This is a genomic window from Helicobacter sp. 11S03491-1 (assembly GCF_002272835.1).
Classification (GTDB): Bacteria; Campylobacterota; Campylobacteria; order Campylobacterales; family Helicobacteraceae; genus Helicobacter_J.
Map to the genome: position 1 here is coordinate 115,343 of NZ_MLAO01000003.1, position 57,671 is coordinate 173,013.

58 protein-coding genes and 1 pseudogene (1 of these 59 cut by a window edge) are annotated in these 57,671 nt (G+C 32.5%); 28 read left to right on the forward strand and 31 right to left on the reverse strand.

The window, feature by feature from the left end; translation table 11 throughout:
* Positions 1–102 precede the first annotated feature (102 nt).
* Genes BKH45_RS02760 through BKH45_RS02800 form a run of 9 tightly spaced genes read left to right on the forward strand, consistent with a single transcriptional unit; the run spans position 103 to position 9,890 of the window.
* Positions 103–1,254 (forward strand): epoxyqueuosine reductase QueH, encoded by a 1,152-nt coding sequence (locus tag BKH45_RS02760; RefSeq protein ID WP_095273948.1) that lies wholly within the window; start codon positions 103–105, stop codon positions 1,252–1,254.
* Positions 1,255–1,305: 51 nt separating this feature from the next.
* On the forward strand, positions 1,306–1,767 hold the full coding sequence (gene fabZ / locus BKH45_RS02765) for a 3-hydroxyacyl-ACP dehydratase FabZ (protein ID WP_095273949.1): 462 nt from the start codon (positions 1,306–1,308) through the stop codon (positions 1,765–1,767).
* Complete coding sequence (lpxA, locus tag BKH45_RS02770) at positions 1,764–2,573, forward strand: acyl-ACP--UDP-N-acetylglucosamine O-acyltransferase (protein WP_095273950.1); 810 nt, start codon at positions 1,764–1,766, stop codon at positions 2,571–2,573. Before fabZ ends, lpxA begins: the two co-directional genes overlap by 4 nt.
* Positions 2,566–3,834: an ATP-dependent protease ATP-binding subunit ClpX gene (clpX, locus tag BKH45_RS02775; protein ID WP_095273951.1), complete on the forward strand. Its 1,269-nt coding sequence runs from the start codon at positions 2,566–2,568 to the stop codon at positions 3,832–3,834. Before lpxA ends, clpX begins: the two co-directional genes overlap by 8 nt.
* Positions 3,834–4,874, forward strand: coding sequence for a rod shape-determining protein (locus BKH45_RS02780; protein WP_095273952.1), 1,041 nt, complete (start codon positions 3,834–3,836; stop codon positions 4,872–4,874). Before clpX ends, BKH45_RS02780 begins: the two co-directional genes overlap by 1 nt.
* 14 nt (positions 4,875–4,888) lie before the next feature.
* A complete protein-coding gene (gene mreC / locus BKH45_RS02785; protein ID WP_095273953.1) occupies positions 4,889–5,704 on the forward strand; it encodes a rod shape-determining protein MreC in 816 nt (271 codons plus the stop codon).
* Positions 5,704–7,776 carry a hypothetical protein gene (locus BKH45_RS02790; protein WP_095273954.1) on the forward strand — a complete coding sequence of 691 codons (2,073 nt, stop codon included), beginning with the start codon at positions 5,704–5,706 and terminating at the stop codon, positions 7,774–7,776. The genes mreC and BKH45_RS02790 overlap by 1 nt, the downstream gene beginning before the upstream one ends.
* On the forward strand, positions 7,769–8,746 hold the full coding sequence (locus BKH45_RS02795; RefSeq protein ID WP_095273955.1) for a methyltransferase domain-containing protein: 978 nt from the start codon (positions 7,769–7,771) through the stop codon (positions 8,744–8,746). The genes BKH45_RS02790 and BKH45_RS02795 overlap by 8 nt, the downstream gene beginning before the upstream one ends.
* Positions 8,747–8,750: 4 nt before the next feature.
* A complete protein-coding gene (locus BKH45_RS02800; RefSeq protein ID WP_095273956.1) occupies positions 8,751–9,890 on the forward strand; it encodes a glycosyltransferase in 1,140 nt (379 codons plus the stop codon).
* A gap of 312 nt (positions 9,891–10,202) precedes the next feature.
* Here the strand turns inward: BKH45_RS02800 and BKH45_RS02805 are convergent, their stop codons facing one another.
* From BKH45_RS02805 to rpe, 3 genes are all read right to left on the reverse strand, one after another.
* On the reverse strand, positions 10,203–10,877 hold the full coding sequence (locus BKH45_RS02805) for a hypothetical protein (protein ID WP_095273957.1): 675 nt from the start codon (positions 10,875–10,877) through the stop codon (positions 10,203–10,205).
* Positions 10,878–11,063: 186 nt separating this feature from the next.
* Positions 11,064–11,813: a 3'-5' exonuclease gene (locus tag BKH45_RS02810; protein WP_095273958.1), complete on the reverse strand. Its 750-nt coding sequence runs from the start codon at positions 11,811–11,813 to the stop codon at positions 11,064–11,066.
* Entirely contained in the window at positions 11,810–12,448 is a 639-nt protein-coding gene (rpe, locus tag BKH45_RS02815; protein ID WP_095273959.1) for a ribulose-phosphate 3-epimerase, read from the reverse strand. The genes BKH45_RS02810 and rpe overlap by 4 nt, the downstream gene beginning before the upstream one ends.
* Before the next feature lie 84 nt (positions 12,449–12,532).
* Between rpe and BKH45_RS02820 the strand changes: the two genes are divergently transcribed.
* Genes BKH45_RS02820 through BKH45_RS02830 form a run of 3 tightly spaced genes read left to right on the forward strand, consistent with a single transcriptional unit; the run spans position 12,533 to position 14,650 of the window.
* Positions 12,533–13,363 (forward strand): class 1 fructose-bisphosphatase, encoded by an 831-nt coding sequence (locus BKH45_RS02820; RefSeq protein WP_095273960.1) that lies wholly within the window; start codon positions 12,533–12,535, stop codon positions 13,361–13,363.
* Positions 13,356–13,562, forward strand: coding sequence for a hypothetical protein (locus tag BKH45_RS02825; protein ID WP_095273961.1), 207 nt, complete (start codon positions 13,356–13,358; stop codon positions 13,560–13,562). The genes BKH45_RS02820 and BKH45_RS02825 overlap by 8 nt, the downstream gene beginning before the upstream one ends.
* Positions 13,559–14,650 (forward strand): DUF354 domain-containing protein, encoded by a 1,092-nt coding sequence (locus tag BKH45_RS02830; protein ID WP_095273962.1) that lies wholly within the window; start codon positions 13,559–13,561, stop codon positions 14,648–14,650. Before BKH45_RS02825 ends, BKH45_RS02830 begins: the two co-directional genes overlap by 4 nt.
* Positions 14,651–14,654: 4 nt before the next feature.
* Here BKH45_RS02830 and BKH45_RS02835 read toward each other — a convergent pair whose 3' ends face one another.
* The 10 genes from BKH45_RS02835 to BKH45_RS02875 all read right to left on the reverse strand — a co-directional run bounded on the left by BKH45_RS02835 (position 14,655) and on the right by BKH45_RS02875 (position 25,884).
* Positions 14,655–15,626 carry a site-specific DNA-methyltransferase gene (locus BKH45_RS02835; RefSeq protein ID WP_343286790.1) on the reverse strand — a complete coding sequence of 324 codons (972 nt, stop codon included), beginning with the start codon at positions 15,624–15,626 and terminating at the stop codon, positions 14,655–14,657.
* A 168-nt stretch (positions 15,627–15,794) separates the two neighbouring features.
* Positions 15,795–16,283, reverse strand: coding sequence for a type II restriction endonuclease (locus tag BKH45_RS09025; protein WP_257874482.1), 489 nt, complete (start codon positions 16,281–16,283; stop codon positions 15,795–15,797).
* A 1-nt stretch (position 16,284) separates the two neighbouring features.
* A complete protein-coding gene (locus BKH45_RS09030; RefSeq protein ID WP_257874483.1) occupies positions 16,285–16,575 on the reverse strand; it encodes a hypothetical protein in 291 nt (96 codons plus the stop codon).
* A gap of 265 nt (positions 16,576–16,840) precedes the next feature.
* On the reverse strand, positions 16,841–19,006 hold the full coding sequence (locus tag BKH45_RS02845; RefSeq protein ID WP_095273964.1) for a TonB-dependent receptor: 2,166 nt from the start codon (positions 19,004–19,006) through the stop codon (positions 16,841–16,843).
* 76 nt (positions 19,007–19,082) lie between these two features.
* Positions 19,083–19,415: a dihydroneopterin aldolase gene (locus BKH45_RS02850; protein WP_095273965.1), complete on the reverse strand. Its 333-nt coding sequence runs from the start codon at positions 19,413–19,415 to the stop codon at positions 19,083–19,085.
* 3 nt (positions 19,416–19,418) lie between these two features.
* Complete coding sequence (gene plsY / locus BKH45_RS02855) at positions 19,419–20,093, reverse strand: glycerol-3-phosphate 1-O-acyltransferase PlsY (protein WP_257874484.1); 675 nt, start codon at positions 20,091–20,093, stop codon at positions 19,419–19,421.
* Between the two features lie 23 nt (positions 20,094–20,116).
* Positions 20,117–22,441, reverse strand: a complete 2,325-nt coding sequence (gyrB, locus tag BKH45_RS02860; protein WP_095273966.1) for a DNA topoisomerase (ATP-hydrolyzing) subunit B — start codon at positions 22,439–22,441, stop codon at positions 20,117–20,119.
* A gap of 13 nt (positions 22,442–22,454) precedes the next feature.
* Complete coding sequence (gene dnaN, locus BKH45_RS02865) at positions 22,455–23,525, reverse strand: DNA polymerase III subunit beta (RefSeq protein WP_095273967.1); 1,071 nt, start codon at positions 23,523–23,525, stop codon at positions 22,455–22,457.
* A gap of 181 nt (positions 23,526–23,706) precedes the next feature.
* Positions 23,707–24,177 (reverse strand): acetolactate synthase small subunit, encoded by a 471-nt coding sequence (ilvN, locus tag BKH45_RS02870; protein ID WP_095273968.1) that lies wholly within the window; start codon positions 24,175–24,177, stop codon positions 23,707–23,709.
* Between the two features lie 9 nt (positions 24,178–24,186).
* Positions 24,187–25,884, reverse strand: coding sequence for an acetolactate synthase large subunit (locus tag BKH45_RS02875; RefSeq protein WP_095273969.1), 1,698 nt, complete (start codon positions 25,882–25,884; stop codon positions 24,187–24,189).
* 86 nt (positions 25,885–25,970) lie between these two features.
* On the opposite strand from BKH45_RS02875, the gene BKH45_RS02880 reads away from it, so the two are divergent.
* The 3 genes from BKH45_RS02880 to BKH45_RS02890 are packed head-to-tail and all read left to right on the forward strand — an operon-like array spanning position 25,971 to position 28,286.
* Positions 25,971–26,744: a pyridoxine 5'-phosphate synthase gene (locus BKH45_RS02880; RefSeq protein ID WP_095273970.1), complete on the forward strand. Its 774-nt coding sequence runs from the start codon at positions 25,971–25,973 to the stop codon at positions 26,742–26,744.
* Positions 26,741–27,664: a 4-hydroxythreonine-4-phosphate dehydrogenase gene (gene pdxA, locus BKH45_RS02885; RefSeq protein ID WP_095273971.1), complete on the forward strand. Its 924-nt coding sequence runs from the start codon at positions 26,741–26,743 to the stop codon at positions 27,662–27,664. Before BKH45_RS02880 ends, pdxA begins: the two co-directional genes overlap by 4 nt.
* The gene (locus tag BKH45_RS02890) at positions 27,657–28,286 is read left to right on the forward strand and encodes a hypothetical protein (protein ID WP_095273972.1); all 630 of its coding nucleotides are present in this window, start codon (positions 27,657–27,659) and stop codon (positions 28,284–28,286) included. Before pdxA ends, BKH45_RS02890 begins: the two co-directional genes overlap by 8 nt.
* Before the next feature lies 1 nt (position 28,287).
* Here BKH45_RS02890 and BKH45_RS02895 read toward each other — a convergent pair whose 3' ends face one another.
* Positions 28,288–28,740 (reverse strand): acyl-CoA thioesterase, encoded by a 453-nt coding sequence (locus BKH45_RS02895; protein WP_095273973.1) that lies wholly within the window; start codon positions 28,738–28,740, stop codon positions 28,288–28,290.
* 143 nt (positions 28,741–28,883) lie between these two features.
* On the opposite strand from BKH45_RS02895, the gene galE reads away from it, so the two are divergent.
* Positions 28,884–29,906 carry a UDP-glucose 4-epimerase GalE gene (gene galE / locus BKH45_RS02900; protein ID WP_095273974.1) on the forward strand — a complete coding sequence of 341 codons (1,023 nt, stop codon included), beginning with the start codon at positions 28,884–28,886 and terminating at the stop codon, positions 29,904–29,906.
* Here galE and ruvC read toward each other — a convergent pair.
* On the reverse strand, positions 29,901–30,383 hold the full coding sequence (gene ruvC / locus BKH45_RS02905) for a crossover junction endodeoxyribonuclease RuvC (RefSeq protein WP_095273975.1): 483 nt from the start codon (positions 30,381–30,383) through the stop codon (positions 29,901–29,903). The genes galE and ruvC overlap by 6 nt on opposite strands.
* Positions 30,384–30,498: 115 nt before the next feature.
* Here ruvC and dnaA point away from each other — a divergent pair, with 115 nt between their 5' ends.
* Positions 30,499–31,821 (forward strand): chromosomal replication initiator protein DnaA, encoded by a 1,323-nt coding sequence (gene dnaA / locus BKH45_RS02910; RefSeq protein WP_095273976.1) that lies wholly within the window; start codon positions 30,499–30,501, stop codon positions 31,819–31,821.
* 316 nt (positions 31,822–32,137) lie between these two features.
* Positions 32,138–32,965: a prephenate dehydrogenase gene (locus BKH45_RS02915; protein ID WP_095274041.1), complete on the forward strand. Its 828-nt coding sequence runs from the start codon at positions 32,138–32,140 to the stop codon at positions 32,963–32,965.
* A gap of 28 nt (positions 32,966–32,993) precedes the next feature.
* On the opposite strand, the gene BKH45_RS02920 is transcribed toward BKH45_RS02915, so the two are convergent.
* Both BKH45_RS02920 and BKH45_RS02925 read right to left on the reverse strand, forming a co-directional pair.
* The gene (locus BKH45_RS02920) at positions 32,994–33,494 is read right to left on the reverse strand and encodes a flavodoxin (protein ID WP_095273977.1); all 501 of its coding nucleotides are present in this window, start codon (positions 33,492–33,494) and stop codon (positions 32,994–32,996) included.
* Between the two features lie 83 nt (positions 33,495–33,577).
* On the reverse strand, positions 33,578–34,147 hold the full coding sequence (locus BKH45_RS02925) for a DedA family protein (RefSeq protein WP_095273978.1): 570 nt from the start codon (positions 34,145–34,147) through the stop codon (positions 33,578–33,580).
* 127 nt (positions 34,148–34,274) lie between these two features.
* Here BKH45_RS02925 and BKH45_RS02930 point away from each other — a divergent pair, with 127 nt between their 5' ends.
* From BKH45_RS02930 to BKH45_RS02940, 4 genes and pseudogenes are all read left to right on the forward strand, one after another.
* Positions 34,275–35,108: a flagellar hook-basal body protein gene (locus tag BKH45_RS02930; protein ID WP_095273979.1), complete on the forward strand. Its 834-nt coding sequence runs from the start codon at positions 34,275–34,277 to the stop codon at positions 35,106–35,108.
* Between the two features lie 23 nt (positions 35,109–35,131).
* Positions 35,132–35,618, forward strand: a pseudogene (locus BKH45_RS09035) (type II restriction endonuclease).
* Between the two features lie 5 nt (positions 35,619–35,623).
* Positions 35,624–35,905 (forward strand): EcoRV family type II restriction endonuclease, encoded by a 282-nt coding sequence (locus BKH45_RS09040; RefSeq protein ID WP_257874485.1) that lies wholly within the window; start codon positions 35,624–35,626, stop codon positions 35,903–35,905.
* Complete coding sequence (locus tag BKH45_RS02940) at positions 35,895–36,731, forward strand: Dam family site-specific DNA-(adenine-N6)-methyltransferase (protein ID WP_257874486.1); 837 nt, start codon at positions 35,895–35,897, stop codon at positions 36,729–36,731. Before BKH45_RS09040 ends, BKH45_RS02940 begins: the two co-directional genes overlap by 11 nt.
* Before the next feature lie 15 nt (positions 36,732–36,746).
* Here BKH45_RS02940 and ruvX read toward each other — a convergent pair whose 3' ends face one another.
* The 6 genes from ruvX to ilvC form a co-directional block, all read right to left on the reverse strand.
* Entirely contained in the window at positions 36,747–37,142 is a 396-nt protein-coding gene (ruvX, locus tag BKH45_RS02945; protein WP_095273980.1) for a Holliday junction resolvase RuvX, read from the reverse strand.
* Positions 37,139–37,927 (reverse strand): DNA-processing protein DprA, encoded by a 789-nt coding sequence (gene dprA, locus BKH45_RS02950; RefSeq protein ID WP_095273981.1) that lies wholly within the window; start codon positions 37,925–37,927, stop codon positions 37,139–37,141. Before dprA ends, ruvX begins: the two co-directional genes overlap by 4 nt.
* Entirely contained in the window at positions 37,917–38,876 is a 960-nt protein-coding gene (locus BKH45_RS02955) for a divergent polysaccharide deacetylase family protein (protein ID WP_095273982.1), read from the reverse strand. Before BKH45_RS02955 ends, dprA begins: the two co-directional genes overlap by 11 nt.
* Before the next feature lie 103 nt (positions 38,877–38,979).
* Positions 38,980–39,213 (reverse strand): cell division topological specificity factor MinE, encoded by a 234-nt coding sequence (gene minE, locus BKH45_RS02960; RefSeq protein WP_095273983.1) that lies wholly within the window; start codon positions 39,211–39,213, stop codon positions 38,980–38,982.
* A complete protein-coding gene (gene minD, locus BKH45_RS02965) occupies positions 39,210–40,016 on the reverse strand; it encodes a septum site-determining protein MinD (RefSeq protein WP_095273984.1) in 807 nt (268 codons plus the stop codon). Before minD ends, minE begins: the two co-directional genes overlap by 4 nt.
* An 8-nt stretch (positions 40,017–40,024) precedes the next feature.
* Positions 40,025–41,050 carry a ketol-acid reductoisomerase gene (gene ilvC, locus BKH45_RS02970; RefSeq protein WP_095273985.1) on the reverse strand — a complete coding sequence of 342 codons (1,026 nt, stop codon included), beginning with the start codon at positions 41,048–41,050 and terminating at the stop codon, positions 40,025–40,027.
* Positions 41,051–41,204: 154 nt separating this feature from the next.
* On the opposite strand from ilvC, the gene BKH45_RS02975 reads away from it, so the two are divergent.
* Positions 41,205–43,949 (forward strand): phosphoenolpyruvate carboxylase, encoded by a 2,745-nt coding sequence (locus tag BKH45_RS02975; RefSeq protein WP_095273986.1) that lies wholly within the window; start codon positions 41,205–41,207, stop codon positions 43,947–43,949.
* A 171-nt stretch (positions 43,950–44,120) separates the two neighbouring features.
* On the opposite strand, the gene BKH45_RS02980 is transcribed toward BKH45_RS02975, so the two are convergent.
* From BKH45_RS02980 to BKH45_RS02990, 3 genes are read right to left on the reverse strand one after another with little or no spacing between them, the layout of a single operon-like run.
* Positions 44,121–45,029, reverse strand: coding sequence for a type II restriction endonuclease (locus tag BKH45_RS02980; RefSeq protein WP_095273987.1), 909 nt, complete (start codon positions 45,027–45,029; stop codon positions 44,121–44,123).
* 7 nt (positions 45,030–45,036) lie between these two features.
* Positions 45,037–45,876 (reverse strand): DNA adenine methylase, encoded by an 840-nt coding sequence (locus BKH45_RS02985; protein WP_095273988.1) that lies wholly within the window; start codon positions 45,874–45,876, stop codon positions 45,037–45,039.
* Entirely contained in the window at positions 45,870–46,670 is an 801-nt protein-coding gene (locus BKH45_RS02990; RefSeq protein WP_095273989.1) for a site-specific DNA-methyltransferase, read from the reverse strand. The genes BKH45_RS02985 and BKH45_RS02990 overlap by 7 nt, the downstream gene beginning before the upstream one ends.
* 264 nt (positions 46,671–46,934) lie before the next feature.
* Between BKH45_RS02990 and BKH45_RS02995 the strand changes: the two genes are divergently transcribed.
* A complete protein-coding gene (locus tag BKH45_RS02995; RefSeq protein ID WP_095273990.1) occupies positions 46,935–48,218 on the forward strand; it encodes an aminotransferase class I/II-fold pyridoxal phosphate-dependent enzyme in 1,284 nt (427 codons plus the stop codon).
* Positions 48,219–48,426: 208 nt separating this feature from the next.
* Here BKH45_RS02995 and BKH45_RS03000 read toward each other — a convergent pair whose 3' ends face one another.
* Positions 48,427–49,317 (reverse strand): fumarylacetoacetate hydrolase family protein, encoded by an 891-nt coding sequence (locus BKH45_RS03000; RefSeq protein WP_095273991.1) that lies wholly within the window; start codon positions 49,315–49,317, stop codon positions 48,427–48,429.
* A 67-nt stretch (positions 49,318–49,384) separates the two neighbouring features.
* On the opposite strand from BKH45_RS03000, the gene BKH45_RS03005 reads away from it, so the two are divergent.
* Positions 49,385–50,311 (forward strand): alpha/beta fold hydrolase, encoded by a 927-nt coding sequence (locus BKH45_RS03005; RefSeq protein WP_095273992.1) that lies wholly within the window; start codon positions 49,385–49,387, stop codon positions 50,309–50,311.
* Positions 50,312–50,335: 24 nt separating this feature from the next.
* On the opposite strand, the gene BKH45_RS03010 is transcribed toward BKH45_RS03005, so the two are convergent.
* The 4 genes from BKH45_RS03010 to mobA form a co-directional block, all read right to left on the reverse strand.
* Entirely contained in the window at positions 50,336–51,106 is a 771-nt protein-coding gene (locus BKH45_RS03010) for a R.Pab1 family restriction endonuclease (RefSeq protein ID WP_095273993.1), read from the reverse strand.
* On the reverse strand, positions 51,096–52,217 hold the full coding sequence (locus BKH45_RS03015; RefSeq protein WP_095273994.1) for an N-6 DNA methylase: 1,122 nt from the start codon (positions 52,215–52,217) through the stop codon (positions 51,096–51,098). Before BKH45_RS03015 ends, BKH45_RS03010 begins: the two co-directional genes overlap by 11 nt.
* Positions 52,218–52,288: 71 nt before the next feature.
* Positions 52,289–53,356 (reverse strand): flagellar biosynthesis protein FlhB, encoded by a 1,068-nt coding sequence (flhB, locus tag BKH45_RS03020; protein WP_095273995.1) that lies wholly within the window; start codon positions 53,354–53,356, stop codon positions 52,289–52,291.
* Positions 53,349–53,936 carry a molybdenum cofactor guanylyltransferase MobA gene (gene mobA, locus BKH45_RS03025; RefSeq protein WP_180675601.1) on the reverse strand — a complete coding sequence of 196 codons (588 nt, stop codon included), beginning with the start codon at positions 53,934–53,936 and terminating at the stop codon, positions 53,349–53,351. The genes flhB and mobA overlap by 8 nt, the downstream gene beginning before the upstream one ends.
* Before the next feature lie 106 nt (positions 53,937–54,042).
* On the opposite strand from mobA, the gene moaA reads away from it, so the two are divergent.
* From moaA to bamA, 3 genes are all read left to right on the forward strand, one after another.
* Positions 54,043–55,014, forward strand: coding sequence for a GTP 3',8-cyclase MoaA (gene moaA, locus BKH45_RS03030; protein WP_095273997.1), 972 nt, complete (start codon positions 54,043–54,045; stop codon positions 55,012–55,014).
* Between the two features lie 65 nt (positions 55,015–55,079).
* Positions 55,080–56,162 (forward strand): aminofutalosine synthase MqnE, encoded by a 1,083-nt coding sequence (gene mqnE, locus BKH45_RS03035; RefSeq protein ID WP_095273998.1) that lies wholly within the window; start codon positions 55,080–55,082, stop codon positions 56,160–56,162.
* 347 nt (positions 56,163–56,509) lie between these two features.
* On the forward strand, positions 56,510–57,671 hold the beginning of the coding sequence (gene bamA, locus BKH45_RS03040) for an outer membrane protein assembly factor BamA (protein ID WP_257874489.1). It continues 1,220 nt past the right edge of the window; 1,162 of the gene's 2,382 nt are visible here — the first part of the coding sequence; the start codon lies at positions 56,510–56,512; the stop codon falls past the right edge of the window.

Genomic DNA, 57,671 nt, shown 5'->3' on the forward strand with positions numbered 1-57,671 from the left:
TATGGATTTTTTAGATTTTAGCTTATTGATATTTTTAATTCTAGTATTTATCATCGGAATAGGTTTCTATCTTTTGGTTGTATTTAAAAATAAGGATTAAAAATGCTTGTACATATTTGTTGTTCTGTAGATAGTCATTATTTTTTAAGCGAATTACAAAAAATTTATCCCAATGAAAAATTCATAGGCTATTTTTATAATCCTAATATCCATCCAAAAAGTGAATATAATTTAAGATTATCAGATGTCAAAAGAAGCTGCAATATGCTTGGTATCCAACTCATAGAAGGAGAATACGATACTGAAAACTGGTTTGAAAATACCAAAGGGTTTGAATATGAACCCGAAAAAGGCGAAAGATGCACTCATTGTTTCGATATTAGACTTGCTAAAAGCGCTTTGATTGCCAAAACTCTTGATGAAAAAAAATTCACCACCACTTTACTTTCAAGCCCCATGAAGGAGCAAGAGAAACTCTATGCACAAGGAGATGTTATTGCCAAAAACAATGATCTGGAGTTTATAAAAATTAATGTGCGTGCTAATGGGGGCACTCAAAGACAAAATGAACTTGCTAAAGCCGATAATCTTTATAGGCAAAATTATTGTGGATGCAAATTTGCCCTAGAACAACAAAGAAATAAACAAAATAGATTTTCACTAGAAATGATCAGTCATATTGGTTCACAAATACTTCCGGGGAGCATTGAGGAAAGACAACAAGTTTTTGATCGGCGCAACGATTTAGAAAAATATGCCAAAGAATATATTTTAACACAAAGAAAGTATATTCTTTGGAGATTACTAAATGCAAAAGTCCAAAGAGGAGAGCAATATATACCCAGTTATGTGATAGCAAAATCACAAAATAAGAAGGATGTGCGTACAGGACCTATTATATGGATAAAACCTAATCTTTTTGAAAATATTCCGGCTTTTTATTCTCTGCAAGATAAAATACAAGAATATTATAAAAAAAGTTATTTTATTGGCTATGCCAAAAAAGATGATACAATTTTTGTGCATCTAAAACTTTTTAATTTATTACTACAAACATCTTATCAGACAATCAAAGAAATAATCTACCATCCTCCAAAATATAATGATGAAATATTTTTTAGGAATATTTTATGCGGGGATGACAGTATCAATCCTATTATTATTGTTGATGAGATGTTTGTAGAAAGTGTTCGTATCAACATTCAATGTATTTTTCAAGAAGAAGCTATTTTTAGAGTCATACAAAATTTGTAATTAAAAAATATTTTGCTAAAATCATATCAAGCAATATTATAAAGGTTTAAAATGATGGATATAAATATAATCAAAAAAATACTCCCACATCGTTACCCTATGCTTTTAGTTGATAGAGTTGTTGATTTAGAAGCCCAAAAAAGTATCAGAGCATATAAGAATATCACTATCAATGAAGAATTATTTTTGGGACATTTTCCAAAACAGCCTATTTATCCGGGTGTAATGATCGTAGAGGGTATGGCCCAAGCAGGAGGTATCTTAGCTTTTGTTAGCACTTGGGGAGACGATCTTAGCGTTGCTGAAGAAAAAATTGTTTATTTTATGACCATTGATAAAGTCAAATTTCGCATACCTGTTGTGCCCGGCGATCGTTTAGAATATCAAATCAATGTTCTCAAACATAAAGGGACTGTATGGCAACTGGAAGGCAAAGCATTGGTTGAAGAAAAAATTGTTGCCCAAGCAGAAATAAAAGCTATGGTTACAGATAGAGATAAGGAAATGCCATGACAGAACAAAATACAACAACGATAGCCCAAACAGCTATCATCAAAGAAGGAGCTAGAATTGGTAAAAATGTTCATATTGGAGATTTTTGTGTCATTGGTGAGGGAGTAGAAATAGAAAATGACTGTAAGATTTACAACAATGTTACTATTTTGGGGGATACAAAAATAGGCAAAAAAAGCACTATTTTCCCTTATGCAGTATTAGGCACAATCCCTCAAGATTTGAAATATGCAGGAGAAAAAGTAGCGCTTATTGTCGGTGAAGAAAATATTATTCGTGAGCACTGCATGATCAACCCCGGCACAGCAGGAGGTATTGGCAAAACTATCATTGGAAATCAAAATCTTTTAATGGCTTTTGTCCATGTTGCCCATGATTGTATTATTGGAAATCATTGCATACTTGCAAATAATGCAACCTTAGGGGGACATGTTGAAATGGGAAATTATGTCAATGTTGGAGGCATGACACCCATCCATCAATTTGTTCATGTTGGAGATGGCGCAATGATAGCCGGAGCTTCTGCACTCACTCAAGATATCCCGCCTTTTTGTATGGCTGAAGGCAACAGAGCTGTTATTCGCGGTCTCAATAAGCACAGAATGAGAAAATTGTTTTCCCATGAAGATATTGATTTCATCGCACAACTTTATAAAAGACTTTTCTCCTCAGAAGCACCCCTTAAAGAATTAGCCCAAAATGAAATCCAAAAAAATCCAAACAATGAATATGTATTAAAAATATGTAATTTTATACTACAATCACAACGCGGCATTCCGATCAAAAAAGGTGGATTAAATGATTAAAGAAAAACGCTGTAGTTTTTGTGGCAATCCGGAATCAGAAGAATTTCCTGTTTTATTGTCCAATCCGGATATAAGTGGCGTAGAAGCAGCTATTTGTCAAAGATGCGCCAACTATTTTTACAAGGTTTTTAGAGGAGAAGTAGAACTCCAACCAACAACAAATCTTAATCTTGAAGAAATTCCTTCGCCAAAACATCTTAAAAAAGTCCTGGATGAATATGTTATCGGGCAAGAAGAAGCAAAAAAAGTTTTTTCTGTAGCTGTCTATAATCATTACAAAAGAATACTAAGTAAAAATCAAGATATTCATAATGATCCCGATGTTGAAATATCAAAATCAAATATTTTACTCATAGGTCCTACCGGAAGTGGCAAAACACTCATGGCCCAAACATTAGCAAAATTCTTAGATATTCCCATTGCAATTTGTGATGCTACGAGTCTAACAGAAGCGGGCTATGTGGGTGAAGATGTTGAAAATATTCTCACACGATTGCTTCAAGCAGCCGATGGAGATGTCCAAAAAGCGCAAAAAGGCATTGTCTTCATTGATGAAATTGATAAAATATCCAGATTATCTGAAAATCGTTCCATTACAAGAGATGTTTCTGGCGAAGGCGTACAACAAGCATTGCTTAAAATTATTGAGGGCAGCCTTGTCAATATTCCTCCAAAAGGAGGGAGAAAACACCCCAATCAGGAATTCATTCAAATAGATACTAATAATATTTTATTTATCTGTGGGGGAGCATTTGATGGCTTAAACGAAATTATCAAAAGACGTTGCACCAGCAATGTTTTAGGATTTGGCGAAGAGAAAAAAACCAAAGTAGAACAAGAGGATGTTTTGAGTCTTGTTGAACCTGATGATTTGGTAAGTTATGGACTCATTCCCGAACTTATTGGAAGATTGCATGTTATTACCACATTAAAAGGGATCACAAAAGATGCAATGATTGAGATTTTGACCAAACCCAGAAATTCTCTCATCAAACAATACCAAAAATTATTCAAAATGGATGGCGCGGAATTGGTATTTCAAAAAGATGCGATTGAGAAAATCGCTGAACTTGCAATCGCCAGAAAAACAGGGGCAAGAGGATTGAGGGCAATTGTTGAAGAATTTGGAACAGATATTATGTTTGATTTGCCCGAATTAAAAGGCTATGAAGTCATCATAACAAAAGATTGTGTTACAAAAACAAGCAAACCCCTTCTGATCAAAAAGAAAAAAATCTCCCAAAGAGACAAAGGAGCATAATGATACTAGACAAAATAATAGGGCTATTCTCCCATGATATAGCCATTGATTTAGGCACTGCAAATACAATCGTATTGTTAAAAGGACAAGGGATCATCATCAATGAACCCTCTATTGTGGCAGTCAAGACAAACAAATATGATAGAGATGGTACAATCCTTGCAGTAGGGCATGAAGCAAAAGAAATGATAGGCAAGACCCCAGGGGGAATTCAAGCTATCAGACCTATGAAAGATGGAGTCATTGCAGATTTTGATGTAACTGAGAAAATGATTCGTTATTTCATCGAAAAAGCTCACAAAAGAAAATCCCTTATCAGACCTCGAATCATGGTATGTGTGCCTTATGGATTAACAGGTGTAGAGAGAAAAGCAGTTAAAGAATCTGCCATGAGTGCAGGGGCTAGAGAGGTTTTTTTGATAGAAGAACCTATGGCTGCAGCCATAGGCGCAGGTCTTCCTATCAGAGAACCACAAGGGAGTCTCATTGTTGATATTGGAGGAGGTACGACAGAAATTGGTGTCATCTCTCTTGGTGGACTGGTTATTAGCAAATCTATACGAGTTGCAGGAGACAAACTGGATAATGCTATTGTTGATTATATCCGCAAAAAATACAACCTTTTGATAGGGGAACGCACCGGAGAAGAAATAAAAATACAAATTGGATCAGCATCACCGCTTGAAACTCCTTTGTCTATGCAAGTCAAAGGAAGAGATCAAGTAAGTGGTCTTCTCAATACCGTCGAACTCACAAGTGAAGATATTCGCGATGCCATCAAAGACCAACTTAGAGAAATTAGCAATGCTCTCAAAAGTGTCCTGGAATCTGTCCCTCCGGATTTAGCAGGGGATATTGTAGAAAATGGCATTGTCTTGACAGGTGGGGGAGCCTTGATTCGAGGATTGGATAAATATCTTTCAGATATTGTCAAGCTTCCTGTATATGTAGGGAATGAACCCCTTCTTGCAGTTGCCAAAGGCACCGGAAAGGCAATTGAAGAACTTGATTTATTACACCATATAGGTGCTCATGATTGATGATTGGCTAAATAATGAGATATAAGCCACTTTCTTTCATCGTTATTTTGGTGGCTTTGATATTTATTATTTTTGATTCAAGCCATTTTTTACGCTTGGAGACCCTGTCATTCACAGACAAAATAAAGTTTTGGGTTTTTAATACTCAAGAAGATATCAAACTCTCTTATGCCAAATATCTCAATCAAGCCCAAAATATTGAAGAGTATCAAGAAAAACTCAAAAAATATTCAAAACTTGAATTAGAAGTAAAAAATCTACAAGCACAGGTAAATCAATTATCTCATTTTGGCACTCAAAAAATATCCTTTCAAAGTCCAAATTTTATACCTACAAAAGCTTTTTCATATGTTGATGTTGGAGATTATAATCGCATTTGGCTCGATCTTAATATTTCTGCTTATCCAAAAAACAAAATATTTGGGATTGTTCAAAATGGCAATGCACTTGGAATAGCTGCTATAAAAAATAATCGCTTAATGGGCTTGTTAAATGGCGATGAAGGCTCTAGTTATGCGGTATATATTGGCAAACAAAAAATCCCTGCCATCATTCGATACGATAGTGCAGACCCTCAAAAAATCCTTGCAGATTTTATCCCCGCATGGCTAAAGGTCAATATTGGTGATGAGGTTGTTACCAGTGGGCTTGATGGTGTTTTTATACCCAATATTGGTGTTGGCAAAATTACAGGAGTTATCCAAAACTATGGCTATAATACTGCAGAAGTTTCGCCTTATGCCCAAGATGTGAGTTTGGGATATATGTGGCTAGTAGATACACAAACATATCAGACTAATTTTGACTTCCCTGATAAAGATACCAAATAATGCAAGATGATGTTTTTGTTCAAAATTCTATTACAAATATTTGCAATATTTTGCAAAATGCTACACACAAAAACCATGTCGATTTAGCCCTTAGCGAACTTTTAAAACTTATAGAAATACCTTCTATAAAAATACAATCCCAAGAATTAAACAAACTTTTTAGAGATAAAACATATGCTTTTATATTTTCAAAAGGTGATATTGCTGATTCATTTTATATTTGCTTATACGCAATTATGGACTCACAAACAGATACAAGATTTGACGCTTTTATCCGAATTGCCGATAATAATTTATTTGTGCAAGGGATAAGTGAGGAAGAAAGCACTATGCTTTTGGAGCTGGGGTGTATTGCAAAAATTTTAGCAGGGAATAAGCGCCAAGCCATCAAAGATTATATTAAAAATATTTCTTTAACAGATATACATTCTGTAGCAGCACAAAAATCATATTCTTTTATTCTTAAGGCTTTTGGATTGCTTGATATTCCTTTTGAATTGTTTCTTGAGGCAATGAGAGAAACTTTGGATACAAAAAATATACTCCTTCAAGATCCAAAGCGCAGACGTTCGATTTTTAACTGGCAAATTCATGTATTTTGGAATATCAAGCATTTTTTTAATCATCGAGATTGGCTAAGTCTCTATCCATTGTGGGAAAAAGTTTTTTATGAAATGCTTGATAGCTCTCATTTTAATAAAATAGATGAAGCATTATATTTGCAATTTTTTATCTATCATATGTGTGGCAATAGCTTCACCTCCGAACAAGAATGGAAAAACTTCAATGAAAAAATTACGCAAAAAGCCTCAAGTATTTATCAAGAATTTGCTTCTAACTTTCATCTGCCCCAACCAACTCCCCATACCAAACCAAAAAAAATAATTGCTTTTCTTAGAGACAGACTTGTAGAGAATTCTCCTTATAAGGTAGAATATAGCTTCTTAAAAAACTTAATGCAAAATAAAGACTTCAAACAACATTATGAAATCAAAATTTATATCATGGGATTTTTGGAAAAAAGCGATGATGACAAAGCTATTAAACAAGCTTATGAAGATTTGGGTATTAAAATCATCGATGTTATCAATACTTTCAACCAACAAGGCTATTATAATTCTCATTTATCCAAAGCTTTAAGTATTCGAGAAGCAATTATAGCTGATAAAACAGATATACTTATCAGTCCTAATAACGGGTATGGAATCAGTGATTTTATTCTTGCTTCAAGAGCAGCCCCTATGCAAATTTTCTGGAGTCATGGTAATTTTGTTTATGATTTACCTCAAATTGACCTTAGAATGACCCATATTTGTGGCAATGCCCCTTATGTATCCTATGCAGGCTATAATTTTGTAGGCATCGGCGTCCATATGGACAAAAATTTTTACGATCCTTATGTGCCCCAAGATCTAATCAATAAAGAAAGAGATAAATACCCCCCTCACAAAATTATTTTAGGAGTCATAGGCAGATTGACCAAAATAGACTCTTTGGCTTATCTTCAGACCATCATAACCATCATGCAAAAAAATCCTAATACTATCTTTTTAGCCTGTGGGAATGGAAATGTATATGAAATCAAACAAAAAATTATTTCTCTAGATCCCCATATTATTCATAGATTTTTCTTTCCGGGCTATGTAGATAGTAGAATATATGGGCATATTATTGATTTTTGGCCGGATAGTTTCCCTATGCAACAAGGCGAAAGCAAAGTCGAATTTAACGCAAAAGGAGGCATTATTCTCAATCTTTCTAAAGAAGATAAGCAAGAACGCAAAGATAGATTGGAAAAATGGATAGAACAAAACAATCAAATCATCCAAGAAGAATGCAAAAAAGAAAAAATTACTTTAGATTTTTTGAAAAAAATCTGGATAGAAGATATATCTTGCATTGCTTTTGATAGAGATGATTATCTTAACAAAGCTTTGAATATTTTAAAAATCTCACAAGAAGAGAAGCAAAATTTATCTGCCAATAGATTGCTCATCAGAAGAATCTATGATCACATACTCCAAATCAAAGGCATCCATTCTTTCTTGAGGGCAATTCAAAATCATGCCTAAAATTGGTATATTTGGGTTTGGTCAAATAGGCAAAAATTTTTATAAATTGAGCAAAGATGTAGGCATGAGTAATTGTTGCATTTATGATGATTTTTCTACCCATTCTTTAATATGTCATGATAAAAACTCATTAAAAACATGTGATATTATTATCATTTGTGTAGCTAAAAAATCCTTACAAAAATTATTTATTGAAAAATTACTTCTTTTAAATATCCCAAAAACAAAAATACGTATTTATCAACAATGTTTTTATGCTTTTTATTGGTTGGAGAATTCCATTAAAAAATATTTTCAAACTCAAAATAGCTTTATACACAATCTCTTAGAGGATAGCTTTTATTTACATCATTTACAAAAATTGCTTAAAGAAGCATACAAACATGCGCATAAGCCCGATAAAGATTCTAAATTTTATGATAACTTGTATCTCTCAAGTGAGATTTATACTAAAGATTATCAAGAAAATATTTATTATCCGGGCTGGAAGTTCGCTTATGAGATTTTAGAAAACTATGGTATTCATCAGGTAGATGTGCTTGATATAGGCTGTGGGAATGGCATATTTGCAAATATGCTCTACAAAAAAAATATCCCAAAATATATAGGCATTGACTTTAGCCCCCAAGCCATCAAAATGGCTCAAAACAAAACCCCCCATTGGAAAGAATATTTTATACAAGAAGATATTTTTTCAAGTGTTAATATTAAAAAACCTCACACTCATATTTGTCTATTTGAAGTCTTAGAACATATCAACAAAGACTTAGAGATTTTACGGCAAATCCCATCTCATACTCATATCATTGCTTCTGTACCAAATTTTTATTCACAAGGACATATTAGGATCTTTGAAAATATTACTCAAATCAAACATCGCTATAATCACTTAATAAAATTCCTTGATATTTTTGAATTACATTTTAAACAAGGGACAAAAATATTTTATTTTCACGCTCTCAAAAGGTAATTTAATGCCCAAAATTCTTGTTCTTTGCGCTGCTAATCCCGCCACTAACCCAAGACCTCAGCGCGTCATTGAACTTTTAAAACTCAAATATCAAGTCTATGCAATGGGCATTCAAGCCTCCCCTATAGAAAATGTAAAAGTTTTTAGCTACCCTGCTTTTAAAAAACGAAATTTTGTTGAAGAATCTGCACTCTACAAAAATGTATTCTTTAAAAAATGGCAAGAGCTTATTTATACTCCCAATCGTTTAGAAATTGTTAAAATATTAAATACTTATTGTTTTGACATCATTATTTGCCATGATCTTGTTTTGCTTCCTATTGTACTGGCTTATAAAAAAAATGCCAAAGTATTATTTGATGCCAGAGAATTTTATCCGGCCCAAAATAGCACCAACCTTAGATGGAAATTACTTTTTGCTCCATTCAATGATTATCTTTGTAGGCAATATCTTCCCCTATGTGATGCTATTATCACCGTATCAAAAGGACTCCAAGAAAGATATAAAAAAGATTACGGGGTTAATTGTGAGCTATTTTATTCCCTCCCAAAATATCATTCTCTCTCTCCAAGCCTCATTGACCCCAAACATATCAAAATCATCTATCATGGGGCGGCTAATCCTAATAGAAAAATTGAAAATATGATTAAAATTATTGATGATCTTCAAGATCGATTTTGTCTTGATTTGATGCTTATCAATACAGATGATGACTATCTAAAATATTTAAAAAAAATACTCAAAAAAAGACAATTGCGTGGAAAAAAAATTGCCATTATTCCCCCTGTAAATTTTGAAGATATCATTCCTTTTAGCGCAACTTATGATTTAGGTCTTTATGCTCTCTCCCCAACAACTTTCAACCTAAAACATGCCCTTCCAAATAAATTCTTCGAATATATTCAAGCGCGCTTAGGTCTTCTCATCACCCCCAATATTGAAATGATACCATTTATAAAAACCTTTAAAAATGGTATCATCACCAAAGATTTCAAACCCAAAAATATTGCAGCAACTATCAACAACCTACAAACAAGCGACATCAAATACTATAAACAAAACTCGCATAAAGCTGCTAAAACACTCCATATGCAAAACAATCAAAAGAAACTGGATTCTATCCTCAAACAATTATTACACTAACCCATATATCCTTCTATAAAGCACTTTCTCTCTATCGGGATGCAAAAAATATCTAATTTTAAACATTACCCATGTTTAATCTGTAAATTGCCACATAAAACTGAAGTGATTTGAAACTTAAAATCGAAGTGAGGGGCTCACTTCTGTTTTATATGGCAAAAATTAGAATTAAATTAAGCTTAAAATTAAGCTCTTTTTTAATTCTGTATCTGCTTTATTTTAGATCCAATACAAAAATCAAGGATTTATTTTATCCCCAACTTAACCCTATTTTTAAAATCATCCCCCTCACTCCCCATCTCTTGCTTTTTATTACAACCTGTCAAAAATCAGAATCTTCTCGGCACTATTTATCCAAACATCAAAAACTCCTTTTTTGACATTTGGTAAATAAAAACCATCAAGGGCTACTCTCTCAATCTCCAGTCCCTTAAACTCCCTCTTAAACCCATAAGCCCCATAACCTCTAAAATCAATATCATCTGAAAAACTGACCCCAAATCTCCTTCGTTTAGCATACCCCAAAAAACACATCCCCTTACCCTTAAGATGAACTTGGAGGGATCGGTTGTCATATATCCCATAGCCCTTTATTTTAGGGAGAGATAACTTGGGGGTGCCGGCTTCGGGTATTCTTGTTCTAAAAATTTTCAATGCTCGTGCTTCGTTATATTTTCCTTTAACCCCAAACCCTATGATCTCTTTAGGTTCTTTTATCAAAGACTCAAACAGGTTTTTAGCCAAAGATTCCGAATTAAAGCTCTCATCTGCCTTAATAAAAGCCTTTTTTAAGTTTTTTTTAGCAAAATCGCGCTCATGAATGTTTTTTATTTGCACATTGTATCCGGCCTTTACAGCTGCCGCGAACAAATCATTTTCCCAATATTTTTTTAAAAAAACTCCCCCACAGATAAAATTTTGACTCTTTTGTATAATTTTATCCTTTTTTGAAAGTTGTTTTTGAAACTCTTCCATAAATAATGACATAACCCTACCTAATCCTATGAAAAATCTGACATGATTCAAAGAGATGGGAAAAATAAGAACCAATAAAAGTGTAATTATATTTATATTCTCAAATCTTTTAAATTATCAATATATCTCAAACAAAGCCAACATTGGGATTGGCATTATTAATAATACCAATCCCAATTAATGAAATAAAATAAAAAACTATTTTTTTTTACCTCTAGAAAAATCAAGCAAATCTTGTGTGGTATTTACCCATGAGGGCAGACATTCTAAAGATATTTCAAAAACCCTTAAGGCTGTGAGGGCATCTGCATAGGCACGATGAGAAATGGGCGTATTGATTCCTAAAAAGGCATTGAGAAATGCCAAAGAATATCTAGGGGAGAGAATAGTTCTACGTGCCAAATCAATCGTGCATAATTTAGGATTTAGAATATAATTTAACCCAATTTCATTCATATGATAGCTCATAAATTCATAATCAAAATTCACATTATGTGCTACGAATATACTATCCCCCAAAAAACTTCTAAATTTTTTTAGAACTTCTTTTGCATGAGGAGAATTTTCAATAGTTTTAGCCGTAATCCCGGTAAGTTCTACAATTTTCTCAGGCACTTCTTTGGCATACACAAAGCTTTCAAAACGATCAATAATTTGTCCGTATTTATATTTTAAAGCTCCAATTTCAATCATTGAAGAATCTTTGGGTTTAGAACCTGTTGTTTCAATATCAACAAAACAAAAAATTTGTTCTTGCCATTGGATCTTCTTGGTGCTCAAAGAAATCACCTTATCTTCTTCTAATAGGGGAAATCCTGAGGCTTTGAGTATCTCTAGCTCTACATTAAAATCCTCGCATAAACCTATAATGTTTGCAATATAATTCAAAAATTCCACTTTTGGTATTGGAGAAAATTTAAGCTTGTCATACAATCGATTATAATTCATCGCAAAGAGAAAATTGCCTTTTCATAATTATCACTACCAAATATATAACTCCCTGCTACTACCATATCTACCCCTGATTGTTTTAATAAAGCAATGTTTTTATCATTAACTCCCCCATCAACTTCGATCAAGCAATTTGGATTTTTCTGAATAATCATATTTTTGATATTTTGAATTTTTTTATAAATATTTGGGATAAATTGCTGCCCTCCAAATCCGGGATTCACACTCATTATCAAGACCATATCAATATCTTCAAGAATATATTTAAGTCCCTCTTCGCTTGTATGAGGGTTCAAAACCACACTAGGACGTATGTTAGAATTTCTAATATGAGCAATCATACGATGGAGGTGCTTTTCTTCTTCAAAATGAATGCTAATAAATTCAGGATTTAGCGGGATAAACATATCTACAAAAGATGAAACATTTTCTACCATAAGATGTATATCCAAGGGCTTAGAAGCAATCTGAGCTACCTTTTGGACTACCAAAGGTCCAATAGTCAAATTGGGCACAAAATGACCATCCATAACATCAATATGGACATAATCACATCCTGCCCTGCAAACAGCTTGCACTTCAGAGCCTAAATTTAAAAAATCTGCTGACAAAATACTTGGAGCAACCAGCATATAAAACCTCTTAAAATCAGATTTTAAAGCATATCATAAATACCAATAAGATATAATTTAATTAAAAATTTTGGAGCAAAAATCATGAGAGATTTTATCCCTATATTTCAAGAATGCGCCCTAGAAATTCAAAAAATATTGAAAACAAATTCTACAGATTATTTAGCCGGCGTGAATCCAAGCGGGGATACACAACTAGACATAGATGTCAAAGCAGATAAAATCATTGAAACCAAACTTCTAGGTCTTGAATGTGTGCGAGGTATTTGCAGTGAAGAAAAAATTGAGGCTATCTATAAAAAAAATGGTTCTTATTTAATAGCTTATGATCCCCTGGACGGATCTTCAATTATTGATTCAAATCTTAGCGTAGGGAGCATATTTGGAATCTATGAGGGGGATTTTGAAGCAGCCAAAATCATAGGGGCTGCTTATGTTGTTTATGGACCTAGGCTTGAGCTTGTATTTGCAGATAAAATTCTCTCTTATTTTATCTATAATGGTGATTTTTGGGAAGAAAAAAAGTCTCTCAAACTCAATCAAAAAGGGAAGATTAATGCTCCTGGGGGCACACAAAAAGACTGGAGCAACGCTCATAAAAATCTGGTTTATTCACTTTTTGAAAAAGGTTATAGATTACGGTACTCAGGAGGTATGGTGCCTGATTTACACCAAATACTTATCAAAGGAGGCGGGCTATTTAGTTATCCGGCAACATTAAATGCACCTCAAGGCAAACTTAGGAAACTCTTTGAAGTTTTTCCTTTTGCTTTTATTTATGAAAAAGCAGGAGGAGAAGCTATTGATGGGAAAACTCGATTGCTTGATCTCGAAATAAAAAGTTTGCATGAAAGCACACCATGCTTTTTTGGCTCTTCTGAGGAAATCAATGAAGTGAGAAAAACTTATGAGTGAAATACAAAATCCTCAAGACATTTGGGAAAAAAAACTTGAAGAAAAAATTCAAATTCTAAAAGATTGCCAAAACCAAAAAAATATTCAATCTTGTTTTAAATGTGAAAAAATTATAGAGTGCAAAACAAGAAAAGACTATGTCAAATCTGTTTATGAAAGCATGAATAAAGGCGTTCAAGATGGGGATTTTGAATTTTGATTTGGTTAGACATCATCGATCCTAAATATGTACTTTTTTTTCACTCTCTAATCCCAAAGTTAAAACAACTTGATAAAATTCTTATCACCACCAGAAAAAGTGAAGGTTATAATGAATGTGCCAAACTTTTAGAAATTTTTGATATAGAAAATATCCCTGTTGGAGGGTATGGCGGGGAAACCCTATTGGGTAAATTTCACTCAAGACTCCAAAGGCAAGAAGGATTTCTAAAGATTTTTGAAAAAACACAACTACCAAAATTATTTATCACCGGGGCAAGTGTTGATGGCACTCAAACTGCCTATGGACTGGGAATTCCTATTATCCAATTTTCTGATACTCCTTTGAGAGACGATTATTTTGCACTCGAAAAAATCACTTTGCTTTCAAGACTGACTCTTCCGCTAAGCTCACTTATTTTTCGTCCATTTATTGTTCCGGAGGTTTGCTATACTTCATTGGGCATAGCATCAAAAAATATTATTTCTTATGATTTTATTGATGTTGCCTTGTGGCTCAATGATTTAAAACCTGCTAAAGATTTTAGAGAAAAATATGCCATCCCTACCACACGCCCTACAATTTTAGTCCGCGAAGAAGAATATAAAGCCCATTATGTTGATAAAAAACTTTCTGTTATTTATGAAAGTATTTATTTACTAAATACTTGCATCGATGCAAATATTGTCATCATGCCCAGGTATGAAAGTGATATTTTAAAAAAAGAATTTGGAAATTTGAAAAATGTTTTTATCATTGAAGAAAAATTATTTCCAAATCAATTCTATCCCTTTATTGATATATTGATCGGAGGGGGAGGGACGATGAATCTAGAAGCTTGCTATTTAGGTATTCCGACAATTTCTACACGATCCTTATTTTTATTCCATGATAGATATTTATTAGATAATTCTTTGATGGAACACTTTAAAGATCCCTTAAGTTTATGTAAAGCTGTTAAAAATATTATTGCTCTAAAATGGAATGGTAAAAATATTTCCAGAAGTGATTATAAAAAATTTTTTGAGTTACAAAAAGCTGATTTTAATCAAATTTTTAAAGAAATTACAAAAAGATTTTATACCTAAATATTTAATCAATTGACTTGGTAATATCAATAAATTGAATTTCACGGGAATAAATATTTAATAAAAATTGTAGTCTTTTTTGAGTTATTTCTATTGCTTTGGGTGATTTATCGATGCCAATCCATTGACGAGATAATTCTTCAGCTGCAACAAGTGTTGTTCCTGAACCACAAAAAAAATCTAAAATAATACTATCTTTATTTGAAGATGTTTTAATAATTTTTCGTAACATATCCAAGTTTTTTTCAGTCGGATATTGGGGATATTGAGAATCTTTAAAATCCCAGATATCTTGCATTTTTTTACCTATCCGTTCATCTGCATAAATAATTTTTCTTGGATTGTTTGTTCCTGACCATTCAATTAAACCTTTTTTATCTAATTCTTCTAACTCTTCCGGAGAACAACGCCAATGTCTTCCTGATGGGGGTAATATTCCCTTAAAAGGTTGTGATGTCAAACCATTTTTAGTTTCTCCCGGTGCGTGCAAAGGAACTGTAGTATAATGTCTATGATTTTTATCTTGTTTTTTATAAAGCCTACGAATATCTTCATTAGTATATTCAAGATAAGGTTGATTCCAAATATTATCTTTTGTTTTAGAATAAAACAGAATCATATCCTTAATGTTGCCATATGCCTTTCTCTTAAAATTTTTAGGATTGCATTTGATTCTGGCAATATCATTTCTAAAATTATGACTACCAAATATTTCATCCATTAATATTTTTATATAATGTCCAATCTTGTAATCAATGTGTAAATATATAGAGCCTTTATTTGATAATAATTCTTTAGCTAAAATTAGTCTTTCCCTCATAAATTCTAAAAATTCATCGCCTATAATGGTATCTTCATATGCAATACTGCCTTTATTGGGCATACTGATTGTGTTCGCTTTATTGTTATCTGCTTTAAATACTGTATTGGTTGCAAAAGGCGGATCTATATAAATTAAATCTATTTTATTATGCATATTATATTCATATAATAAAATTTTTAATGCAGAAATATTATCACCAAAAAATAACTTATTTGCTTTTTCTCTAAGGACAGGGATGCTATCCTTAATAGTCAAGTCCGGTTTTAATATATCCTCAATCTTCTTTCTATTCATAAAATTTAAAAACATAAAAAGATTACTTTATAAAGAAAATAAAAACTCATTGAGTACCAATACACTAAGTATATTATATTCGCAATATTTTTCTGTTATAGATTTATATAATTTATTTTTGCCTGGTATATAAAGAACACCATCCAAAATAGCTACTGTTATAGCATCAATATTTTTTGTTGTTATTGTGTCTAGAGCATCATTAAATTGAGCATTTTGATGTCCCCCAAAATCAGTTAAAAACTTTGCTTCACCTATAACATATTTATTATTAAATCTCCCAACAAAATCTAAGCCTTTATCTCTAGAATAATTAACATGTTTAAGCGCCCATATTTGCATTTCATTATCAGTTGCATCCAAAATAGCATTTTGTTTTGTATGTATAAAATCATTCAATTTTAATACAGGAACACCTAAAAGACCTTTGTTTATCCATCTTTTAAATAATGGTCCAATTTGTCTGTTGGTCTCTTTTGGCTCACAACACTTCTCTAATATTTTAGATAATCCCATGTTATATACGCCCGGCTAATCTGTTTATAGTTTCAGGATTTCTTTTTATAGCGGATTTATCTCTTTTTAAATAAGCGATATAAGAATCTTTTATCGGGAATAATTCAAAATTGAGTAATGATTGTATTAATTTTGTATTATTTTTTTCATTAAAATATTGTTCAACAAAATTCCAATTATCTTTATTAATATCTCTAATACCATCCGGAATAGTCGGATAAACTTTGAATAATTCATCTAAATAATTTCTTTGATTTGCATATTGAATACTTAATTGAGTCCATAAATTCATTATTATCACCAAAAATAATTTTATGATATTAAAATATCGTAAAATTCATCTCATAATATAATAAAATTATTTTTGAATTTTATTATATACAAATATCTCTTCTGAATATTTTTCATTTAATCCGGAAATATTACAAACATTAGTTCTAATTAATTAATATTATTTATATTAATATTATAACCATTTGTTTGTATCATTTCAAGATATTTTAAATCATTTTTGGTCTATTTTAATGCTTAAAAATTCACTCTTACAATCAAGCAAATTAAAATTTATAAGAAATTTCAAATCTTCCATCAAAGCCCGGTTGCGCAAGTGCTTTTCTAACCTGGTTAATAGAATCACTAGCTTTACCATCAGCTTCTACTTTTAAAGGAGAGGTTTGATCAATATAAAATTTATTAAAAAGGTTATTGAGTGCGATTGAGAAAGTTAAACCTTTAATTTTGGTTGGAGTATAATTGATAAAGATATTATGCACACCATAACCGGCTTTATGAACATGACTAAAATCTTCATTATAAATATCATAACCATCATAACTCAAATCTTGCACAAATCGACTTAACCATTGCAAATCAAGACCAATGGAAGTAAAATTATATTCCAATTTCAAAATATAATTGTTCCCTGTTGTTGCTCCAAGTTCATAAGTATCTGAAATCAATCTGCCTCTTACGGTAGGATAACTTCTGGAGAATCCTACAGATGCTAAAAAATTCCCATAATTAAAAGTCGCTCCAAGTTCATAACCATAAATATTGATTTTATCTTTCATATTTTCTCGCAATCCTCTATCGGTTATTTCTTCAGAAGTATTGGCTGTTTCATGCACAACTCCATAACTATTGATAAAATCTGCGATAACTTGATAAAACACAGCCCCACGTAAGCTGAAATATTCTGATGTCCAATCTGCATCAAATTCTACATTTTGACCTTTTTCAGATTTTAGATGTTTATCAATCTTTACATCTGAATCAAGAAGTAAAGCATCTCCGGGAAGTGCTCCACGTGTTACATAAGCATAAGAAAGTTTCAAATCCACAGTCTGAACCGGGTTGTAGAGAATAGCCACACTTGGGCTAAAGCCTTGTGTAGTATGGCGTTGCCAATTTTTATCATCATAAACATAAACATCATATCTTGTCCCTGCCCCTATAGTCAAAGATTTTAAAAATGAATAATTTGCTTGAACATAGCCACCAACAATATTGCTAACTTCTTTTCCTCTTCCTAAAGCCTCATTAATTTCTTTTTGATCTTTATCCATTACAGTCATATTTTGAAAATTAAGTCCATAATCAAGAGTATTGCTATAATTAGTTGCAATGGGATGGGTTATTTTTAAATCTACCCCGGAATTGTTCAAAAAGATATTTCTTGGCGTACTTCCTTCAGGATCAGCTTCTGAAAGTGATTTTCCATCAAGGGCTTTGGCAGTCATAGGATTAAATAAAGGTGTGAGATGAATATTTCGGATACTTCCATAGGCATCAAGCTTAACTTTAGGACTCCCAAAGTTTTCTCCACCTTTATGATCATATTCTAAAACAATATTATTATTACTATCTACATGGTGAAACAACTCTTGGGCAAAATTCACTCCATCCTCTTGGGATGCAGCAGAAGGGTTGGTAACATTAGCCCGAAAAGGTCTTGTTGCATTATCACGGGTTAAATTATAAGTAAAAGCTAATTTGTCTTTTTCATTAATATAGGCATTTGCCTTGACTAAGACGTTATTTTGTTGAGAATTTGATCCTAATACTTTATCTTCTTCTGTAGGATGGAAAAGATTTTTAAAAGTATGTTCTCCATTTCGATAATAAAAAATATTTTGGTGAACATAATAAACCAAAGCATCAAAATGCTTGCCAATCCTACCATAAACACTTGCATTTTCACGAAGACCAAAGTTTGTATAAAATGAACTTTTAAAATAAGCACCAAATTTTTGCCCTTTTTCTAACAAATCAGAAGCATCTTTTGTTGTCATGGATATTGCTCCTGCTATAGCTCCCGGGCCGGCTGAGGCATTCGCTGCTCCTTTTGTAATTTCAACTTCTTTTAACATACCCGGATCAATAACTGTGTTACCTTGATGGTGAAAAGCATTTCCATTTTGGGCTGCTCCATCAATAGTAACACGCAATAATCTGTCTTCAATACCTCTAACATAGATCTTTTGTGCCATCATTCCCCCGCCACCTACATTCACATCAGGTTGTGTAGCAAACACATCTGACATACTATTTGCTTGTCTTTCTGACAAATCTTTACTATTAATAAAATCTTTATTATTAAACTGAAATTCTTTATCCCCTGTTGTTGTTACTTTATCCAATGTATAATCTTGCATATCATCTGCAAATAGATTCACGCACAAAACTAAAGATATACTCGCAATAAAACCTGTCTTTTGAAACATTTTAATCCTTCTTTTGATATTATTTTTTGACGTTTAATCATAATAGCTATTATCATAATAATTGCTAAAAATAAGCTTAAAAAGAATGATTTATTTCGACTCCAACAGTGCAATCAGGAGTGATTTTTAGTTTTTTTAAAGACAATTTTATAGATTGAATTGATTGAAAATGATCTTTCAATTTTTCTATAATATCCAATAATGCTTCTTCTAAAAGTTGGTATTGATTGTTTTCCAAAAGTTTTTTAATACAATCTTTTATCTTTATATAATCAACAAAATTAGAATGTGTATATTCATAAGTGATTTTACCCTCAAGAAGAATTTCTTGGGGAATGAGTCTTTCAGATTCTAATATTCCTATGATGATTTTGAGTTTTAAATCCTGAATAATCAATGTAAATTGCATAAGTTAAAGAACCTTTTTTTCTTCACCTTTAAATAAACGCATTATGTTTGGGATATGAGTATATAAAATAATAATTCCAATGATTACTACAGGTGTGTGTGTGCCAATTTGAGCAATAATTGAAATTGAAGGGGGTAGGGGAATTATATAAGGGATCACAAAAGTAAATCCAACCCCACTCAAAACACCCAACAATGAAGAAAGTGAGGAAACTTTTAATACTTTGCCTATGATTCCCCAAACAATAAGTCCTAAAATACCTTCCATAGGCATCAATAATATTACAGAACCAATTGCTGTAGATACACCTTTTCCACCTGTAAAATTTAAATAAGGGCTATAACAATGTCCTAAAATAGACATAATAGCAATCATCCATTGTGTTTCATAGCTAAGTCCAAAAAGTTTTGCAAAAAGGATAACAATAAGCCCTTTGATCGCATCTAGGAGAATAGTTAAAAATGAGAATATTTTGGCTTTTTTTACATCATTATCTTTAATGGCACGATAAACATTTGTTGCTCCAATACTCCCTGAACCAATCTTTCGAATATCAATTTTATAAAAAATTTTAACTAAAAGAAGTCCAAAAGGGATACCCCCTACTAAATAAGCTAAAATATAAAAAATAACATTGATATTCGTAACAATTTCTAAAAAAATATTTGGTCCTTCCACCTTATTCCTTTGTTTTAAATTTTTTATACATCTAAATGTCTGACATCTTTAGCATGGAGTTGAATATATTCTCTTCTAGGTTCTACTTCATCACCCATAAATAGTGTAAAAATTTCATCAGCTTTTTGTTCATCAGGTAAAGTAACTTTTAAAAGAGTGCGATTTTGAGGGGTCATTGTTGTTTCCCATAATTGTTCAGGATTCATTTCTCCAAGACCTTTATACCTCTGAATATAAGCACCTTTTTTAGCAGATTCTTCAATTTCTTCAAGTAAAGCAATAGGATCTTTGTGTTTTAAAAATTCAAGATTTCTTTCTCTAATTTTGTTATAAATAAAATATGCCTCTTCAAAGAAATTATCAACAAATAAATCCTCATTAATAATAAGTTCAATTAATCCGGTTTTTGTTTGAATATAAAGCATGATTTGATCATCTCTAATTGTTTTATTCAAAATATTACATTCAATTGAACTTAAAAATATTTCTATTTTTTGATATATTTCTTCAAAACTAAGTGAAATATATTCTCTATTTTCAATTAAAAATCTTATAACACTTATCATTGCATAACGTTTTTCTAATTCTTTCAAAGTAAAGCGATAATGAGAAATATATTTTAAAATTTCCAAAAGTTCTTTTGTTCCAATCCCATCGAATTTAAAATTTTCAATCCCATTTTCAATTAAAAATTCAGATAAAGATTTTTCATCTTTAAGATAAATTTCTTTTTTACCTTTTTTAAAGCGATAAAGTGGAGGTTGAGCAATATAAATATGACCGTTTTGTACAAGAGGTTTGAGATAACGATAAAAAAATGTCATTAAAAGAGTTTGAATGTGGCTTCCATCAACATCTGCATCTGTCATAATGATGATTTTGTGATATCTAAGCTTTTCAAGATTAAATTCATCTCCAACTCCACAACCAAAGGCTGTGATCATATTTTTGATTTCTTCAGATTTCAAAATCTTATCAAGTCTGGATTTTTCAACATTTAAAATTTTGCCTCTTAAAGGTAATATAGCCTGATAAACTCTATCTCTACCTTGTTTTGCTGAACCTCCCGCGCTATCACCTTCTACAAGATAAATTTCAGACTCTAAGGGATCTTTGCTTTGACAATCTGCAAGTTTTCCGGGTAATGTCCCTACAGAAAGACCTTCTTTTTTTCTGGTAAGTTCTCTGGCTTTTTTAGCTGCTTCCCTACCTCTGGCTGCAAGTAAAGCTTTTTGCATGATTGCTTTAGCATCATTTGGATTTTCTTCAAAAAATTTAGATAATTTTTCATAAGTTAATTTTTGTACAATAGGTTTTACAAATGAGCTCCCTAATTTACCTTTTGTTTGTCCTTCAAATTGAGGTTCCATAACTTTTGTTGAAATAATAGCGATAAGTCCTTCACGAATATCATCACCTGTAACTTTATTATCTTTTTCTCTTGCATTTGCATGAGTATCAATATAGTTTATGATAGCACGACTTAACCCTGCTCGAAAACCTGCTTCATGAGTTCCTCCATCAGGAGTACGTATATTATTAACAAAGCTTAAAACTTTTTCTTCATAACTTTCATTATAAGCTAAAGCAATTTCTATTTCAGTTTCTTGTTCATTTGCATCAAATGTAATAATTTGAGAAATAAAAGGTTTTTTATTAATATCTTCGATAAATTGATAAAGTCCATTTTCAAAATGAAATTTTTCTTCTTGTTGTGTTTTTTCATCTTTAAAATGGATGGTTACATTTTGATTGAGATAAGCCATCTCTTTGAATCGTTTGATTAAAACTTCAGAATCAAAATTTAGAATTTCCATAATTTCTCCATCAGGGAAAAATTCTATAGTTGTTCCATGTTCTTTGGTTGTTCCGATGATCTCTAGAGGTGTTTGAGGAATACCTTTAGAAAATTCTTGTCGGTATATATTGCCATTTTTTTTGATTGTCATTATTAAATGTTTGGAAAGTGCATTTACAACACTAACTCCTACACCATGCAACCCTCCGGATACTTTATAAGTATCTTTATCAAATTTACCCCCGGCATGTAAAACTGTAAGTACGACTGTAGCAGCAGGAAGATTTTCTGTTGGATGCATATCTACAGGGATACCTCTCCCATTGTCTTCAACAATAGTACTCCCTTCTTGTGTGAGTGTAATTTTGATATTATCACAATACCCTGCCATTGCTTCATCAATTGAATTATCAACAACTTCATAGATCATATGGTGCAAACCATTGATATTTGTATCTCCAATATACATACCCGGTCGTTTTCTAACAGCTTCAAGTCCTTTAAGGACTTTTATGTTGCTTGCACCGTATTCTTTTTTGTTTTCTTCCATATTAGCTCCGTTTTTAGAATATGATTGGCATAATAATTGTTAAGAAATTTTCATTTTTAAGAATAAAAGGTGTATTTGGTTCATTAAGACAAAGATAAAAATCTGAAGTTTCTATTTGAGAGAGAAAATCAAGTATATATTTTGAATTAGCTCCAATGCTAATTTCAGAATCAATACCTGTGTTAATTTCTATTTGTGTTGTTGCTGTTTCAGAACTTTCATCACTAATAGACTCAAATATAATTTCACTTGGTTTAATAATAAGTTTGATATTATTAGAAAGAGAGTTAATAAGTCGGATAGAATCTGTAATAATATCTTTTGGAAGTTTTATTTCATTTTTGAGGTTTTTGGGAATAATTTTTTCATAATCAGGGTATTTACCATTAATAAGCTTTGTATAAAAAGTATAATGGACTGTTTTGATAATAAGTTGGGTTTGGTTATAAAAGATTTCAAATTCATCATAAAATAATTTTAAGATTTCAGTGATAGCTTTTTTAGGAATGATAATAGATAATTTTTCAATAGATTGTGTGTCATGTTTCATGATTGCAAGTCTTCTGGTATCTGTAGCTACAAAGTTACAGGAATATTCCTTAATATCAAGAAAAGCTCCCCCTAATTCCGGTTTTTGATTGCTATTTTCTATGGCAGGATTGATTTTTTTGATAGAGTGGATGAATTTTGAAGCTTCAATGTTTATTTTTGAGTTTTCGTTGAATTCCGGGAGTTCCGGAAATTCTGAGGCATTAAACATGGGGAGTTTGAATTTTGATTTTCCTTGTTTGATATGTAGGGATTCATTATCAGTTTCGAGGATAATTTCTCCATCTTTAAGTCTTTTGACAATTTCAAGGATTTTTCTGCCGTTTACAGTAGCATTTCCGTCAGAATCTTTTTTGTTTATATCTATTTTTGATTCAATTCCAATTTCATAATCAGTAGCTTTGAGTAAAAGTTTTGTGTCTATGATTTCCAGATAGATGTGTGAGGTAATTTGGGAAGAATCTTTTTTATCTAAGAATGCTTGGAAATTGTTTAAAACTATTTCAAAGTTATTTTTGCTTAGAGTGAGTTTCATTTGTTTTCCTTTATTTTAATAAATTTAGTAACATATAGTAAGTTTAAGTGAAATAGTGAAAACTATACCAAAAAGCTTATAATTAAGGAATTTTTGGTGTGAAAAATTTTGATTTTGTTTTCACATTTATTCACATCTATGTAATACTTAATATTGTATCTAAAAATAGTTGTATATGTTATTAATATCTTTCTAAGGCTACAACACCGCTTCGAATTATTTCTTTAGGGTTGAATCTTTTGATTGCTTTTAAAAAACTTGTGATGCGGTAGGGTTTATCTGTTATGGCTACGATAATATATTTTTCGTTAGCATTAGCTACATGACCGCTATAAGCTCTACATAGTACTTCAATACTCGCGATATCTTCTTCAATGGGGATTTTTATGAGTGCCATTTCTTTTTCTAAAAAATCTTCATTTTCTGTTACTGTTAAGACCGGGATTAATTTATGAAGTTGTTTAATGATTTGTTCTAATATTTTTGCATCCCCGTTAGTAACTATTGTTATGCGAGATAAGTCAGTTTCAGGGATAGGGGCTACTGTGAGTGATTCAATATTATAACCTCTTCCTGCAAAAAGCCCTGATATTCTTGATAAAACTCCATGTTCATTAATTACGGTTACAGAGATTATTCTTCGCTTTTCCATTTTTATTCCTTATTCTAATATCATTTTATTTAATGGAGCGCCACCCGGAACCATTGGAAGAACATGTTCCATTCTATCGATAACAACATCAAGCATACATGGGATATTTGAATGGATGGCATCTTTGAGGGCTTCTTCAAACTCTTCTTTTGTTTCTATGCGATAACCTTTTCCTCCAAAAGCTTCTGTAAGTTTGACAAAATCAGGTTGTAAGGATAAATCTGTATGAGAAAATCTATTTTCATAGAAGAAACTTTGCCATTGCCTTACCATTCCTAAATAATTATTATTTAATATTACATTAATAACGGGAATTTTTTGCTCTACACAAGTCATTAATTCTTGGATATTCATCAAAATAGATCCATCACCTGTAATATTGATTACAATTTTATTTTCTTTGGCAAGTTTGGCTCCCATGCCTGCCGGCAGACCAAATCCCATCGTCCCTAATCCCCCGCTTGTAATAAATTGTCTGGGAAAGTTAAAGGGATAAAATTGTGCTGCCCACATCTGATGCTGCCCTACATCTGTGACAACAAGTGCTTTATCTTTTAGAATTTCACCAATTTTGCTAATTACCCATTGAGGTTTGAGAATTTCTGAGGAATCATTGTATTTGAGGGGATGAGTAGTTTTATATTTAGTAAGCAAATCTCTCCATTCTTTGATAATATTTTTATCATAACCCCCACTTTCTTCAATGAAATGTAAAATATCTTTACAAACATTTTTTAGATCACCAACTATAGGAAAATTTACATCGATTATTTTACCAATTGAACTGGGATCAATATCAATATGAACGATTTTGGCATATTTAGCAAATTCACTTACTTTTCCGGTAACCCGATCATCAAATCTTGCTCCAAGAGAGATTAATAAATCGCATTCATACATTGCCATATTAGCTGCATAAGTTCCATGCATACCAACCATTCCAAGCAAACAAGGATGATTATCAGGAATAATTCCTCTTGCCATGAGAGTTTCTAATGCAGGGATTTGAGTCTTTTCTATGAGTTGTTGGATAATATTGCTTGCATTAGAAATTATTGCCCCTCCACCGATATAAAATAAAGGTTTTTTAGCTATTTTGAGTGCTTCTACAACTTTTTTTATTTGTCTTGAATTACCCTTTGTGGTTGGTTTGTAAGTTCTGAGTGAAACTTCTTGGGGATAATCAAATTCTCCATAAGTGGCACTAATATCTTTAGGTAAATCTACAAGCACAGGACCGGGTCTCCCACTTTTGGCAATATAAAAAGCCTCTTTTAAAATTCTGGGTAATTCTTGAATATTTTTAACCAAAAAATTATGTTTCGTGCAAGGACGGGATATACCTACGGCATCAATTTCTTGAAAGGCATCTGTGCCAATTTGACTGATGGGGACTTGACCGCTAATAATTACTAAAGGAATGGAATCTGTATAAGCTGTTGCAATTCCTGTTACCGCATTTGTAAAACCCGGACCTGAAGTAATAATAGCCACACCTACTTCTCCACTCGCTCTTGCGTAACCATCAGCAGCATGCACTGCTCCTTGTTCATGGCGTGTTAGAATATGTCTAAAATAATTTTGTTTAAAAATTTCATCATAGACATTTAAAACTGCTCCTCCGGGATATCCAAAAATAACTTTTATACCTTCTAATCTTAAAGCTTCTATAAGCATTTCAGAACCGTTTAATCGTTTGGTTGGCATAAAAACTCCTAAAATCGTTAATTCTTTATTATAATATGTTTTAAACTCAAAAAAACTATAATTTTATTTTTTTATGGAGGTAATTTATGAATTTGGGATTAAATATTGATCATATTGCTACACTTAGAGAAGCTAGAAAAATTAACGATCCGGATCCGCTAGAGGCAGTCTTTATCGCCAAGAATGTCGGTGTGGATCAAATTACTATCCATTTAAGGGAAGATAGACGCCATATTCATGATAGTGATGTAGAAAGAATTATCCAATCAAGTTTTTTGCCTATTAATGTAGAGTGTGCCTGTGATGATGGGATTGTGGAATTTTTATGCAAGCAAAAGCCCTATAAAATTACTCTTGTTCCTGAAAAAAGGGAAGAAATTACTACAGAAGGAGGATTGGATATCAATCACTCAAATCTTAAAAATATCATTCATGAGTTTCAAAAAAATCAAATTAAAGCAGTTGTTTTTATAGATCCTGATAAATCTATAACACTTGCCTCTAAAGAATTGGGTGTAGATGGAGTAGAATTTCATACAGGCAAATACGCAAATTTGGATTTGATGCTTCATTCTAATCTCTCAAGAACAAAAAATACAATTCTTGCCTATGATTTCGATAGAAAAGATTTGGAAAATAAGCTTAAAGAATCGCTTCAAGAGATTAATGATTGTGCTTCTTTAGCAACCGGACTTTCTTTAGGTGTTTTTGCCGGACATGGGCTTAATTATCGTAATGTAGGAGCTATTGCAAAAATTCATTCTATTAGTGAATTGAATATCGGACAAAGCATTATTGCAAGATCTATTTTTGTAGGGCTTCAAAAAGCCATTGAAGATATGATAAAGCTTATTAAATGAAAAAAATTGCGATTTCTATTGGAGATATTAATGGTGTTGGACCTCATATTGCTTTATTAGAACACAATAACATTGTAAATATTTGTCATCCTATTTATTGTGTGCATCAAGAAATTCTTCAAAATGCTTGTGAAATTTTGCATATTGATTTACCAAAAAATATGGAATTTTCCCCGCCATCTGCTCGTGTTATTCCGATTTCTCCGGGAAAATTAGAAGCAAAAAGTGGTCAATATAGTTATGCAAGCTTTTTAGAAGCCTGCAGTCTTGCTCAAACAAAACAAGTCCATAGTATTTGCACTCTTCCTATCCATAAAAAAGCATGGCATTTAGCTAATATTGTAGAAGTAGGGCATACGGATGTTCTTTCTAAATTATTTAAGAAAAAAGCTATCATGATGTTAGGATGTAAAGAAATGTTTATTGCGTTATTCAGTGATCATATTCCCTTAAAAGATGTGAGTGCAAAAATATCATTCAGAGAACTTACTGATTTTCTTGTACAACTTTATAAATGTGTAAAAATGAATAAAACCCTTGTTTTAGGAGTCAATCCTCATTGTGGCGATGATGGGGTCATGGGTAGCGAGGATAGTATTATTGATAATGCTATAAAATTGGCCAATGAAATAATTGCAAAAGAGGTTTTTGTAGGTCCATTTCCTCCGGATACTGCATTTAGTCCTAAAAATAGGGAAAAATATCATTTTTTTGTCAGTATGTATCATGATGTTGGTTTGGCAGTGCTTAAGGCATTATATTTTTATGAGAGTATAAATGTAACTTTAAATATTCCGATATTAAGAACATCTGTAGATCATGGAGTGGCTTATGATATAGCCTATAAAAATCGTCCAAATACTCAAAGCTATCTTAATGCAATCAGTATGGGCGTACAACATGGGATATTTAATGAATAAGAATCAATTAAAAATTTTAGAAACAAAACTTGATGAACAAAAAGCCTATATACAAGAACTTGAAAGTCGTTTAAATACAAAAAGTTCTGAAATTATTGACACTAAAAATATTCTTAATAAGACTCATGAACAAATCAAAGAACTTAATGATCAACTCAATCATCTTTTAGATTTTGTCCTTATGCTCGAAGAAGAAAAATTGCATGACAAAACTTATGGGGTATTAAATTTGCAAGATTATATGCAGTCCATTTTGATTGCAGAGGACAAAAACTTATTGTTTGGATTAAATATTGATAAAAAATTTATAAGAAATAGAAGCATTGCTACTATCAAATATTATCTTTACACATTTGATTGTTTTATCCAAGAAGAATATGAGTTACAAAATTTGAGAATTTCTCAGAAAAAGGATTTTATAATCGTAATGGATGCCTTGAATGCTTATATTAAACTATCCTTTAAAAATAAAAAAATAGCCATCAAAGGCATTATTGAAACTTTGCCCTCACAAAGTCTTTTCCCTAAAAGTTCTCAAAATTTGAGGATAAAGTTTTATGGCAATCAAAGTATTGAAGAAGAAGTCAAAGCTTTTATCAATCTTTATAGTCAAAAAGATTGATTTATTTATTTAATCTTGCTTTTCTTCTTTCAAGGGCTTTTTGGTATCTTTGCTTTTCTAGAGGGGTTTGTGGTTCTAATTGCGGCATGGGCACTGTTTTACCATTTTCAACAGCTACCATTGTGAAATAACAACTATTACAATGTGTAACATATTTATCTTTAATATTTTCGCTAATGACTTTAATCCCGACTTCACAACTGGTTCTCCCCGTATAATTTATTGATGCTAAAAAAGTAATGAATGAACCAATTGGGATAGGGTGTTTAAAAATCACACTCTCTACACTCAAGGTTACCACACCTACACCACAATATCTGGTAGCACAAGCATAGGCGACCTGATCAAGCATTTTAAGCAACTCTCCCCCATGCATGACGCCGTTGAAATTTGACATACTTGGTGTTACGAGAACTGACATGGTAAGAGATTTGGTATCAAATATATATTCCATAATATATTCCTTATTTTTATCAAAATTTTGAAAATTATAACTAACTATATTTTTGCTTAAGCAAATACAACATCTTAGATCCGTCTTTGTTAAAATAATAAATTAGCTATAATTTTGATACTTGCAATTTTGGAGTAATCATAATGAATCTTTTATTTACAGGAGGGAGTGGGTATATTGGCTCACATACTGCCTTAGAATTTTTGCAAAATACCCCGTGCACTGTGAGCATTATTGATAATTTTAGCACAGGATTTATAGAAAATTTCAGGTATCTCCAAGAAAAATTTCATGAGAGAGTTCAATTGTTGGAATTAGATTTATCAGATTTTAAAAATTTAGAAAATGTATTTGCCAATCACCATTTTGATTGCGTGTTGCATTTTAGCGCCTCTTTGATTGTGGGCGAATCTATCTTGAATCCGCTTTTGTATTACGCAAACAACACCCTAAATACCATCAATCTCATAAAACTATGTGTCCAATATAAGGTGAAAAATTTTATTTTTTCATCTACGGCAGCTGTTTATGGACAACCGGATATGAAATTTATCCCTGTAGATGAAAATGTCCCCTTAGATCCTATCAACCCTTATGGTGTTTCTAAAATGATGAGCGAAAAAATTTTAGCAGATACCAGTAGCGCTTATGACTTTAATTATATTGCTTTGAGATATTTTAACGTAGCAGGAGCGAACATGGAAAATTCATTTAGTCATTCCGTATCCAGGCTTGGGCAAAGAAATAAAAATGCCACTCATCTTATTAAGGTTGCTTGTGAGTGCGCAGTAGGCAAAAGAGATAAAATTCATATCTTTGGTAATGATTACCCTACAAAAGATGGGACTTGTATTCGTGATTATATTCATGTGAACGATTTGGCAAACGCGCATTTAGAGGCTTATTTTTATTTATCAAAATTCCAAACTTCTGAGATCTTTAATGTGGGCTATCATCAAGGCTATAGCGTAAAAGAGGTAATTGAGACGGTTAAAAAAGTTTCTCAAACACACTTTGGCGTAGAAATAGCCCCTAGAAGAGCAGGAGATCCTATGGAGCTTGTTGCTAATAATCAAAAACTCCTTTCTTTGACAAACTGGAGACCCAAGTATAATAATCTGGAAATGGTTATTAGAAGTTCTTATGAATGGGAAAAATATTTATAGATTTTTTTTGATTTTTAAGCGTTGGGAATGGGTGATGGCAATAGCGATAGCATCTGTAATATCAAGAGGTTTGATTTCCCCCTTAATCCCCAATATCCTTTTAACCATAAAAGCGACTTGATTTTTGCTTGCTTTGCCATTTCCTGTGAGCGCTTTTTTAACTTGTAGGGGGGTATATTCAGAAAAGTTTCCCAATTCTTGTAAAATTTTGAGACTAAGAGCGCCACGAAATTGTGCAAGTTTAATAACAGATTTTGGATTGTAAGCATAAAACATATCTTCAATGGCGACTTCATTGATTTTGTGAGTTTTTAGCACTAAATCAATGCCTTCTGCAAATTCTAAGATTTGATGTTGAAGAATGCGTTCTTTGATCTTGATAAAACCTGCTTCAAGTAGGGACATTTTATTATTCTCTAATCTTATGATGGCATAACCGCAATTTCTACTACCCGGATCAATTCCTAAAATATTCATTATCTCTACTTTCATTTTATGTGTTTTACACATTGTTTTGACTATAATTTGATAAATCTTGGCAATTATTCACTAAACTTTTCACATTGTGAAAACTAGAACACATGGAGAAAAAATGCTGGAAAATGATATATTAAATCAGCTTAAAGATGAAGTTACAGAATATGAATATAAAACTTATATCTCAAAAATGAGATATGATGAGAATACCTCTAAATCGGACTTGGCAGTGTTTATTGTTCCTAATATTTATATTGCTAATTGGATAAAAACTAAATATAGTGAAAAGATTGCCCATCTTTTTGAGATTTATAAAAAAATTAAACCCGAAATCAACATTATTGCCGAATCACAAAAAAAAGATGTGAAAAGTTTAAAAGCTTCAGGATCGAAGATGCAAACTCGTGCAATCTTAAATCCTTCTTATACTTTTAACTCTTTTGTGGTTGGGGATTCAAATAAATTTTCTTATGAAATAGCCAAACAAATATCTCAAAAACAAGCGGAGGTATATAACCCTGTGCTGATATATGGTGGGACAGGATTAGGTAAGACACATATTTTGAATGCTATAGGCAATAGTGTTTTAGAAAAAAACAAGGCAGTTATTTATGTAACTGCTGAGCAGTTTTTGAATGATTATATTACTCGACTTAGCAATCATACGATGGATAGATTTCGTGATAAATACAGAAATTGCGATTATTTACTTATTGATGATGTTCAATTTTTTGGAGGGAAAGAGGGGGTACAACAAGAATTTTTTCATACTTTTAATGAATTGCATGATAAAAAAAAGCAAATTGTTATGACAAGCGATAAACCCCCTAAACAAATTCTGGGATTAGAAGAAAGATTAAAATCAAGATTTGAATGGGGCATCATTGCTGATATTCAACCCCCCGGTCTTGAAACAAAAATTTCTATTATCATTCAAAAATGCCAACTCAATCAGATTGAGATTGATAGGGAGATTATTAATTATCTTGCTTCAAATATCAATGACAATATCAGGCAAATTGAAGGGATCATTTTAAAACTTAATGCGCAAGCTTCTATTATAGGTCAAAATATTACTTTGGCAATGGCAAAAAATGCCATTAAAGATACCCAAAAAGAAAATCTGGAAAATATTACCTTAGAAAATATTACAAAAATTGTTTCAAAAGAACTTAATATTAAGCCTAGCGAAATCAAATCAAAATCCAGAAACAAAACAATTGCAAATGCCAGAAGAATTGTCATTTATCTTGCCAGGACGCTTACACCTAATTCTATGCCGGCGCTCGCTCAGTTTCTAAACATGAAAGATCATAGCTCAGTAAGCAAAGCAATGAAAATGATTACAACAGAAATTAATGAAAATATCAATATTAAAGCAATGATTGATGAGATGAAAAACAAAATACAAAGAGAACAGAATAATAAATTAATTTAAAATAATATTTATTTAATATAAAAAATGAATGATAGTAGGATAAGTTTAAAGTATTTTATAATTTATATTAACTATTTTAGTAAAATTCTTTGTAGTTTTCATAGATATTATCTTTTATTTTGATCTTTATTTTTATTTAAGAATCTAAGATATATTTCACAGGTCTTTTTTTGATATTTTTGGTTTTATTCTTGTATATTTCTTAATGATTGCTCAAAAATCAAGACACTAAAAAAATTTTACAATAAGTTTGCGTTATAATTTCTCAATAATGCAAGGAGGAATAATGCAAGGAGGAATAATGCAAGGAGGAATAATGCAAGCAGGAATTATTGGTCTGGGGTTAATTGGTGGTTCAATGGGGTTAGCCTTGCAAGAAACAAAAATGTTCAAAACTATTTTGGGTTATGATATTAATCCATTGCACATGCAACAAGCATTATCTTTGGGGCTAGTAGATGAGTGTGTGAGTCTTAATGAAATCCAAGAGTGCGATGTTATTTTTCTGGCAATCCCTCTGGATGGAGTGATACAAACTCTTGAAAATTTTCATAATATCCCTTCCCATACGACTATTATTGATCTTGGGGGAGCAAAAGAAAAAATCGCACATGAAATTCCTTCCGGCATACGTAAGAATTTTATCGGCGCACATCCAATGAGTGGGACAGAGTTTTATGGACCTAAAGCAGCCTTAAAAGACTTGTTTAAAAATAGGATTATCATACTCACAGATTTGGAAAACAGCGGAGAATTCCAGGTTGCTTATGCAAAAGAAATTTTTGTCTCTATTGGTATGCGTATTATTAAAATGAATTCTAAAGAGCATGATCAACATCTTGCCCTTATCAGCCATCTTCCTCATGTAATTAGCTATGCCCTTGCCAATACGGTGCTCTCTCGGGAAAATCCTCAGACCATCTTGGCACTTGTTGGCGGGGGGTTTAAAGATATGAGTAGAATTTCTAAAAGTTCTCCTATTATGTGGAAAGATGTGTTGAAACAAAATAAAGAAAACATCTTAAAGTCTATTGATTTGTTTAGAAAAGAAATGTTCTTAGCAGAAAAACTTATTCAAGAAGACAGATGGGAAGAGCTTAAGGAGTGGATGGCAAAAGCCAACACACTCCAAAATTTTATGTAAGCATAAATAATTACTGCTTTGGGTTTGATTAAGCAAAACTTGGTTTGATTTGAGCTACCCAAGCATCAATGCGATCCGGCGTGAGATCATCTTGATTATCTTCATCAATTGCTAACCCTACAAATTTATCTCCATCTACGGCTTTAGAATCATCAAAAGTATAGCCACTTGTAGATGTTTGACCAATCAACTTGCCACCTTTTGCTTTTTCATAGAGATGATAGAGCGCATCACAGAATGTATCGCTGTAAGTATCTTGATCTCCAAGCCCTACTAAAGCCACTGTTTTTCCGGAAAAATCGCTTTCTTCTAAAGAACCGATAAAATCTTCCCAATCTGTTTGAAGATCGCCACTTCCATAAGTAGAGCTTGCTAAAATTAAATTATCAAACCCCAAGAGTTGATCTTTTGAAGCTTTTGCCACATCAATAAGCTCTACATTCTCTTTTCCTAATTTATCAGCGATCTTTTCACAAATTGTTTGTGTATTGCCGCTATCGCTTCCATAAAAAATTCCTATTTTTTTCATTGATTATCCTTTACAATAGATTTATTTGGATTCGCGTATTATACATAAAAAAGCTTTTGCTTAAAAGGAAATAAAAAATAATTCTATTTTAAACTAAACCTTTTTAATAAAATCCACACAAAAAATACAATAACAATAAAAATTATGGGCATCAAATAAGGCATATGGTTGATGTGAGTGAAAATTTTTTTGATAAATTCGCTTGCAAAGAAGGACACCATTCCAATTAAAATAGCCCAAATAGCACAAGATATGGCATTTAGAATTAAAAATTTTCTCATATTATATTTGCTTAGACCAATGGCAATAGGGATAATTGTCTTGACGCCATAAATATATTTATTGACAAATATAAGCCAAGTGCCATATTTTTTCAGCCATATGTGGGCAAGAGCCATTTTTCTCCTATGTTTTGAAAAATATTTTAGAATTTCACTCTTTTGATACCTCCCTAAAAAAACCAAAACACTACTCCCAAAAGTATTTCCCAAAAAAGCCACTACAATTGAAATGCCAATATCCATGCTTCCCAAAGAGCTGAGTATGCCTGCAATTACAATGCCCACATACCCACTTCCCATACAATATAAAAATAAAATGAGGTATCCCCATGTTTGAAAAGAATCTTGAAATGATTGAATGGTTTGTTGCATTTGTCCTCTTTGATTGAAACTATAGGAAAATGGGTTATTCTATCAAAAAATAATAACAAATATTAGAATGGGATTTGGGGAATAAAATTTGCTTTTATTTATTAAGTTAAATTTTAAAAGGCTTTGTATGCAAAGTGGTTATTATTCTGCGACAGGGGGCATGGTTACTCAATTCAATCGCTTGGATATTATTTCCAACAATCTTGCTAATCTCAATACCAATTCATTTAAGCGTGATGATGTTGTTATAGGGGATTTTTTGCGGCTTTATCAAACACATCAAGAAACCTTACCAATCAAAAATCATACTCGAGATGCTGCTAAGTATATCAATAGAAATCTAGATAGAGTTCCTATTATTTCTGAAGAATATACCGATAAGACAATTGGCGCGATGAGTAGGACGGACAACCCTTTGGATTTTGCCCTCAATAAAGAAAATGCTTATTTTGCCATTCAAACTCCGGCAGGTATCAGATATACTCGTGATGGAAGTTTTACAATCGGGACAGATGGCATGCTTAGCACTAAAGAAGGTTATCATGTCTTAAGTAGAGTTGGATTAGATAATGATGGAGGTATTATGCTTGCACAAGGAATGGAAGTAGAGGCAGATAAAAATGGAAATTTGTATTTTCGTGATACTTCCAATGAAGCCATTGGGGAGCCTTTGGCAGGGGGATCTATTGCTGTGGTGAGTTTCGCCAATCCCAAATACCTCAAAAAAGTAGGTCAAAATCTCTATGAATACCCCCAAGATAAAATGAGTGATAGAGAAAACCTGATGACATCTCATGCAATCATGCAATATTTTGTCGAAAGAAGCAATGTAAATGCCGTTAATGAGATGACTCAGTTAATTGAGACTAATCGTTTGGTAGATATGTATTCAAAAGTGCTAAAGACTCATATGGATGATCTCAATACTGAAGCGATTAGCAAGCTTGCTGTAAGAGCGTAGAGAGATATTGAGAGAAATAAAATATGATTAAAGGTAATTTTGAAAAAATATTTTTAGATTTTGTTAAAACTTTGAAAATATATGTATCTGATAATTCTCATAATTGGTCGATAAAGGGATTTATAGATATACATAAAAATATTTTTACTATTTCAAATGACACAAAAATTGTATCAAAAATTTTAGAGATTCACATTTTCCGGTAATTGCAAAATTTGCTTATGATAATGGCTTTGAGCTTATATTTCCGGATTGGCAAAATTACTATCCGGATATGTCATTTGTTTGGAAAAAAGATTCCGGTATAAATACGCAGCAGATATTAAAACGACCTATAGAAAAACAGCTGAGCTTTGCAATGGTTTTACATTGGGTTCGCACGGAGAATATTTTATTAATCGAGATTCTAAAAAAACATTCAATTTTGATACAAAGAATATTAAGGGACATTTTTGCTTGGGTATTATTTATACCGGAAATCCTGTTAATGAACATGTTTTTTTGATATAAACAATTTGCATAACATAACATCTGTCATCAAAGACATTGATTTTTTCTTTATAGAGAAATGGAAAGTTGCCAATGATACCAGTGGGAGTGGCAATACAGCAAATATTGGGAGTATGACGAGAATTGATGATATTGTTCATGGCAGGGGTGTTTTTGCTAAATATGGCGAAGAAATTTTTGATGATTATTGGATAAATTATGGAAAAATCACTACTGTTGATAAAAATGGAAAAACCAAAAAAATTACAAAATTAAAAGAGTTTTTGGAATACAGAGGTGTTTATTGATGCCAATACTAATTCCCCTATAAAATGTCAAGGAATAAAAACAAAGCCGGTAGATTGGATAAGATCCAAGACCCTTCAAATAAAAGGAGTTTGGCATGAGCCTTTTATGGGATCAGGGGTGGTTGGATTCAACATACAGCCTAAAAATGCAGTTTTTTGCGATACTAATCCTCATTTGATTCAATTCTATAAGGATATGAAATCTAAAATTATAGAACCTCAATCTATAAGAGAATATTTGGAAATTGAAAATAAAAAACTTTTAACAAGAGCTGATGATTATTACAAAGAAGTGAGAGCGAGATTCAACCAAAATCCAAATTCTTTTGATTTTATTTTCCTAAACAGATGTTGTTTTAATGGGATGATGAGGTTTAATAGCAAAGGTAAGCTCAATGTTCCTTTTTGCAAAAAACCTCAAAGATTTACGAAATCTTATATCACAAAAATATCCAATCAAATCAAAAATATATCCGGCCTGATAGATTCAAATAATTATTCGTTTTTTTGTAATTCGTTTGAAAAAACTATTTCTCAGGCAACTCAAGATGATTTTATTTACTGCGATCCTCCATATATTGATAGATATTCTGATTATTTTAATTCATGGAAGGAAGAAAGTGAATTAAAATTATTTGATCTATTAAAAAATACTCAAGCAAAGTTCATTCTTTCAACTTGGCATCATAATCAATACAGGGATAATATTTATATTCAAAATTATTGGAAAATATTTAATATGCTTACAAAAGATCATTTTTATCATCTCGGAGCAAAACAAAACAATAGAAACACAATCACAGAGGCGCTGATTTTTAATTTTTAATATAAGTCAAAATGTTTATGGGTTTGACTTTAAATATCTCTCTAGAATTTTACATGCTGCCAAAGAGTCTAGTCTGCCATCTTTTTGAGCTTGTTTTCGTGCATTTTTTTTCATATAGAGCATATTTTCAAATGCCTCAATACTGGAATAATCTTCATTGACATAGATGATTGTGCCTTCAAACTTTATTAATCCAATGAAATGTTCAATACGTTTGCAAGTATCTTTGTTGTTATCACCGGGTAAGCCAACGACTAAAATATGGCTATTTTTGAGTTTCAAAAAATCTGAAAGATCAGCGCTTGCTTGTTGGCGATTTTTGCGAATGATGGGTTCTAGAGGTAAAATAATATTATGAATGTATCCTGCCAGACCGATTCTTTTGAGACCTACATCACAAGCAATGATCATAAAGTAACCTTCAAGAGACCATTTTCTCTAACAATTTTGCCTTCAATCTCATATTCCAGAACTTTATCACCATATCTTAAATAGGCTTCTTCAAAGGTGGGCATATCCTTGCAATATTTTAAAAACTCATCTTGTGGCTTGGTTTGTTTGCCAAAGATTGCTTGAATAAATGCATCAATATCATAAATAGCTTGAGCTAAAGAATTTTGTAATAAATAATTTGTTCCCTTGCTTTCTATGATTCGTTGAGGGAGTACAAAAATGGGTTTATGATATTCTTTGGCGATTTTCGCACTTTGCATTGAACCGCTTTGCAAATCTGCTTCAGGGATAATAACCCAATCGCTCAAAGCTATCACTAAACGATTGCGTTCAATAAAAGAATAATTTTTAGGAGCATAGTTTTTTTCATACTCACTAAGTATTAAGGCTTTTTGAGCAATTTGAGTGATGATAGAGACATTGGCAGGCGGATAAATGATATCTAAACTTGCCGGAGATACCATAATTGTCCGAGGTAGTGCTGCATTTTGAGCGATAATATCTACTCCCAATGCGCCACCACTAACTACCACTCCATTATTTTGGGAAATTTTTCTTGCCAAAGAAAAAACAAAATTTTTCGTATAAGGGCTTGGACGGCGAGTCCCTACAATACCAATTTTATGGGTTGATTGAAGAAGCGTAGGATCACCTGTGTAATAGAGTTGATTGGGCTTATTTTTGAGTATATCAAAAGATTTGGGGATAGACTCCAGCTTAAAAAAGTTAAAATTACTTTGCATATAAATTTCTGAGGAGTTTATCAATATCTTGGATATAAACAAGTTCTACTTGCTTTAAAAGTGTCTTTTTTGCTATTTTTAATGCTTCAAAAGTTTTTTGGTGTGGGTGGCAAATTGCAATCGCATAACCTTTTTTTTGAGCTATTTGTATGGCTTGTTTGATTTGATTTAAAATAGAATCAATAGAGCTTGTATTATCCAAAAATACTTGACGTGAGAGTAGGGGTTTGTTCATTTGGGCATAAATTTCAGGAGCTTTTGTTTGTGGTGTTGTTCGAGAATCTACAAAAGTAATATGATATTTTTCCAAAATTTCTATCAAATTTTTCATGTCTTGATAGCTTGCAGTGAATTTGCTGCCGGTATGGTTATTGATAAAATGTACATCAGGAAAATCTTGCTTGATATTTTGGATATAAGCTTCAATTTTTTCTTTGCTTTCCCCTGTTTTTATCCATTGTTGAGGTGATTGATAAAAATGCAGAGCTTCCAGGGGCAGGTGTATCATATAGAATTTTTCGTTTTTTGCCATTTGAGGTGTAAATTTGTTGTTTGGATTATAAGGGAAAAATGAAGGAGTTATTTTGAGTTCCAAAGAATGAAGTGATTTTAATTGCCAAGGATAAGCCATATCATCCATAATAATTGCCAATTTTGGTTTTTTAAAAGTTATTTTTTGTGATTTTTGGGATAGGTTTTCCGGAGATTTTAAAGAGTATTCTTTCTGTTGGTGCTGCAAGGAAAGAGTAGGTTTTTGGGCATCTGTAATTTGGGAGGGTAAATTAAAATCTTTTGAGGGAATATTTTCAGGGATAATATTGGGATTAGAGAGAGCTTGATTTGGTTTTGGAGGTGATTTGGGGGAGAGATTATGCTGATAAATCCAATACCCACCAAAAAACCCTAGAACAACGATAGTAGAAAAAATAGAAATAATATATTTTTTCATCAAATAAACCTTAAAATTATAATTTTGTATAAAATATATTGTTTAAATATTTCCAAAATAAATAGTTTCTATGCTATTTAGATTTAATTTATTTACCTATTACTTACTTGCCTAAAATAATTTCAACTTCTAAAGTATCAATATTTTGATTCGAATCAGCCTTAATATCAATTTTTGTAGCATGGGTATATTTTTGAACTACTTCCAAAATCTCGCGCTTCATGTCTTCCATATAAGGTAGTTTGACACTTCTCTCGTGGGCTAAGACAATTTTAAGTCTATCTTTCGCAGATTTTGCACTCCCATTGTTGCCAAACCATTTTGCTAGCAAATTCATTGAAATAACCTTTTAAATACACTTAAAAATCCATTTTGGGATTTGAATTCCGGGAATGCTATTTTTTCACCCAATAATCTATTTACAATCCTTTTATAGGCTTGACCACTTGGGCTGTTCCCATAAATAACAGGCTCTCCTGAATTTGTAGCAGAAACAACTTTGTTGTCTTCAGGTACAAGTCCAATAAGCGGTAAGGCTAATATATTGAGCACATCTTCATTAGAAAGCATTTCTCCTTTTGCAATTAAATCAGGTTTTAAGCGATTAATGATAATGTGTTTTTGGACTTCCGAGCCATTTTTTGCCTTGTCAGATTTGGCATCAATGATTCCAATAACACGATCGCTGTCGCGAACAGAGCTTACTTCGGGAGTAACTATAACCAAAGCGCGATCTGCCCAAAAAATAGCATGTTCAAAACCACTCTCAATGCCTGCGGGAGAATCAAGCAAAATATAATCAAAATCTTTTTTTAGATTTTCAACCAAATTCCTTACTTTTTCTTTATCTAAAATATTTTTATCTTTGCTTTGAGAGGCCGGAAGGAAATAAAGATTTTTTGTTTTCTTGTCATTAATAAGGGCTTGGGAAAGATTGCATCTGCCTTCCATAACATCTACCACATCATAGACAATACGATTTTCTAATCCTAAAATCATATCCAAATTTCGCAGACCAATATCAAAGTCTATGGCGACTACTTTTTTCCCTTTTTGGGCTAATCCTACGGCGATATTTGCTGTGGCTGTGCTTTTTCCAACCCCACCTTTCCCGGAAGTTATTGTGATTACTTCAGCCATTGCTTTCCTTAATTTTTGCTTTTATCTACAAGCTTATTTGTTCCAATCCATGGCATCATTGCCCTTAATTTCTGACCTACTTTCTCAATAGGGTGTTGGCTCAAATTTTTTCGTTCAGCGTTCATGCGTGCGTAGCCTGCTTTTCTTTCCAGAATAAAATCTTTTGCAAATCTGCCTTCTTGAATATCTTTGAGAAGTGTTTTCATGGCCTTTCTGGATTCTTCGCCAATTACTTTGGGACCACTGATCATATCGCCATATTCTGCAGTATTAGAGATAGAATACCTCATATCTGCTAACCCTCCTTGATAAATCAAATCTACAATTAATTTTAGCTCATGCAAACACTCAAAATAAGCCATTTCTTCAGGGTAACCTGCTTCCACAAGTGTTTCAAAGCCGGCTTTTACAAGAGCACTTATTCCCCCGCACAAAACAGCTTGTTCGCCAAATAAATCAGTCTCTGTTTCATCTTTGAATGTTGTTTCAATAATCCCACTTCTGCCCCCACCAATAGCGCTTGCATAACTCAAAGCAATTTCTTTTGCATCTCCCTTGATGCTATCTTGTTCTATGGCTATGAGATCGGGGATGCCCCCTCCATTTACAAATTCGCTTCTTACTGTATGACCGGGTGCTTTTGGAGCTATCATGATGACACCCACTCCTTGTGGGGCTTTGATTTGTCCGAAATGGATATTGAAACCATGCCCGAAAGCAATGATTTTATCTTCTTTGAGACTTGGAGCAATATCTCTTGTAAAAACATCAGCTTGAAGTTCATCAGGAATAAGTATCATAATGACATCTGCCCATTTTGTAGCTTCGCTTACTTCAAGAACCTTGAATTTTTTTGCTTCTGCTTTTGCCCAACTTTTGCCTCCTTTGTAGAGTCCGATAACCACTTCTACACCACTATCTCTAAGGTTTTCAGCATGAGCATGCCCTTGTGATCCAAATCCAATGATGGCTACTTTTTTCTTTTGGATTAATGCCAAATTACAATCTTTGTCATAATAAACTTTTAATGCCATGTTGCGTCCTTTTTTGAAATAAATTCCACGATTATATGTTAAGGAAACTTAGTAGTTACTTTGTTGCCCGGATTTTGGTCATCAATTTGTAATAAAAAGCCCTTATGATTGTGTGATATAATCATAAATAACTTGAAAACAAAAGGGTTATAAAATGCAAAATGATACTCAAACAGATAGCAAAAATATTCAAAAAGATGGCAGAAAAACTCAGTTTGATCAAGAATTGGATTTTATTTATCAAGTGATGATTGGTATGCTTGAAGAACTCAACCCTGAAGTGATGGAATTTTTTCTGAAACTTCGCTATGAGCTTATTAACCAAACCAAATCTCAAGAAAAAATAAAAACTGTTCTTCAAGATATTACTCTATCAGATAAAACACTTGAAGTCATCAAAGCTTTTTCGCTTTATAATATTTTGCTTAATATCATTGAAGAGCGTCATTATTTTGATAAACAAGCCACACTCCCTGCGATTCAAAAATCCTATGATGAGTTGATTAAAGAAGGATTTGATAAACAAGATATTAATAAAATTTTAGGACAAATGCAATTTTATCCCGTATTGACAGCTCACCCTACGGAATCTCGAAGACGTACATTTTTGGAAGCTCATCATGAAATCAGTGATGATCTCTCCAAAATTTTTGAATTTCATAAAGAAGAAGCAAAAGAACATATTAAATATCGCTTGAGATTACTTTGGAAAAGTCATTTGGTTAGAAGCGAGAAACTTGAAGTGCTTTTTGAGCTTGACAATCTTCTTTATATTGTCGAAAGTTCTATTTTGAAAAGCAGCCGGAAAATTTTGGATTTTATTGAAGAAATTTTACAAAAACCTCTTGAAAATTCTCCTATTCAATTAGGAAGTTGGATTGGCGGGGACAGAGATGGGAACCCATTTGTTACTAATGAGTTGATGACGCGAGTTATGCGAACCCAACACGAACTCATTATCAAAATCTATTTACAAAAAATCCAAAAACTTAGCAGGGAACTTTCTATTTCTACTGATTTTTCTCCCATTAATCAAGAATTAGAACTCTCACTTCAAGAAGAAAAAAATCAATTAGGACCAAATAGCCTTAAACTTTATGGCAGAGAACCTTTTCGTGCTAAACTTTACTTGATGGAAAAAAAACTGAGAAATCGCCTTATTGCAGTTAATACGCCCAATAATATGGAGTTCGTTTATACCCATCCCAAAGAATTGCTTGAGGATATTGATTTGTTGATTGATAATCTTGATGCATTAAGTTCTAAATATTTGAAAGAATTTAGAAATTTAGTGCTTTTGGGTGGTTTTCACTTAATGCGGCTAGATTTTAGAGAACACCGTGATATGTTTTTGAATGCTATTAGTGAAGTATTTTGTTTGCTTGGAGTATCAGATAGTGATTTTGGCGTTTTTAGAGAAGAGAAAAAAATTCAAATTCTCAATATTGCTCTTGAAAAACCAAGAATTGAACTCAATACCATTATAGATAAAGTAAGCAAAAATACTCAAGATATTCTTGAGGCTTTTTTACGGATTGATTGGGCAAAAAGACATATCTCAGAAGAAATTATGAAATCTTTTATTATTTCTATGACCACTCAAGCAAGCGATATGCTTTGTGTGCTTTGGTTTGCCAAACAAAGTGGTTTGTGGAAACCAAGCAAAAAAACCGATCAAGATAAAAAAATTCGAGCTAGAATTCGCATCACCCCGTTATTCGAAACAATTGATGATTTGGAGAGAGCAAAAGATATTATCAACACCTTGAGTCAAAATAAACATTATGCCCATTATTTGAGAGACTTGAAAATGACACAAGAAATCATGATAGGCTATTCGGATTCAAGCAAAGATGGAGGGATTTTTACCAGTAACTATAGCCTTTATCAGGCTATTTTTGAATTAATGAAATTAGGTGAGAATTTGGGGATTAAATTTATTTTATTTCATGGTAGAGGCGGGAGTGTGAGTCGTGGTGGGGGGAAACTGGAATCTGCTTTGCTTGCTTCTCCTCCTAAAAGTGTTTGTGGGGTGCTTAAGACGACTGAACAAGGCGAGGTGATTAGCTCCAGGTATCTCAATCCAAAAAGCGCAGAATTTAATCTTGCAAATACGATAGGGGCATTATTAAGAAAATCAACTTATGATAGTTTTTGTTCTGAAGATGTCATCAATATCAAAACAAGCAAAAATATTTGCTCTATTGATGTTGCCCAATGGCAAATCATGCGCCAAATTTCTCAAATTTCTTGTCAAGCTTATAGAAAGCTTGTTTATCAAACAAAAGGTTTTATGGAATATTTTAAATTCGCTACTCCTATTAACTTTATCCAACAGCTTAATCTGGGCTCTCGCCCTTCTAAGCGCAAAGATACTTCAAGGGTTGAAGATTTGAGGGCTATTCCTTGGGTGTTTGCTTGGACGCAAAATCGTAGCATTATCCCTGCATGGTATGGTGTAGGGAGCGGGTTAGAATCTGTTGGTGATTATGGCAAGCTTCAATCGTGTTATAAAGATTTGGAATTTTTTAAAACCACTATAGATAATATCTCTCAAGCATTGCTAAAAGTGGATATTACAATTGCACAGCGTTATAATAAGTTTGTTGTAGATGAAAATATACGCGAGTGCATTTGGCAAATGATTAAAGATGAGTATGACAAGACAATGGAGTTTGTTTTGCTTGTGCGAGGAGAAAAACAATTGCTTGAAAATGAGGCTAAATTAAGAGAGTCCATATTGCTCAGAAAACCTTATATTACTGCTTTGAATCTGCTTCAGATAGAACTTATCAAAAAATACAATACTTCTAACTATGAAACCCAACAAAACAGAATCATGGAACAAATCCATAGCACGATTGTGGGTATTGCACAAGGGATGAGAAATACGGGCTAAATAAAAAGCTTGGCTATCATGATTTATCAAAATCTTGAGAGCGTTTGCAATGACTTCTTGATTGTGCCAAAATCAAGCATGACTGAGGTAATCTGAAAATCAAAGATAGAAAATACATTCTCAGTATGCTCATGATTGATTTTTTAAACAATAAGAACCAATGTTTTACATTTAAATTATTACTTCTAAAATCCCTGCCTCTAACATTGCCAAAGAAATCACGTAATCAATATGTTTAAAAGTTTCATAAAGTGGGCGAGATGTTTTTCTCCAACCTAATCCATCGGTTATCCAAATAAATTTAAATTGATGGCTTAAGATGTCATATAAATTGCGGTATTCTCCTGCAGTTGATTTTAGTTTTGACCCACTGCCATTGTAAAAATTAACTTCAAAAATAATCAACTCTTTATCAGTCTTGAGAACATAATCATAGCGTCTTGAACTCTTATCAACAGGCACAACAATATCAAATTTATCTTTGATTTTTTGTGCATTTGCTTCTTTGAGATACTCATAGCCTTTTTTGCGGCAAATATCTTTAATAAAAACTTCTGCAATATTTTCCATTGAATGCCCACTCCGATTTTTCCTGCCATTGCTGTCCAATCCGACTTCAATGCCAATGCTATAATCAACCAAAGACTTGATCTTGCCTTCACAAATCAAATCTTTAAGACCTGATTCTTCCATAAAATGTAAGTATTTTTTCATATCATTTTTGTTTGGTTGTTTGATGGAAAAATCATATTCTTCATACTTTAATAATTTGTTTTTGTGATCAATTAGAATATCAAATTTACTATCGCGATTAGCTAGAAGCGCAGGCAGGATTTTGATAATTTTAGGTTCTTCTTGTATAAGCCTGACAAACTCCTCATCAAAATTTTTCTTGCCGATGAGATAATTTAGAATATTCAAACAAATTTCAAACTCCCTGACATTTCTATGGACTTTTTCCCAATTCACAAAATAAGACCATGAAATATCAGATGGTTTTAAATTTTGGATCAAATAATTGAAAACCTCATCCTCGGTTTTAGCACCAAATGTTTGATCATAAAATTCCAAATATTTCATTTGTCCCTCAATAATTCTTCACCAAAATTTCTGCGATCTTGCCCCTACTCCTACCATTGGCGTTAATTGCCCTGGAAGCAAAAACTTTTTTTATTTCGTAATTTGCATATAGCTCATTGACTAGCTTTGTATCTGAATTTGAAAGCATAAACTTCGCACCTCTTAAATCAAGCTCATCACAAACATCTCTTAATTTAAATTGCATGTCTTTATCAAAACCATCTATTGTGTATGAAGTGAAATTTGAAGTTTGGTTTAATGGCACATAAGGGGGATCAAAATAGACAAAATCACCTTTTTGGACATTATGCAAAATTTCTGAAAAATCTGCATGCTCAATTTGTGTCTTTTGCAATAAACCGGAACAATGTATTAAATTATTTGTATCTATAATTTTTGGATTTTTATAATTCCCAAAAGGGACATTAAAGTGCCCTTGAGAATTTACTCTATACAACCCGTTAAAACAAGTTTTATTGAGGTAAATAAAACGGCTTGCTCTTTGTATGTTGGAAAGTTTTTTATATTCTTTGCTCCTATCAATATTCCTAATTTTAAGAAAATATTCTCTAGAATTTTCATGCTTGTTTAAATCTTCAATGAGTTCGCAAACTTTCTCTCTTAAAGTGCTATAAAGATTGATCAATTCTTCATTCCTATCAGAGATGTAGGCATTTTGTGGTTGCAATTCAAAAAATAGAGCTCCACCCCCAATGAATGGTTCAAAATAGCGATTGTATGATTTTGGCATATTATCAAGCAAATCAAACATAAGTTGGCGTTTCCCTCCGGCCCATTTAACAATCGGGCATGTTTTGATCTTTGGTTGTTCTAAAGCTACTACCATAGTTTGTCTTTTTTTGAAAATGCTTGCTCAAATCTTTTGATTGAAAGATCCAAGTATTGCTTTTCTGCATCTATTCCAATAAATTTCCTGCCTAATTCTAAGGCTGCTATACCTGTAGTTGAACTTCCTGTAAATGGATCAAGAATCAAGTCCGCTTTGTTGGTTGAAGCAAGAATAATGCGCCTTAATAATTCCAAAGGTTTTTGGGTTGGGTGTTTTCCAAAGGTTTTTTCACTCATTTTTGGGGTATTGATTGCCCATACAGAGCGCATTTGTTTGTTTGGTTGTTTGATTTTATCATGATCCCACTCTCCATTTTTCATCGTTTCGTAGTTGAAGATATGTTTGCTTTTAGAGTCTTTTTTTGCCCACAAAAGTGTCTCGTGGCTGGCTGTAAAGTATCTACAGCTCAAATTAGGAGATGCATTTGGTTTAAACCAACAAATATCATTCAAAATTTTGAAATTTGATTTTTGTAAGGCAAATCCACAGCTATAGATTGAATGATAAGTGCCACAAACCCATATGGTTCCTGAGGGTTTCAATACTCTCTTACAACAAGCTATCCATTTTTGGTGAAAATCAAAGTCTTTTTGAACGCCACTACTTTTATCCCAGTCTCCCTTATTAACGCAAACAGCCTTGCCTGCTTGACAAGTAAAGCCATTATTTGAGAGATGATAAGGAGGATCAACAAAGATCATATCTATAGTTTCGGGAGTTATTTTTTCCAAAGTCTCTATACAATCACCCAAAAATAATTTTAAATCTTTTTTTTCATAATATGTTTGCATTTATAAATTATAACCAAAAAGCATGCAGCATCAATGTATTTTTAGTAAATCAGGGGGCATGATCAGGCATTTTATAGCCATTGACAAGATAATGATTGAATACTTTTTGGCGTCTAATATTTAATAAACACGATATGTGTTTGTTTATTTTTGTAACAATTAGATTTATTTTATTCATATTTTTATAAAAACACATATTGTATTTAATATTTTTTAGATAGAGTTTGTTTGTTGTCATATCAAAATAACTTTAAAGGATTTAAAATGTCAAATACACAATTTCAAAAAGAAACTCTGGCTATACATGAAGGCTATGTAAGGGATTCCCAACAAACTATGAGTGTTCCTATTTATCAAAGCACTGCTTATGCGTTTGATAATTCTAATCAGGCAGGGGCAAGATTTGCTCTTCAAGAGCTTGGAAATATTTATTCCAGATTGACTAATCCAACTAATGAAGTGCTTGAAAAACGTCTTGCATCTCTAGAAGGCGGGGCTAGCGGTGTTGTTAGCGCTAGTGGTTCTGCAGCAATTTTTTATTCTATTGCTAATGTTGCCGGGGCAGGAGATAATATTATTGTCGCGGATAAAATCTATGGGGGATCAACAAATTTATTTGCCCATACGATTAAAAGATTTGGAATAGAGGCAAGGGTATTTTGTGTTGATGATATTAGCACGCTTGAGCCTTTGATTGATTCTAAAACCAAAGCTATCTTTTTTGAAAGTTTGAGTAATCCTCAAATTGCTATTGCGCCTATTGAAGAAATCACCCAAATTGCAAAAAAGCATGGCATTATTACAATTTGTGATAATACTGTGGCCACACCCATACTCTGTAATCCAATAAAGTGGGGTGTAGATGTGGTAGTTCATAGTCTTAGCAAATATGCTAGCGGTCAAGGAAGCACTATCGCAGGAGGTATTATTGATAGAGATGGATTAAATGATTTTATTAAGAATAATCCCCGATATGAACATTTTAATACTCCGGATCCCAGTTATCATGGACTTGTTTATACCGATGTTGATCTGCCTATTTTTAATCTTAGAATTCGCACAGCACTTTTGCGAGATATTGGCGCGACATTGAGCCCGTTTAATGCATGGCTTGTATTGCAAGGAATTGAAACTCTAAAAATACGCATTTATGAGCATAGCCATAATGCCTATAAAATTGCACAATTTTTAAAGTCTCATCAAAATGTTCATTCGGTGAGTTATCCCGGACTTGTTGATAATCCCTATCACACACTTTCTAAAAAATATTTCAAAGAAGGCTTATGCAGTGGGCTTGTAAGTTTTGAGATTAATGGAGATTTCCAAAAAGCTAAAGAAATTTGCGATCAAACAAAGATTTTTAGCATTGTTGTCAATATTGGTGATACGAAATCGCTTATTGTCCATCCGGCTTCTACAACACACTCTCAACTTAGCCAAACAGATCTTAACAAAGTTGGTATTTTGCCTAATACAATTCGTTTAAGCGTAGGTTTGGAAAATGTTGATGATCTCATTGATGATCTCCATAAGGCTTTGGATTTCTAAAAAATAGGCATCATCCCTTGAAACTTTGAGAATCTTAATTTTAGGATTTTTAAAAGTTAGGGATAGAGTGTCATGAGATTATAATCATCTTTACAGACTATGCTTTATTAAGCCGGTAATATTGCCAAAATACCCTGTAATTAATATTCAAATCATCTGCTCATGAGTTAATTTTATGTGCCGGTTTGGAGCAAATTAACAAATTTTATCATTCTTTGATAGTATTTTTTAAACAACCAATCCCTTCAATATGGCATTCTACTACATCTCCATTTTTGAGAAACCTAGGAGGTTCAAATCCCATCCCAACACCTGATGGGGTTCCCATAGACAGAATACTTCCGGCCTTGAGTACCATCCCTGAGCTGAGTTCTTCAATAACGTAGGGAATATCAAAAATCAGCAATCCTGTAGAACTTTTTTGACGCAACTGACCATTGACATAACTGGATATTTCAAGGATGGGCGGGGTAGGGAATTCATCTTTTGTGGCAATCCATGGTCCCATTGGAGTGCAGCCTTCCAGGCTTTTGCCAAAATACCATTGATTATGTTTGATTTGCACGTCTCTTGCACTTATATCATTGATAATTGTATATCCAAAGACATAATCAAAAGCATTTTCTTTTTTTACATTCCATGCATCTTTGCTAATAATTACACCGAGTTCAGCCTCATAATCAAGTTTTTGTGTGATTTGAGTGTGGAGGGGAATATTGCCTCCATCGGGAGTGGCGCTATTGACGCGTTTGCCAAAATATACGGCTTCCTCACGTTTCCCGCTAAAGGCTATTTTTTTAAATTTTGCCGATTCTTTTGCATGTTCGAGATAGTTAATCCCCAAGCAAATAATCTCTTGTGCAGGATGAGGGATAGGGGAAAGTTTGATGACTTCATCGATCAAAAACTCTCCTTCTTTTTGGTAAATTGCTTTTAAGAGCGTATCTTCTGTTTTTTTATCCCATTTATAAATAAGCTCTTGCATTGAAGGTACTTTTATGCCCAATGAATTTAAAGAGATAATCTTTTTAGCACCGGAATCTAAAATACCGACTTCATCTTTTGAATCTTTAGTTTTTTTGAAAGTAAGAATTTTCATCATAAATCCTTGTTATAATGTTCGAATAAATTTTGCAAATAAGTGTATCCAAAAATATGAGTGACAAATGGAAATTATAAAAAATTTGACCTTTAAAAGTAATTTTGGAAATATTGTTTATGATAAATACCTCCCCGATCGCAATAAAGCAGTAGTGATACAAATCGCACATGGGATGATAGAGCATAGAGGAAGGTATCAATGGCTATGTGAGAATCTTGCTCAAAGAGGTTATATTGTTTTTATCAATGATCATCGTGGGCATGGGGATAGTATTGGCAATGAAATTACATGGGGTGAAATGGGAAAAAATGGCTTTGAAGAAGCTACAAAGGATATGCTTAGATTTCACAATCTGATTGCCCAAGAGTTTGTCGGCTATAAACAAGTGCTATTGGGGCATAGTATGGGCTCATTGCTTTCACGTAGATTTTTGCAACTTTATGAGAATAAAATTGATGCCCTTATTCTTACAGGCACACCTTCGCCTAATTTGTTTTTGGGGTTTGGTAGTTTTATCTTTAGGATATTTGATAGGCTTGGGATTAAAAAATATCCAAAAATAGGGGATTTATTGTCTTTCAATGCAAAATTTCAAGCTTATTTCAAGCCCAAAACAAACCATTCTCATCATTATTGGTCTTGCAGTGATGAAGAGGTTATCAAAGCCTATTTAAATGATCCAAAATGTCGGTTTCGTTTTACATTTAATAGTTTTGCAAATCTTTTTGAGGGGATGAGAAAAGTTTTTTCTTCCTATCCTCAAAAACCCCAAAATACTTATCTCCCTATTTTGTTTTTGAGTGGTGCAGATGATGTTTGTGGAAATTTCTCTAAAGGAGTGCAAAAAGCCTGCCACCATATCCAAACTCAAGGCTATGATAATGTAACACTCAAGCTTTATGAAGATACTCGTCATGAGGTTTTTAACGAACCCAACAAAATGCAAATATTTCAAGATATGCTTGTATGGCTTGAAAATGAGGGTTTATAGATCTCCAAACCCATGTTTGTGTGATTATGCTTTGTTGATGATTTTCAAAATCTCTAAGACATCATGATTGTGTGCAGGGCTTAAAATTCCAAAAATCTTAAACAATCCTAACAATAGGTTTTTGTGAGTAAAATCCAAAATTAAATGAGCAAATTCCTTTGTTTTTGCGCATCTCCCCAGAAGTTGCGTATTATTTTTTTCAATCAATTCTGTAACCGGAAAACAAACATAAACCATAGGTTGTGCCCCAATAGCCCTTTGTTTTTCTCTGATAATAATCTCAACTAAAATATCAAACTTATCAAAGGGATGCACCAATAAAGGGTATTTTACTTCAGAACAATAAAAATCAATCCCAAGAATTTTTTTATTCTTTGGGTGTGTCCTTAAGATTTCAAGTTCCGGATTGGAGTCTAAAAAATCGTTAATAGTAGGCTTATTTAAAAATTCCATTAAACTCAATATTTCACTGTTTTTAATAATACCCCATTTTTTAAAATAATAACAATATTCACTCAGTTCATAAAGAGATTTTAGCTCCTTATTTGATCCCATAAATTCTGTATTCTGTAGTGTTGTAAGAGCTATTTTTTCTTTTTGCTTTTTAATCACATCATAACCAATCATCCACTCAATATAATGTTTTTGGGTAAAAATTTGTTGTCTTGTGGCAACAGGTAGCCCATATTCATAAAAACTATTTCTGGATTTCACTCTTATTTTTCCGCTTGGAGCGCTTAGGGGAATGTCAATAGCAATCTTTTTATTTATTTCATCTAGTTTATCAATTTGCATAATGTCCCTTCAATAAATTCTTGAAATAATCTATGATTTTGTCATCCAAAATTTTTGTCTGGGAAGATTCTATGAATGCATGCTCTAATTTTAGAAACTCCTCATAATCAATCATCACATCACAATTCCCCAGATAATAAGGAACATGTTTGAGGATTTGTTTGAATACATCTACAAAACAATAAAGGCTATATTTTGATTTTGGAATATAGATTGCATTGGCACAATCTTTGGTGATGAATGTCCGGGAACGTCTGAGCGCATTAATATCTCGCATCGTATAGAACATTGCTACTTTCTGTGATAATAAAATTCTTTTTTTATTGGGGTATTTATCAATATATTTAGCAATAAAATCAAAATCACTCAGCCTAAAGGACTTATTTTGTATTGTTTTGAAGGTGTAATTTTTGATGTAATCATAATCCATGCCCCCGGCATTTTTTTTATAAAGCCCTATTAAAATAGGGAAAAAACTTGAAGAGTTTGGGCAAAATACCTCTGAGCTGATGAGTAGAGAATCTATAAGAGTATAATTTTTATAAAATTCCTTCATGGATTTAAAATTAGATTCTTTAATCAAATATGAAAGGGGATGTAAAACGCAGATAAAATCAGCTTGTAAGTGCGCAAATGAGAGTAAAAAACTTATCCCCAAATCTCTATGTTTAAAAATAGGATCAATCATAAAGCCTTTTTGAGTTTTTATATGATTTTTTATGATTGAAGTTTTGTCATTGTAAGGGGGATTGCCTACAATAATTAATTTGTCAGATTTTTTGATATGAAATTTCTCTCTCTTGAGATTGCAGAGTGAGTTGGTTGTTAAAAATAATGGAGGATTTTTTAAATTTTTAAAATTATTTTTGGCTATTTCAATAGCTTGTTCATCAATATCAGATCCAATTTTTGCGCAAAAATTTAAAGGAGTTTCCAAAAAACTGCCATAACCACAAGAGCTATCTAAAAGGACAAAATCTTTTGTATCAGCTTTTTGGTGAGATATTTGTTTAAAAAGCATGTCATAAACGATTGCAACAATATAAGAAGGGGTGTAAAAACTCCCTAAATTAACAGCTTGTTCTTGATTTAAGTGCGATTGAAATGTCATTTATTTTCTCTAGAATATTTTGGTGTTTATTTTACAGGATTTTGAGTGCATACCGGCTTTATTTTCAAGATTTATAAAAATTTCTTGCCTTTTTCTTGTTGTATTTTGGCCACTTGTGCAAATACAATTGCCACAGCTTCAAACAACACTCTGGGGATAGGCTCATCAATATCGACCTCTTTATAGAGTTCTCTGGCAAGTTTTGGATTTTCTACAATTTCAATATCATGTTCTCTTGCGATTCCTTTAATCGTGATAGCCAGATGATCAATACCTTTTGCAACAACAACCGGAGCGGGATCATTTTCTCCAAAACGTAAAGCAACAGCATAATGAGTGGGGTTGGTAACAACAACATTGGCATTAGGGATAGCACTCATCATTTTACTCATTGAGTTTTTAAGCATCATTTGACGGATTTTGGCGCGTATTTCAGGATTTCCTTCTTGCTGTTTGTATTCATCTTTAAGCTCTTGTTTGCTCATGCGAAGTGATTTGGTGTATTGGCGTTTTTTGATAATAAAATCAGCCATAGCCATCACAAAAAATAATATCAATAAAACACTGATGAGAAGAAGCGCTTTATTGCGAAACCAAAGCATCTGATCAAATACGCTAAATAGAGCGATATGTTCGAGTTCTCCTAAAAAACCTCCAAAGATAAAAAACCCTACCATAAAAGCAATAAAAACCTTTAAGGTAATCATCGCTCCATCTAAAATTTTTTTGAGTGAGAAAAGATTTTTTACTCCATTGATTGGGTTGATTTTGTTTAATTTGGGGGTAAGGACTTTTGTGCTCAACAAGAATCCAAATTGCGCAATATTCCCTAGTATTCCTGCAATAACTAATGCTAAAAATATGGGCAAAATCATCATCAAAATATTTCTTAAAAATCCTAAAAGAAGGCTAAAAATATTTTCAGTTGTAAAATCCATGCTTGTGTATTGGAGTGCTTGAATATAAATTCCTTCAAAATTCTTAAGCCAAAAAGGAAAAATGATAAAAATAGCAAATAACCCCACCAAAAGCCCTATAAATCCTACAACTTCAGGACTTTTTGCAACATTGCCCTCTTCCCTGGCTTTTTGAATTTTATGTGTGGAGGGGGCTTCAGTTTTTTCTTGTTCTTCAGCCATTTTGTTTCCTTAAATATGACAGGGCGTGTTGATAATCCTTTGGTGTATTGAGATTGTTAAACTCTTCTTCATCTTCAAAATCAATACAATATGTGTGGAGTTTGTCTATGAGCTTGCCTATCTTGTATTCTTTTTCTTGGAGTGTTTGGGTTATTTGATCACAAGTATTATAATCCCATAAGGCAATAAGATAGTGTGATTTTTGGTTTGTTTTGGGATAAATGACATCATAATCTTTATGTACAGAGCACAAAGTTTCTATGGTATGCGCTTTGATGAATGGAGCATCTACACTGATAAAAAATATTTTTTTTTCTTTGAGGTGTAAAAAGGAACTTTCAATCCCAACAAGTGGAGAAAAGATATTCCTATTTTCATATAAGCACGCGCTTTTTAAATCAAAATCTAAACTTTCCTTGCAAGATATAAAAACATTTTGGAAAATTTTACACATTTTGTTGTATTGATAAGTGAGTAAATTTGCCACATTACCGAAGGGGAGAAGAGCTTTGTTGCTTCCCATTCGAGAACTTTTTCCTCCGGTTAGAATGACGCAATTAAGGGTTTTGATTTTACACACTGATTCCCTTTTTAGGATTATTTGTAAGTTTATTGTATGATTATGATGTTTAAGATCTTATTTAGAAGCAAATAAAGCGTTATATATTTTTTTATAGTAGGTTGAAATGTTAGTTGATACTTTTGGAAGAACGATCGATTATATTCGTGTCTCAGTAACCAAACAGTGTAATTTTAGATGTCAGTATTGTATGCCGGATACACCAATGGATTTTTTTGACAACGAAAATTACATGCCCTTAGAGAATATTGTTTCGTTTTTAAAAATCGCTATTGATGAAGGGATAAAAAAAATTCGTATTACAGGCGGAGAACCCCTTATCCGAAAAGATTTAGATACTTTTATCGCTTCTATCTATGATTATGCCCCTCATGTTTGTATAGCTCTTACTACAAATGCTTTTTTGCTTAAAAAATACGCTTATTCTCTCAAGCAAGCCGGACTCCAAAGAGTTAATATCTCTCTGGATTCTCTCAAAAGCGATAGAATTATAAAAATTTCAAGAAAAGATGCGCTCCATTCAATATTATCAGGGATTGATGAAGCCCAAAGGGTTGGTTTAAAGATTAAGCTCAATATGGTTCCTTTGAAGGGCATCAATGATGATGAAATTATTAGTATGCTTGAATATGCCAAAAGTAAGGGTATCTTGCTTCGTTATATTGAATACATGGAGAACACACATGCTAAATGGGGTCTCAAAGGGTTTAAAGAAGAAGAAATCCTTTCAATCATAGAGCAAAAATATTCTGTGAAGCAAATTGAAAAAGAAAACTTTGGTCCTGCAAAAATTTATGAGACACAAGAGAATTATGCCTTTGGTATCATTGCACCTCATAATGATGATTTTTGCAAAAGTTGTAATCGTCTTCGCTTGACATCTGAGGGCACAATTTGTCCCTGTTTGTATTATCAAGATGCTGTTAATGCACAAGAAGCTATTCTCTCCCAAAACCCCAATCAAATCAAACAAGTCCTCTATCAATCTGTCTTTAATAAACCTGAAAAGAATCATTGGAACGAAGAAATGAATGCAGAAGATATATCTGCGAGAGCATTTTATTATACCGGTGGGTAAATTTTTGCTTATCATTTTTGTGTTACAATTTTTTTAAATTTTTCAAATCCAAAAAGGAAGTATATATGGATGTTTTAGATAGAGCCATCAATGGCGATAATTTGAGTGTTGAAGAATTATCAAGACTTTATGAATATGATATTTTTACATTAGGCAAATTTGCCGATGAAGTTCGAAGAAAAAAATATAATGACAAAGTTTTTTTCAATATGAACCGACATATCAACCCAAGCAATATTTGTGCAGATGTTTGTAAGTTTTGCGCATTTTCAGCCAGCAGGAAAAATCCCAACCCTTATGAAATGAGCATTGATGAAATTCTCTCTCAGGCAATTTCTTCTTATAAAAGGGGTGCAAAGGAAGTGCATATCGTAAGTGCCCATAATCCAAACTATACATACCAGTGGTTTTTAGATCTTTTTTCAGAAGTAAAAAAAGCACTCCCTCACATCCATCTCAAAGCAATGACAGCAGCTGAAGTAGATTATTTGGATAGAAAGTTTGGGATTGGTTATCAAAAAGTTCTTGAAGATATTGCAAAAGCAGGCGTAGATTCAATGCCCGGAGGAGGAGCAGAGATTTTTGATGAAAAAGTGAGGAAACATGTTTGTAATGGCAAGGTTAGCTCACAAAGATGGATAGAGATTCATAAATATTGGCATTCTTTAGGAAAAATGAGTAATTGCACAATGCTTTTTGGGCATATTGAAAATCGTCAAAACCGAATAGATCATATGTTGCGTATCAAAAATGCGCAACAAGATCTCAATATTGTTGAATCTAAAAAAGGAGGTTTCAATGCTTTTATACCTTTACTTTATCAAAGACAAAATAATTATCTCAAGGTAGAAGAGTTTCCTAGTGGGCAAGAAATTTTAAAAACTATCAGTATTGCCAGAATTATTTTAGATAATGTCCCTCATATCAAAGCTTATTGGGCAACATTAAGCATGAATCTTGCCTTGGTAGCCCAAGAGTTTGGGGCAGATGATATGGACGGGACTATTGAGGCTGAATCTATTCAATCTGCCGGAGGAGCAAAAAGCAAGTCCGGAATGGGTAGAGATGAAATGATTGCTCAAATTAAAAATGCAGGGTTTAGGGCTATTGAGAGAGATAGTCTTTATAATGAACTTCAAGAGTGGTAACTAAAATTTTAGAAAATCAGGCAACTTTATTGTAGCTTATGAGAAGTTTTTCTATAAAGTGTATGAAATTTCTAATAGCCTTGAGATAGGAAATGATGAGCAGTGTTTTTTATCTCAAAAAAGGGAGTTGTGTGAAAAATACACACAAAGAGATAAAGTAAAAATATTTCAATAGTTTTAAATATTTAAGCAATCAAAACCAAGTGGAATGCCTGATTTTGTTATTAACCAAATAAAATTTTCTAAAATATCTTATTTTAAGCCAAATCAAGTATAATAGCCGGTATTTTATAAAAGTATATAACATTTCAAGGTATTGGTCATTGCATCTTAATAAAAAATTATTCATTTTATTTTTATTCTTATTTCTAGGAATATCATTTCTTCAAGCCCAAAAAATTAACTCAATCCAATATGAGGGGCTTTTGTATATGTCTCCAATGCTTGCAGGAGAAGTTACAGGCATTCAAGAAGGCGATGAAATTGATCCTGCCACCATAGACAAAGCAATTCTTGCTCTTTATAATCAAGGGTATTTCAAAGATATTTATGCCACTTTTGATGAGGGGATTCTTACTTTTCATTTTACAGAAAAGCCACGTGTAGCCAGTATTGAAATTAAAGGTTATGGGACTGAGCAAGAAAAAGAAACTCTTTATACCCAAATGGGCATTAAAAAAGGCGATACATTTGATGAACAAAAGCTGGAAAAAGCTAAGAATGTCTTAAAAACTATTTTAGAGTATCAGGGGTATTATGGAACTGTGATTGAAACAAATATTGTCCCTGTAAGTTCAGACGGGGCTTACGCTATTACGCTAAATGTCAATCGTGGGGATAATATTATTATCAAAAAAGCTATCTATGATGGAAGAAAAAAACTCAAAGTTAGCGAAGTAGAATCTTTAAGCGCCAATAAGGGGCGTGATTTTATGGGTTGGATGTGGGGGCTCAATGATGGGAAATTACACTTAAATGATCTCGAATATGATAGCTTGAGAATTCAAGATGTTTATATGAGACATGGTTTTTTAGATGCAAATGTTTCCTCACCTTTTTTGAATGCGAATTTTTCTACTTATACAGCAGACCTTTATTACAAAATTATTGAGGGCACTCAATATACTGTCTCCGGCATAGAAATTAATATTGATGATGAGGTAGTGCCTATTTCTAAACTTCTCAAAGTAATCAAAGTCAAAAAAAATGAGATTTTTAATATTGAAAATTTACGCACAGATATCCAGATACTCAAAAGAGAAATTGCTGATAAGGGTTATGCTTTTGCTGTCATTAAGCCTGATCTTGATAAAAATGAGACAAGCGGAAAAGTTAAAGTTATTTATCATATCCAAGTAGGGCAAAAAGTTTATATTAATGATGTGCTTATTTCAGGTAATACCCGCACAAGTGATAGGATTGTCAGACGTGAAATTTTGCTTGCTCCCGGAGATCAATATAGTCTTAGCAAGGTTAATAGATCTGAAAATGCCCTAAGAAGATTGGGAT

Bases quoted from the DNA above. Each gene is read 5' to 3' on its own strand.
- fabZ (WP_095273949.1), top strand. From the start codon at position 1,306: ATGATGGATATAAATATAATCAAAAAAATACTCCCACATCGTTACCCT.
- BKH45_RS02810 (WP_095273958.1), bottom strand. From the start codon at position 11,813: ATGAATTATAATCGATTGTATGACAAGCTTAAATTTTCTCCAATACCA.
- BKH45_RS02915 (WP_095274041.1), top strand. From the start codon at position 32,138: ATGCAAGCAGGAATTATTGGTCTGGGGTTAATTGGTGGTTCAATGGGG.
- BKH45_RS02820 (WP_095273960.1), top strand. From the start codon at position 12,533: ATGAGAGATTTTATCCCTATATTTCAAGAATGCGCCCTAGAAATTCAA.
- dprA (WP_095273981.1), bottom strand. From the start codon at position 37,927: ATGCAAAGTAATTTTAACTTTTTTAAGCTGGAGTCTATCCCCAAATCT.
- BKH45_RS02995 (WP_095273990.1), top strand. From the start codon at position 46,935: ATGTCAAATACACAATTTCAAAAAGAAACTCTGGCTATACATGAAGGC.
- BKH45_RS09025 (WP_257874482.1), bottom strand. From the start codon at position 16,283: ATGGGATTATCTAAAATATTAGAGAAGTGTTGTGAGCCAAAAGAGACC.
- BKH45_RS02825 (WP_095273961.1), top strand. From the start codon at position 13,356: ATGAGTGAAATACAAAATCCTCAAGACATTTGGGAAAAAAAACTTGAA.
- BKH45_RS02980 (WP_095273987.1), bottom strand. From the start codon at position 45,029: ATGAAATATTTGGAATTTTATGATCAAACATTTGGTGCTAAAACCGAG.
- galE (WP_095273974.1), top strand. From the start codon at position 28,884: ATGAATCTTTTATTTACAGGAGGGAGTGGGTATATTGGCTCACATACT.
- BKH45_RS02895 (WP_095273973.1), bottom strand. From the start codon at position 28,740: ATGGAATATATATTTGATACCAAATCTCTTACCATGTCAGTTCTCGTA.
- ruvX (WP_095273980.1), bottom strand. From the start codon at position 37,142: ATGATCATTGCTTGTGATGTAGGTCTCAAAAGAATCGGTCTGGCAGGA.
- moaA (WP_095273997.1), top strand. From the start codon at position 54,043: ATGTTAGTTGATACTTTTGGAAGAACGATCGATTATATTCGTGTCTCA.
- BKH45_RS03005 (WP_095273992.1), top strand. From the start codon at position 49,385: ATGGAAATTATAAAAAATTTGACCTTTAAAAGTAATTTTGGAAATATT.
- BKH45_RS02850 (WP_095273965.1), bottom strand. From the start codon at position 19,415: ATGCAATTTACATTGATTATTCAGGATTTAAAACTCAAAATCATCATA.
- BKH45_RS02890 (WP_095273972.1), top strand. From the start codon at position 27,657: ATGAATAAGAATCAATTAAAAATTTTAGAAACAAAACTTGATGAACAA.
- BKH45_RS02805 (WP_095273957.1), bottom strand. From the start codon at position 10,877: ATGTCATTATTTATGGAAGAGTTTCAAAAACAACTTTCAAAAAAGGAT.
- BKH45_RS02795 (WP_095273955.1), top strand. From the start codon at position 7,769: ATGCCTAAAATTGGTATATTTGGGTTTGGTCAAATAGGCAAAAATTTT.
- flhB (WP_095273995.1), bottom strand. From the start codon at position 53,356: ATGGCTGAAGAACAAGAAAAAACTGAAGCCCCCTCCACACATAAAATT.
- pdxA (WP_095273971.1), top strand. From the start codon at position 26,741: ATGAAAAAAATTGCGATTTCTATTGGAGATATTAATGGTGTTGGACCT.
- minE (WP_095273983.1), bottom strand. From the start codon at position 39,213: ATGAATTTGCTAGCAAAATGGTTTGGCAACAATGGGAGTGCAAAATCT.
- dnaN (WP_095273967.1), bottom strand. From the start codon at position 23,525: ATGAAACTCACTCTAAGCAAAAATAACTTTGAAATAGTTTTAAACAAT.
- BKH45_RS02955 (WP_095273982.1), bottom strand. From the start codon at position 38,876: ATGAAAAAATATATTATTTCTATTTTTTCTACTATCGTTGTTCTAGGG.
- BKH45_RS02780 (WP_095273952.1), top strand. From the start codon at position 3,834: ATGATACTAGACAAAATAATAGGGCTATTCTCCCATGATATAGCCATT.
- BKH45_RS02790 (WP_095273954.1), top strand. From the start codon at position 5,704: ATGCAAGATGATGTTTTTGTTCAAAATTCTATTACAAATATTTGCAAT.
- BKH45_RS02760 (WP_095273948.1), top strand. From the start codon at position 103: ATGCTTGTACATATTTGTTGTTCTGTAGATAGTCATTATTTTTTAAGC.
- clpX (WP_095273951.1), top strand. From the start codon at position 2,566: ATGATTAAAGAAAAACGCTGTAGTTTTTGTGGCAATCCGGAATCAGAA.
- minD (WP_095273984.1), bottom strand. From the start codon at position 40,016: ATGGCTGAAGTAATCACAATAACTTCCGGGAAAGGTGGGGTTGGAAAA.
- BKH45_RS02800 (WP_095273956.1), top strand. From the start codon at position 8,751: ATGCCCAAAATTCTTGTTCTTTGCGCTGCTAATCCCGCCACTAACCCA.
- ruvC (WP_095273975.1), bottom strand. From the start codon at position 30,383: ATGAATATTTTAGGAATTGATCCGGGTAGTAGAAATTGCGGTTATGCC.
- BKH45_RS02875 (WP_095273969.1), bottom strand. From the start codon at position 25,884: ATGCCAACCAAACGATTAAACGGTTCTGAAATGCTTATAGAAGCTTTA.
- gyrB (WP_095273966.1), bottom strand. From the start codon at position 22,441: ATGGAAGAAAACAAAAAAGAATACGGTGCAAGCAACATAAAAGTCCTT.
- lpxA (WP_095273950.1), top strand. From the start codon at position 1,764: ATGACAGAACAAAATACAACAACGATAGCCCAAACAGCTATCATCAAA.
- BKH45_RS02835 (WP_343286790.1), bottom strand. From the start codon at position 15,626: ATGCATAATAAAATAGATTTAATTTATATAGATCCGCCTTTTGCAACC.
- BKH45_RS02990 (WP_095273989.1), bottom strand. From the start codon at position 46,670: ATGCAAACATATTATGAAAAAAAAGATTTAAAATTATTTTTGGGTGAT.
- BKH45_RS02975 (WP_095273986.1), top strand. From the start codon at position 41,205: ATGCAAAATGATACTCAAACAGATAGCAAAAATATTCAAAAAGATGGC.
- mreC (WP_095273953.1), top strand. From the start codon at position 4,889: ATGAGATATAAGCCACTTTCTTTCATCGTTATTTTGGTGGCTTTGATA.
- BKH45_RS02845 (WP_095273964.1), bottom strand. From the start codon at position 19,006: ATGTTTCAAAAGACAGGTTTTATTGCGAGTATATCTTTAGTTTTGTGC.
- BKH45_RS02985 (WP_095273988.1), bottom strand. From the start codon at position 45,876: ATGGTAGTAGCTTTAGAACAACCAAAGATCAAAACATGCCCGATTGTT.
- rpe (WP_095273959.1), bottom strand. From the start codon at position 12,448: ATGCTGGTTGCTCCAAGTATTTTGTCAGCAGATTTTTTAAATTTAGGC.
- ilvC (WP_095273985.1), bottom strand. From the start codon at position 41,050: ATGGCATTAAAAGTTTATTATGACAAAGATTGTAATTTGGCATTAATC.
- BKH45_RS03010 (WP_095273993.1), bottom strand. From the start codon at position 51,106: ATGCAAATTGATAAACTAGATGAAATAAATAAAAAGATTGCTATTGAC.
- BKH45_RS02880 (WP_095273970.1), top strand. From the start codon at position 25,971: ATGAATTTGGGATTAAATATTGATCATATTGCTACACTTAGAGAAGCT.
- mqnE (WP_095273998.1), top strand. From the start codon at position 55,080: ATGGATGTTTTAGATAGAGCCATCAATGGCGATAATTTGAGTGTTGAA.
- BKH45_RS02920 (WP_095273977.1), bottom strand. From the start codon at position 33,494: ATGAAAAAAATAGGAATTTTTTATGGAAGCGATAGCGGCAATACACAA.
- BKH45_RS03000 (WP_095273991.1), bottom strand. From the start codon at position 49,317: ATGAAAATTCTTACTTTCAAAAAAACTAAAGATTCAAAAGATGAAGTC.
- dnaA (WP_095273976.1), top strand. From the start codon at position 30,499: ATGCTGGAAAATGATATATTAAATCAGCTTAAAGATGAAGTTACAGAA.
- BKH45_RS02925 (WP_095273978.1), bottom strand. From the start codon at position 34,147: ATGCAACAAACCATTCAATCATTTCAAGATTCTTTTCAAACATGGGGA.
- BKH45_RS03015 (WP_095273994.1), bottom strand. From the start codon at position 52,217: ATGACATTTCAATCGCACTTAAATCAAGAACAAGCTGTTAATTTAGGG.
- BKH45_RS09030 (WP_257874483.1), bottom strand. From the start codon at position 16,575: ATGAATTTATGGACTCAATTAAGTATTCAATATGCAAATCAAAGAAAT.
- ilvN (WP_095273968.1), bottom strand. From the start codon at position 24,177: ATGGAAAAGCGAAGAATAATCTCTGTAACCGTAATTAATGAACATGGA.
- BKH45_RS02930 (WP_095273979.1), top strand. From the start codon at position 34,275: ATGCAAAGTGGTTATTATTCTGCGACAGGGGGCATGGTTACTCAATTC.